Source organism: Acidovorax facilis (assembly GCF_050626955.1).
GTDB classification, from domain to species: Bacteria; Pseudomonadota; Gammaproteobacteria; order Burkholderiales; family Burkholderiaceae_C; genus Acidovorax; species Acidovorax facilis.
Genome location: NZ_CP192460.1, coordinates 792419 through 849140, shown reverse-complemented (window position 1 = coordinate 849140; position 56722 = coordinate 792419). Strand labels below are relative to the sequence as shown.

General features: G+C 62.2%; 51 protein-coding genes and 1 tRNA gene (1 of these 52 only partly in view). 16 read left to right on the top strand and 36 right to left on the bottom strand.

Annotation, left to right across the window (positions count from 1 at the left end; all coding sequences use genetic code 11):
• The 3 genes in view from ACQ4MJ_RS03860 to ACQ4MJ_RS03850 are tightly spaced (at most 57 nt apart) and all read right to left on the bottom strand, a layout consistent with a single transcriptional unit that may run on beyond the window.
• Positions 1–645 carry the 5' portion of an ABC transporter substrate-binding protein gene (locus ACQ4MJ_RS03860; protein WP_055393256.1) on the bottom strand. It extends 552 nt beyond the left edge of the window, so 645 of the gene's 1197 nt are visible here — the first part of the coding sequence; its start codon is at positions 643–645; its stop codon lies beyond the left edge, outside the window.
• Between the two features lie 57 nt (positions 646–702).
• Positions 703–1416: an ABC transporter ATP-binding protein gene (locus ACQ4MJ_RS03855; RefSeq protein ID WP_055393254.1), complete on the bottom strand. Its 714-nt coding sequence runs from the start codon at positions 1414–1416 to the stop codon at positions 703–705.
• Entirely contained in the window at positions 1416–2186 is a 771-nt protein-coding gene (locus tag ACQ4MJ_RS03850) for an ABC transporter ATP-binding protein (RefSeq protein WP_055393252.1), read from the bottom strand. Before ACQ4MJ_RS03850 ends, ACQ4MJ_RS03855 begins: the two co-directional genes overlap by 1 nt.
• Positions 2187–2561: 375 nt before the next feature.
• Between ACQ4MJ_RS03850 and ACQ4MJ_RS03845 the strand changes: the two genes are divergently transcribed.
• Positions 2562–4376: an ABC transporter transmembrane domain-containing protein gene (locus ACQ4MJ_RS03845; RefSeq protein ID WP_431149941.1), complete on the top strand. Its 1815-nt coding sequence runs from the start codon at positions 2562–2564 to the stop codon at positions 4374–4376.
• Between the two features lie 164 nt (positions 4377–4540).
• Here the strand turns inward: ACQ4MJ_RS03845 and ACQ4MJ_RS03840 are convergent, their stop codons facing one another.
• The 22 genes from ACQ4MJ_RS03840 to rpsO all read right to left on the bottom strand — a co-directional run bounded on the left by ACQ4MJ_RS03840 (position 4541) and on the right by rpsO (position 25080).
• Positions 4541–5029 (bottom strand): DUF1178 family protein, encoded by a 489-nt coding sequence (locus ACQ4MJ_RS03840; protein ID WP_431149944.1) that lies wholly within the window; start codon positions 5027–5029, stop codon positions 4541–4543.
• Between the two features lie 24 nt (positions 5030–5053).
• Positions 5054–5359: a DUF2818 family protein gene (locus ACQ4MJ_RS03835; protein ID WP_055393246.1), complete on the bottom strand. Its 306-nt coding sequence runs from the start codon at positions 5357–5359 to the stop codon at positions 5054–5056.
• Between the two features lie 25 nt (positions 5360–5384).
• Positions 5385–6878 carry an NADH-quinone oxidoreductase subunit NuoN gene (gene nuoN, locus ACQ4MJ_RS03830; RefSeq protein WP_055393244.1) on the bottom strand — a complete coding sequence of 498 codons (1494 nt, stop codon included), beginning with the start codon at positions 6876–6878 and terminating at the stop codon, positions 5385–5387.
• A 13-nt stretch (positions 6879–6891) separates the two neighbouring features.
• Positions 6892–8367, bottom strand: coding sequence for an NADH-quinone oxidoreductase subunit M (locus ACQ4MJ_RS03825; RefSeq protein WP_055393242.1), 1476 nt, complete (start codon positions 8365–8367; stop codon positions 6892–6894).
• Positions 8368–8379: 12 nt separating this feature from the next.
• Positions 8380–10425, bottom strand: coding sequence for an NADH-quinone oxidoreductase subunit L (gene nuoL, locus ACQ4MJ_RS03820; protein WP_055393240.1), 2046 nt, complete (start codon positions 10423–10425; stop codon positions 8380–8382).
• Positions 10426–10456: 31 nt separating this feature from the next.
• Positions 10457–10765, bottom strand: a complete 309-nt coding sequence (nuoK, locus tag ACQ4MJ_RS03815) for an NADH-quinone oxidoreductase subunit NuoK (protein ID WP_005793248.1) — start codon at positions 10763–10765, stop codon at positions 10457–10459.
• Positions 10762–11430, bottom strand: coding sequence for an NADH-quinone oxidoreductase subunit J (locus ACQ4MJ_RS03810; RefSeq protein ID WP_055393238.1), 669 nt, complete (start codon positions 11428–11430; stop codon positions 10762–10764). The genes nuoK and ACQ4MJ_RS03810 overlap by 4 nt, the downstream gene beginning before the upstream one ends.
• A 50-nt stretch (positions 11431–11480) precedes the next feature.
• Complete coding sequence (gene nuoI, locus ACQ4MJ_RS03805) at positions 11481–11993, bottom strand: NADH-quinone oxidoreductase subunit NuoI (RefSeq protein WP_010463942.1); 513 nt, start codon at positions 11991–11993, stop codon at positions 11481–11483.
• A gap of 12 nt (positions 11994–12005) precedes the next feature.
• Positions 12006–13088 carry an NADH-quinone oxidoreductase subunit NuoH gene (gene nuoH / locus ACQ4MJ_RS03800; protein ID WP_055393236.1) on the bottom strand — a complete coding sequence of 361 codons (1083 nt, stop codon included), beginning with the start codon at positions 13086–13088 and terminating at the stop codon, positions 12006–12008.
• Entirely contained in the window at positions 13085–15220 is a 2136-nt protein-coding gene (gene nuoG / locus ACQ4MJ_RS03795; RefSeq protein WP_121420709.1) for an NADH-quinone oxidoreductase subunit NuoG, read from the bottom strand. The genes nuoH and nuoG overlap by 4 nt, the downstream gene beginning before the upstream one ends.
• A 14-nt stretch (positions 15221–15234) precedes the next feature.
• Positions 15235–16590, bottom strand: a complete 1356-nt coding sequence (gene nuoF / locus ACQ4MJ_RS03790) for an NADH-quinone oxidoreductase subunit NuoF (protein ID WP_218300594.1) — start codon at positions 16588–16590, stop codon at positions 15235–15237.
• Positions 16587–17078 carry an NADH-quinone oxidoreductase subunit NuoE gene (gene nuoE, locus ACQ4MJ_RS03785; RefSeq protein ID WP_431149953.1) on the bottom strand — a complete coding sequence of 164 codons (492 nt, stop codon included), beginning with the start codon at positions 17076–17078 and terminating at the stop codon, positions 16587–16589. Before nuoE ends, nuoF begins: the two co-directional genes overlap by 4 nt.
• Positions 17075–18328, bottom strand: coding sequence for an NADH-quinone oxidoreductase subunit D (locus ACQ4MJ_RS03780; RefSeq protein ID WP_182119480.1), 1254 nt, complete (start codon positions 18326–18328; stop codon positions 17075–17077). The genes nuoE and ACQ4MJ_RS03780 overlap by 4 nt, the downstream gene beginning before the upstream one ends.
• 26 nt (positions 18329–18354) lie before the next feature.
• Entirely contained in the window at positions 18355–18963 is a 609-nt protein-coding gene (locus tag ACQ4MJ_RS03775) for an NADH-quinone oxidoreductase subunit C (protein ID WP_431149956.1), read from the bottom strand.
• A gap of 10 nt (positions 18964–18973) precedes the next feature.
• Complete coding sequence (locus ACQ4MJ_RS03770) at positions 18974–19453, bottom strand: NuoB/complex I 20 kDa subunit family protein (RefSeq protein WP_007849129.1); 480 nt, start codon at positions 19451–19453, stop codon at positions 18974–18976.
• A 24-nt stretch (positions 19454–19477) separates the two neighbouring features.
• A complete protein-coding gene (locus ACQ4MJ_RS03765; RefSeq protein WP_055393226.1) occupies positions 19478–19837 on the bottom strand; it encodes an NADH-quinone oxidoreductase subunit A in 360 nt (119 codons plus the stop codon).
• A 73-nt stretch (positions 19838–19910) separates the two neighbouring features.
• Positions 19911–19995 (bottom strand) — tRNA-Leu (locus tag ACQ4MJ_RS03760).
• Positions 19996–20109: 114 nt separating this feature from the next.
• Positions 20110–20484 carry a preprotein translocase subunit SecG gene (gene secG, locus ACQ4MJ_RS03755; protein ID WP_055393223.1) on the bottom strand — a complete coding sequence of 125 codons (375 nt, stop codon included), beginning with the start codon at positions 20482–20484 and terminating at the stop codon, positions 20110–20112.
• A 39-nt stretch (positions 20485–20523) separates the two neighbouring features.
• Positions 20524–21273 (bottom strand): triose-phosphate isomerase, encoded by a 750-nt coding sequence (gene tpiA, locus ACQ4MJ_RS03750; RefSeq protein ID WP_431149959.1) that lies wholly within the window; start codon positions 21271–21273, stop codon positions 20524–20526.
• Between the two features lie 2 nt (positions 21274–21275).
• The gene (locus tag ACQ4MJ_RS03745) at positions 21276–22262 is read right to left on the bottom strand and encodes an NAD(P)H-quinone oxidoreductase (RefSeq protein ID WP_431153119.1); all 987 of its coding nucleotides are present in this window, start codon (positions 22260–22262) and stop codon (positions 21276–21278) included.
• A 97-nt stretch (positions 22263–22359) separates the two neighbouring features.
• Positions 22360–24606, bottom strand: a complete 2247-nt coding sequence (pnp, locus tag ACQ4MJ_RS03740) for a polyribonucleotide nucleotidyltransferase (RefSeq protein ID WP_228899345.1) — start codon at positions 24604–24606, stop codon at positions 22360–22362.
• Positions 24607–24813: 207 nt separating this feature from the next.
• A complete protein-coding gene (gene rpsO, locus ACQ4MJ_RS03735) occupies positions 24814–25080 on the bottom strand; it encodes a 30S ribosomal protein S15 (RefSeq protein ID WP_005793232.1) in 267 nt (88 codons plus the stop codon).
• Positions 25081–25695: 615 nt separating this feature from the next.
• On the opposite strand from rpsO, the gene ACQ4MJ_RS03730 reads away from it, so the two are divergent.
• The 9 genes from ACQ4MJ_RS03730 (at position 25696) to ACQ4MJ_RS03690 (ending at position 37839) form a co-directional block, all read left to right on the top strand.
• A complete protein-coding gene (locus ACQ4MJ_RS03730; RefSeq protein ID WP_431149962.1) occupies positions 25696–26298 on the top strand; it encodes a GspH/FimT family pseudopilin in 603 nt (200 codons plus the stop codon).
• 5 nt (positions 26299–26303) lie between these two features.
• A complete protein-coding gene (gene pilV / locus ACQ4MJ_RS03725; protein WP_431149963.1) occupies positions 26304–26966 on the top strand; it encodes a type IV pilus modification protein PilV in 663 nt (220 codons plus the stop codon).
• Between the two features lie 48 nt (positions 26967–27014).
• Positions 27015–27923 carry a PilW family protein gene (locus ACQ4MJ_RS03720; protein ID WP_431149965.1) on the top strand — a complete coding sequence of 303 codons (909 nt, stop codon included), beginning with the start codon at positions 27015–27017 and terminating at the stop codon, positions 27921–27923.
• 18 nt (positions 27924–27941) lie between these two features.
• Complete coding sequence (locus ACQ4MJ_RS03715; RefSeq protein WP_431149968.1) at positions 27942–28757, top strand: pilus assembly PilX family protein; 816 nt, start codon at positions 27942–27944, stop codon at positions 28755–28757.
• A gap of 84 nt (positions 28758–28841) precedes the next feature.
• Positions 28842–32453: a pilus assembly protein gene (locus ACQ4MJ_RS03710; protein WP_431149970.1), complete on the top strand. Its 3612-nt coding sequence runs from the start codon at positions 28842–28844 to the stop codon at positions 32451–32453.
• A gap of 28 nt (positions 32454–32481) precedes the next feature.
• Positions 32482–32910, top strand: coding sequence for a type IV pilin protein (locus ACQ4MJ_RS03705; RefSeq protein WP_431149972.1), 429 nt, complete (start codon positions 32482–32484; stop codon positions 32908–32910).
• A 25-nt stretch (positions 32911–32935) separates the two neighbouring features.
• On the top strand, positions 32936–34045 hold the full coding sequence (gene ribD / locus ACQ4MJ_RS03700; RefSeq protein WP_431149974.1) for a bifunctional diaminohydroxyphosphoribosylaminopyrimidine deaminase/5-amino-6-(5-phosphoribosylamino)uracil reductase RibD: 1110 nt from the start codon (positions 32936–32938) through the stop codon (positions 34043–34045).
• Positions 34046–34609: 564 nt separating this feature from the next.
• Positions 34610–35812, top strand: coding sequence for an ammonium transporter (locus ACQ4MJ_RS03695; protein WP_431149976.1), 1203 nt, complete (start codon positions 34610–34612; stop codon positions 35810–35812).
• Positions 35813–35919: 107 nt separating this feature from the next.
• Entirely contained in the window at positions 35920–37839 is a 1920-nt protein-coding gene (locus ACQ4MJ_RS03690; protein ID WP_431149978.1) for a phospholipase D-like domain-containing protein, read from the top strand.
• Positions 37840–38006: 167 nt separating this feature from the next.
• On the opposite strand, the gene ACQ4MJ_RS03685 is transcribed toward ACQ4MJ_RS03690, so the two are convergent.
• Positions 38007–38969, bottom strand: coding sequence for a tRNA dihydrouridine synthase (locus ACQ4MJ_RS03685; RefSeq protein WP_176886589.1), 963 nt, complete (start codon positions 38967–38969; stop codon positions 38007–38009).
• 246 nt (positions 38970–39215) lie between these two features.
• Here ACQ4MJ_RS03685 and ACQ4MJ_RS03680 point away from each other — a divergent pair, with 246 nt between their 5' ends.
• Positions 39216–39767: a hypothetical protein gene (locus ACQ4MJ_RS03680; RefSeq protein ID WP_121422805.1), complete on the top strand. Its 552-nt coding sequence runs from the start codon at positions 39216–39218 to the stop codon at positions 39765–39767.
• Between the two features lie 118 nt (positions 39768–39885).
• Here ACQ4MJ_RS03680 and ACQ4MJ_RS03675 read toward each other — a convergent pair whose 3' ends face one another.
• The 3 genes from ACQ4MJ_RS03675 to ACQ4MJ_RS03665 all read right to left on the bottom strand — a co-directional run bounded on the left by ACQ4MJ_RS03675 (position 39886) and on the right by ACQ4MJ_RS03665 (position 42410).
• A complete protein-coding gene (locus ACQ4MJ_RS03675) occupies positions 39886–41061 on the bottom strand; it encodes a methyltransferase (protein WP_431149982.1) in 1176 nt (391 codons plus the stop codon).
• A gap of 17 nt (positions 41062–41078) precedes the next feature.
• Positions 41079–41600, bottom strand: a complete 522-nt coding sequence (locus ACQ4MJ_RS03670; RefSeq protein ID WP_055393295.1) for a GNAT family N-acetyltransferase — start codon at positions 41598–41600, stop codon at positions 41079–41081.
• A gap of 207 nt (positions 41601–41807) precedes the next feature.
• Positions 41808–42410 carry a hypothetical protein gene (locus ACQ4MJ_RS03665; RefSeq protein WP_121420724.1) on the bottom strand — a complete coding sequence of 201 codons (603 nt, stop codon included), beginning with the start codon at positions 42408–42410 and terminating at the stop codon, positions 41808–41810.
• Positions 42411–42662: 252 nt separating this feature from the next.
• On the opposite strand from ACQ4MJ_RS03665, the gene ACQ4MJ_RS03660 reads away from it, so the two are divergent.
• Both ACQ4MJ_RS03660 and ACQ4MJ_RS03655 read left to right on the top strand, forming a co-directional pair.
• Positions 42663–43298 carry a response regulator gene (locus ACQ4MJ_RS03660; protein ID WP_431149986.1) on the top strand — a complete coding sequence of 212 codons (636 nt, stop codon included), beginning with the start codon at positions 42663–42665 and terminating at the stop codon, positions 43296–43298.
• On the top strand, positions 43285–45159 hold the full coding sequence (locus tag ACQ4MJ_RS03655; RefSeq protein WP_431149989.1) for an ATP-binding response regulator: 1875 nt from the start codon (positions 43285–43287) through the stop codon (positions 45157–45159). Before ACQ4MJ_RS03660 ends, ACQ4MJ_RS03655 begins: the two co-directional genes overlap by 14 nt.
• Here the strand turns inward: ACQ4MJ_RS03655 and ACQ4MJ_RS03650 are convergent.
• The 7 genes from ACQ4MJ_RS03650 to ACQ4MJ_RS03620 form a co-directional block, all read right to left on the bottom strand.
• On the bottom strand, positions 45131–46570 hold the full coding sequence (locus ACQ4MJ_RS03650; RefSeq protein WP_176886594.1) for a coniferyl aldehyde dehydrogenase: 1440 nt from the start codon (positions 46568–46570) through the stop codon (positions 45131–45133). The two genes, ACQ4MJ_RS03655 and ACQ4MJ_RS03650, sit on opposite strands and share 29 nt — an antisense overlap.
• A gap of 130 nt (positions 46571–46700) precedes the next feature.
• Positions 46701–47057, bottom strand: a complete 357-nt coding sequence (locus ACQ4MJ_RS03645) for a hypothetical protein (RefSeq protein WP_121505790.1) — start codon at positions 47055–47057, stop codon at positions 46701–46703.
• 66 nt (positions 47058–47123) lie between these two features.
• Positions 47124–49730 (bottom strand): ATP-dependent chaperone ClpB, encoded by a 2607-nt coding sequence (gene clpB, locus ACQ4MJ_RS03640; protein WP_121505789.1) that lies wholly within the window; start codon positions 49728–49730, stop codon positions 47124–47126.
• Between the two features lie 222 nt (positions 49731–49952).
• A complete protein-coding gene (locus ACQ4MJ_RS03635) occupies positions 49953–50285 on the bottom strand; it encodes a collagen-like protein (protein WP_121420727.1) in 333 nt (110 codons plus the stop codon).
• 300 nt (positions 50286–50585) lie between these two features.
• Positions 50586–53816, bottom strand: coding sequence for an IPTL-CTERM sorting domain-containing protein (locus ACQ4MJ_RS03630; RefSeq protein ID WP_431149993.1), 3231 nt, complete (start codon positions 53814–53816; stop codon positions 50586–50588).
• A 154-nt stretch (positions 53817–53970) separates the two neighbouring features.
• Positions 53971–54447, bottom strand: a complete 477-nt coding sequence (locus ACQ4MJ_RS03625; RefSeq protein WP_431149995.1) for a molybdenum cofactor biosynthesis protein MoaE — start codon at positions 54445–54447, stop codon at positions 53971–53973.
• A 48-nt stretch (positions 54448–54495) separates the two neighbouring features.
• Entirely contained in the window at positions 54496–54726 is a 231-nt protein-coding gene (locus tag ACQ4MJ_RS03620; protein WP_055393176.1) for a hypothetical protein, read from the bottom strand.
• Between the two features lie 175 nt (positions 54727–54901).
• Here ACQ4MJ_RS03620 and ACQ4MJ_RS03615 point away from each other — a divergent pair, with 175 nt between their 5' ends.
• The 3 genes from ACQ4MJ_RS03615 to ACQ4MJ_RS03605 all read left to right on the top strand — a co-directional run bounded on the left by ACQ4MJ_RS03615 (position 54902) and on the right by ACQ4MJ_RS03605 (position 56519).
• Entirely contained in the window at positions 54902–55156 is a 255-nt protein-coding gene (locus ACQ4MJ_RS03615) for a hypothetical protein (protein ID WP_055393174.1), read from the top strand.
• A 29-nt stretch (positions 55157–55185) separates the two neighbouring features.
• On the top strand, positions 55186–56097 hold the full coding sequence (locus tag ACQ4MJ_RS03610; protein WP_431149997.1) for a hypothetical protein: 912 nt from the start codon (positions 55186–55188) through the stop codon (positions 56095–56097).
• 62 nt (positions 56098–56159) lie between these two features.
• On the top strand, positions 56160–56519 hold the full coding sequence (locus ACQ4MJ_RS03605) for a hypothetical protein (RefSeq protein ID WP_431150000.1): 360 nt from the start codon (positions 56160–56162) through the stop codon (positions 56517–56519).
• The last annotated feature ends 203 nt before the right edge of the window (positions 56520–56722 follow it).

Genomic DNA, 56722 nt, shown 5'->3' with positions numbered 1-56722 from the left:
CTGCGCCTGCAACAGGAAGGACGAGAAGTCGGACGCGTTGAGCGGGTGGCGCACGGTGCCCACCACGGTGCCGCCCTTGGCCTTGACCACCGTGCTGGTGTCGGCTTCGAGTGCATGGCCGAACGCATAGTCTGCCGTGAGGAAGTACCAGGACTTGCCGCCGGTATCCACGATGGCCGAACCCGTGCCCTTGGCCAACGCCACGGTGTCATAGGCATAGTGCACGGTGTAGGGCGTGCACTGGTCGTTGGTCAGCGCCGAACTGGCGGCGCCGTTGTTGATGTACACACGTTTCTTTTCGGCCGCCACCTTGGCCGATGCCAGGGCCGTGCCAGAGTTGGTGCCACCAAACAGCATGGTCAGGCCCTGGGTGTCGATCCACTCGCGGGCCTTGGAAGCCGCGATGTCGGCCTTGTTCTGGTGGTCTGCGGTGAGCAGCTCGATGGGCATGCCCAGCACCTTGCCGCCAAAATCATCAATCGCCATCTGGATGGCCACCGCACCGTTCTTGCCCTCCACGTCGGCGTACAGGCTGGACATGTCGGTGATGAAGCCGATCTTGACCTTGTCTTGCGCATGCGCGGCCGAGGTGGCCAGGCCAGCGGCGCCCAGCACCAGTGCCAGCGTTTTGAGTTTGTTCTTCATGGATTGTCTCCTGTGGGTGTGGTTGAAGAAAACGGGAAGCAAGACTTCGGGGCGCGTTCAAACGCCCAGCAGTTCGGTGAGCACGGGCATCTTTTCTTCCAGCTCCGACGCGCCGAATTTTTCGACGATGCGGCCGTGCTCCATGACGTAAAAGCGGTCGGCGAGCGGTGCGGCAAAGCGGAAGTTCTGCTCGACCATGACCACGGTGTAGCCTTTCTCGCGCAGCATCATGATCATCCGGGCCAAGGCCTGCACGATGACCGGCGCCAGGCCCTCGGAAATCTCGTCGAGCAGCAGCAACTTGGCGCCAGTACGCAGAATGCGGGCCACGGCCAGCATCTGCTGTTCGCCGCCCGACAGGCGTGTTCCCTGGCTGTTCTTGCGCTCGGCCAGGTTGGGGAACATGGCATAGATCTCCTGCACCGACATGCCGGGCGTGCCGGTCTTCAGTGCCGGGGGCAGGAGCAGGTTTTCTTCGCACGACAGGCTGGAGAAGATGCCGCGCTCTTCCGGGCAGTAGCCCACGCCCAGGTGCGCAATGCGGTGTGTGGCCATGTGGATGGTCTCCACACCATGGATCTTGACCGAGCCCTTGCGCGCACCGGTCAGGCCCATGATGGCGCGCATGGTGGTGGTGCGGCCCGCGCCGTTGCGGCCCAGCAGCGTGACCACCTCGCCGGGCTGCACAACGATGTCCACACCATGGAGCACGTGCGACTCGCCGTACCAGGCTTCGAGGTTCTTGATTTCGAGGGCGGGAGCGGCAGCCATCAATGCGCTCCTTGGAGTTGACCGTCGGTGGTGCCCATGTAGGCTTCCATGACCTGTGGGTTGTTCGAAACTTCTTCGTAGGGCCCTTCAGCCAGCACTGCGCCGCGCTGCAGCACGGTGATGCGGTCCGCAATGGTGGAGACGACCTTCATGTTGTGCTCGACCATCAAGATGGTGCGACCGGCAGAGACCTTTTTGATCAGCTGGGTGACGCGGTCCACGTCTTCGTGGCCCATGCCCTGGGTGGGCTCGTCCAGAAGCATCAGCTCGGGTTCCATGGCCAGTGTGGTGGCGATCTCCAGCGCGCGCTTGCGGCCGTACGGCAGATTGACCGTCACCTCGTCGGCCAGGTCTTCCAGGCCCACTTCGGTCAACAGCTGCATCGCGCGGTCGTCCAGTTGCGACAGGGTGCGCTCGCTGCGCCAGAAGTGGAACGAGGTGCCCAGCTTGCGCTGCAGGCCCAGGCGCACGTTCTCCATCAGCGTGAGGTGGGGGAACACCGCCGAGATCTGGAACGAGCGGATGACACCGCGGCGCGCGATCTGTGCGGGCTGCTCTCGCGTGATGTCGTGCCCGTTGAACCGGATGGTGCCCGAGGTGGGCGTGAGAAACTTGGTCAGCAGGTTGAAACACGTGGTCTTGCCTGCGCCGTTGGGGCCGATCAGCGCATGGATGGAGCCCCGGCGGACGGCCAGATTCACATCGCTGACGGCGGTGAAGCCCTTGAACTCTTTGGTCAGGCTGTGGGTTTCAAGAATGACGTCGCTCATTGCGCCTGGGTCGCTCCGTTGGGTGCTGGGGAAAGAAGCCTTGGCCAGCAAGGTCCTCATGCATGCGTTGTGATCGCAGTGCATCGTATGCCCCCCTACCCCGCAGTAGATACTGGGACTAATGCCTATGTATAAACGCCTACGCTTTCGGACATCGCGACCTTCGGCGGTGCCCATGGCAACGGTGCACAGGCACGGCATCGCCCGCCCTTGCTGGTTTTGGAGGCGATACCCCGCACAAAGCGGTCTGTGGCTCGCCCCCGCTCACGCGTCAGCCCGCCAGGCAGAACACTGACTTTTTTCTTACATCTTGTCTTGCCAGTGCCACGATGGCGCGCCCAGCGGCGCATGGACGGTCCCTCTACACTGCCCCCCATGGCTTCCACCCCCACTCAACCCTCCAGCGGCGCCCCACGGTCCCTGACGGGCCTCCTTCCCTTTCTGCGACCGTACCGCGCACGCATCGCGCTGTCGGTGGTGTTCCTGGTACTGGCAGCGCTTGCCACCCTGGCCTTCCCCCTGGCCTTGCGCAACCTGGTCGATGGTGGCCTGGTGAACCCCGACAAGGGGGCCCAAACCATGGCGCTGCGCAATCACTTCGAAGCGCTGTTTGCCGTGGCGGTGGCACTGGGGGTGTTCTCCGCCGCGCGGTTTTACATGGTGAGCTGGCTGGGCGAGCGGGTGACCGCCGACCTGCGCAACGCGGTATACGGCCATGTGCTGCAACAAAGCCCGCAGTTCTTTGAGACCACCCAGACCGGCGAAGTGCTGTCGCGCCTGACCACCGACACCACGCTGGTACAGACCGTCGTCGGCTCCTCCCTGTCGATGGGACTGCGTAACGCCGTGATGGGGGTCGGGGCGTTGGCCATGCTGGTGTGGACCAACCCCTACGTCATGTCGGTGGTCATGGTGGCCGTGGTGCTGGTGGTGCTGCCCACCATGTGGATCGGCAGGCGCGTGCGGCGCCTGTCGCGCGACAGCCAGGACCGGGTGGCCGATTCCAGCGCCATCGCGGCCGAGGTGCTCAATGCCGTGCCGGTGGTGCAAAGTTACACGGCAGAACCCCGCGAGACCACCCGCTTCATGCAGGCCACCGAGAACGCATTCCAGGTCGCCATCAAGCGCACCGGGGCCCGCGCCCTGCTCGTGGCCTTCATCATCATTGCAAACGCCGCACTGCTGCTCTGGGGGCTGTACCGGGGCACGGAGGCGGTGCTGGCGGGCAAGATGACAGCCGGGCATCTGGGGCAGACCGTGGTGTATGTGATCTTGCTGGCCGGTGCCGTGGCCGTGCTGGGCGAGGTCTATGGCGATCTGCTGCGCGCTGCGGGCGCCACGGAGCGGCTGATGGAATTGCTCGCGACCCGATCGCCGGTGGCAGACCCGATCGCGCCGCAGGACCTGCCTGTGTCGGAACGGGGGCTGGAGGTGGAGTTTGAGAACGTGTGGTTCCACTACCCCTCGCGCCCCGACCAGCCCGCGCTGCACGACTTTACGCTGCACCTGACGCCGGGCGAAACGGTGGCGCTGGTGGGCGCCAGCGGCGCAGGCAAAACCACGGTGTTCCAGCTGCTGCAGCGCTTTTACGACGTGGACACCGCGGCACAGGGCCAACCCCAGGGCGCCATCCGGCTCAACGGTGTGGACATCCGCCAACTGCGCCTGGAAACCCTGCGCTTGCACACGGGCACCGTGCCGCAGGACGCCGTGATTTTCTCGGCATCGGCCATGGACAACATCCGCTACGGGCGCCCCCAGGCGACAGACGAAGAAGTCATGGCAGCCACACGTGCCGCCTTTGCACACGACTTCATCATGGCGCTGCCCGAGGGCTATGGCACTTTCCTGGGTGAACGGGGCGTGCGGCTGTCCGGCGGCCAGCGACAGCGCATTGCCATTGCGCGGGCCATGCTCAAAAACCCGCCCCTGCTCCTGCTAGACGAAGCCACCAGCGCGCTGGACGCAGAGAGCGAACGCATGGTGCAGGCGGCGTTGGATACCGCCATGCAGCGCCACACAGGTCGGCGCACCACGCTGGTCATTGCCCACAGGCTGGCCACGGTGCAGAACGCGGACCGCATTGTGGTGCTGGAACATGGGCGCATCGTTGAGCAAGGCACCCACACGGCCCTGCTGGCGCAAGGCGGCGTCTATGCCCGTCTGGCGGCGTTGCAGTTCACGGTGTAACGCCCGCACTGTCGGATCGCGGCCAGCAGTGGGGGTTTACGGAGGGTTTCCGGCTAATCCCAGGCCGCCCCTCATATTGATATCAAATTGATAGCAATACTGTCTTACCCATCAAGCGCCAGCAGTCTATAACATTTAATATTTTGGCCCCAAGCATCGATGGCCTACTGGAGCGTTTCCTTGGCGGCGGCGGGCAGAGGCAAGGGCATGACGGCGATCCCCTCCTCCAGCAACTCCATCGCCTCATCCGGAGTGGCCTGCCCGCGAATCGCGCGCTCCTGCACCTCACCGTGGTGTATGCGCCGGGCCTCCTGCGCAAAGCGCGCACCCACATCCTCGGTATTCGCGACGATCTTGCGGGCAAGGTCCAGCCAGGCAGCCTGTAATGCGGGGGGAAGTGCGGGAGGGTTTCCGACCTGGTGGAGACTGCCGCCCTCGGGTGCGGCAGACGGTGTAGGCATGGCTGACGGTGCAGCTGGCTCGCGCGCCCCCAGGTTCAGCCGGGGAGCACTCAAGCGTTTTTCAATGTGATCGTCCGCGCACAGCGGGCATTGCACCAATCCACGTTGCTTCTGGCCCTGGAAATCGTCTTCCGACGCGAACCAGCCTTCAAAGACATGGCCCTGCCGGCATTGGAGATCAAGCACCTTCATGGCAAACCTTGGGCACGCCGGCCATCAGCCGTGGCGGCGCAGCAGGTAACGGTAAACAAAACCTGGAAAGGCGAGTGTGAGGAACAGCGTCCCGGTGATCGCATAGAACTCCCAGCCTTGCGAAGCAATCTGCCCGGCCCTGCGTTCCAGCAACAGCGCCAAGCCACCCACCAGAAAGTACAGCAGGATCAGCTCGCCCAGGCGGCCCACCAGCGGCTTTCTCGGATTGGACTGCGGCCCCACCGCCAGCCAGCGGTGGTTGACAAAAGGCAGGTTGGCAGCAATGAACGCTGCCACGATGACCAGCCAGACGGACCCGGTTAGCGACACAGGAACAGCAGGCAGTGGGGAAGGCTTAGGTGGCCAGCGCGCGCACGACAGCGTCAGCGCAAAGGGCCATCAAGCCGCCGGGCAGAAGGCCCAGCACCAGCAGGAGCGCGCCGTTAAGGGTCAGCACCACACGCACATCCGCCGGGGCGGACACATTCGAGGCCGTCAACGGTGCATCGAAGTACATGACCTTCACCACCCGCAGGTAGTAGAAGGCGCCGATCAGCGACATGATCACCGCGAACACCGCCATCGCGATGTACAGGGTCTGGCCTGAGGCCACCAACGCCTGCAGCACGGCCAGCTTGGCGTAGAAACCCACGAGCGGCGGAATACCGGCCATCGAGAACAGGCACACGGCCATCACACCGGCGTACAGGGGGCTGCGCTGGTTGAGGCCGGCAAAGTCCGAAATTTCCTCGCTTTCGAAGCCTTCGCGGGCCAGCAGCAAGATCACGCCAAAGGCTGCCAGCGTGGTGAGCACATAGGTCACCACGTAGAACATCGAGGCGCTGTAGGCGTTCTCAACGGCCGTAGCATCCACATTGCCGTTCACCACACCCGACATCAGACCCAGCAGCACAAAGCCCATTTGCGAAATGGTGGAGTACGCCAGCATGCGCTTGAGGTTGGTCTGCGCGATGGCGGCCAGATTACCCACGAGCAGTGAGCCAATCGCCAGCACTGCCAGCATCTGCTGCCAGTCGATGGCCAAGGGCAACAACCCGTCGACCAGCAGGCGGATGGTGATAGCAAACGCTGCCAGCTTGGGCGCGCCACCGATCATGAGCGTGACCGCCGTGGGAGCACCCTGGTAGACGTCGGGAATCCACATGTGGAAAGGCACGACACCCAGTTTGAAGGCCAAGCCGGCCACCACGAACACGAGGCCGAAAACCAGCACCTGGTGGCGAATCTGGCCTGAATTGACGGCCTTGAACACCTGACCGATATCGAGCGAACCCGTGGCGCCGTAGATCATGGACAGGCCGTACAGCAGGAAGCCGCTGGCCATGGCGCCGAGCACGAAATACTTCATGGCCGCTTCTGTGGCCGTGGCGTTGTCACGGCGCAGGGCCACAAGCGCGTAGCTCGACAGGGTCAGCAGTTCCAGGCCCAGGTAGATCACGAGGAAGTTGTTGCCCGAGATCATGATGAACATGCCAAGCAGCGCAAACATCGACAAGGTGAACATCTCGCCGCCACGCATCATGCCGCGATCTGCCGCGTAGGGTCGGGCATAGACCAGCGTGATCATCATGGCCACCGTGGCAAAACACTTGAGCCAGTTGCCCATGGCATCGCTCACCACCATGTTGCCAAACCCATAGAAGGTGTTGCCGCTGCTGGCGTACATGGCCTGCAATCCAGCCACCACGGCGAGCGTGAGCAGGGTGAGCACGTAGGTGGCGGTGCGGCGGGCGCTGTGCACGCCCAGGTCGACCAGCGCGATCACGCAGGCCATGGTCAACAGCACGATTTCGGGGTAAATCGCGAGCCAGCTGATGTTGTCAATCATCTTCTTGAATCTCTTAGTTCAGCTTGGACAGCGCAACATGCTTGAGCAGTTCCGCCACCGAGGTGTCCATCACGTCCGTGAACGGACGGGGATACAGGCCCATGGCCAGTACGGCAATGCCCAGCAAGGCAAGCACCAGGAATTCGCGGCTGTCGATGTCGGTCAGGCCCTTGACGTTGTCATTGCCCACTGGCCCCAGGTATACGCGCTTGAACATCCACAGCGTGTAGGCGGCACCAAAGATCAGCGCAGTGGCGGCGGCCAGACCGATCCAGAAGTTGGCCTTGACAGCGCCAAGGATCACCATCCACTCGCCCACAAAGCCGGCAGTGCCTGGAAGGCCGCAGTTGGCCATCGCAAACAGCAGCGCAAAGGCCGTGAAGTTGGGCATGGTGTTGACCACACCGCCGTAAGCGGCGATTTCACGCGAATGCACGCGGTCATACAGCACGCCAATGGACAGGAACATCGCGCCCGAGACAAAGCCGTGGGCAATCATCTGCACCAGACCGCCAGACACGCCCAAATCGTTGAAGATAAAGAAGCCCAGAGTCACAAAGCCCATGTGCGCCACAGACGAATACGCCACCAGTTTCTTCATGTCCTTCTGGACCATGGCCACCAGACCCACATAGATCACGGCAATCAGCGACAGGGCAATCATCAGCCAAGCCCACTCGCGCGAGGCATCGGGGGCGATGGGCATGGAGAAACGCAGGAAGCCGTATGCGCCCAGCTTCAGCATGATGGCGGCCAGCACGGCGGAGCCTCCGGTGGGCGCCTCCACGTGCACGTCGGGCAGCCAGGTGTGCACCGGCCACATGGGCACCTTCACGGCAAACGCCGCAAAGAAGGCAAAGAACAGCAGCGTCTGCGCCGTACGGCTCAGCGGCAACTGGTGCCACGTGGCAATGTCGAAGCTGCCGCCCGACTGGTTGTACAGGAAGATCAGCGCGATCAGCATCAGCAGCGAACCGAGCAGCGTATACAGGAAGAACTTGAACGCCGCGTAGATCTTGTTGGGGCCACCCCAGATACCGATGATCAGGTACATCGGAATCAGCGTGGCTTCGAAGAACACGTAGAACAGCATGCCGTCCAACGCCGTGAATACGCCAATCATGAGGCCCGACAGGATCAGGAAAGCCCCCATGTACTGGTTGACGCGCTCGGTGATGGACTCCCAGGAAGCCACTACGACGATGACCGTGATGAATGCCGTCAGCGGCACGAACCAGAACGAGATGCCATCCACACCCAGGTGATAGTGGATGTTGAAGCGTTCGATCCAGGCTGCCTTCTCGACAAACTGCATCGCCGCCGTGCCCAGCTGGAACCCATCGTACAGGGGTAACGTCACCAGGAAGCCAACCACGGCCCCCACAAGCGCCAGCCACCGCACCGCGCGGGCATGCTCATCCCGCCCAATGGCCAGCAGCAGTACACCGAAGGCAATCGGTGCCCAGATTGCAAGACTCAACAGACCCATTTGTTGTTTTCCTTATTTGATGAGCTGCAACAGAGCATCGCCCCAGACAAACCAGGTCATCAGCGCGAAGACACCCAGGATCATCACCAGCGCGTAGTGGAAGATAAAGCCCGACTGCATCCAGCGCACGATGCCGGAAACTCCACGCACCAACTTCCAAGAACCGTTCACGAGAGCGCCGTCGATGATGGCCTGATCGCCTACCTTCCACAGCCCGACACCCAGCGCACGAGCACCACGGGCGAGGATGTTCTCGTTGATCCAATCGAGGTAATACTTGTTCTCAAGCAAGGTGTAGAGCGGCTGGACACGTGCCTTGATGCCCGCAGGCAGCGCAGGATTGACCATGTACATGTAGTACGAAGCAGCTACCCCCGCCAAAGCAAGCCAGAAAGGCGCTGTCTGCAGACCATGCAGTGCCATCCCCACCGGACCGTGGAAGATTTCTGCCAGCTTCGCCATGGCCGGGTGCTTGGCCGCATCGACAAAGATCACGTCCTTGAAGAAGTCACCAAACAGCATGGGCTGGATGAACATGAAGCCCACCACCACCGAAGGAATGGCCAGCAGCACCAGCGGCACCGTCACCACCCAGGGGGATTCGTGTGGCTTGGCATCGTGCCCGTGGTGATCATCATGACCATGGTGGTCGTCATGGTGCGCATCCGGGTTCTGGTCGTAGCGCTCCTTGCCATGGAAGACCAGGAAATACATGCGGAACGAATAGAACGCCGTGATGAACACACCTGCGAGCACGGCAAAGTGCGCAAAACCGGCTGCGGGCAGTTGGCTGAAGTGCACGGCCTCAATGATGCTGTCCTTAGAGTAGAAGCCCGAGAACAGCGGTGTACCGATCAACGCCAGCGAACCCAGCAGTGAGGTGATCCAGGTGATGGGCATGTACTTGCGCACGCCGCCCATCCAGCGGATATCCTGGTTGTGGTGCATGCCCATGATGACCGAGCCGGCCCCGAGGAACAGCAGCGCCTTGAAGAACGCGTGGGTCATCAGGTGGAACACGGCCACCGAGTAAGCCGATGCGCCCAGCGCTACGGTCATATAACCCAGCTGCGACAGCGTGGAATAAGCCACCACGCGCTTGATGTCGTTCTGGATGATGCCCAGGAATCCCATGAACAACGCCGTGATGGCACCAATCACGAGGATGAAATTCAGGGCCGTATCAGACAGTTCAAACAGGGGCGACATGCGCGCCACCATGAAAATGCCCGCGGTCACCATGGTTGCCGCGTGGATCAGCGCCGAGATAGGGGTTGGACCTTCCATCGAGTCGGGCAACCACACGTGCAGCGGGAACTGGGCCGACTTGCCCATCGCGCCAATGAACAGGCAGATGCAGATCACGGTGATCAGCATCCAGTCGGTGCCGGGGAATGGCAGACCACCCAGTTCACCCGTCTTCGCGAACACTTCGCCGTAGTTCAACGTGCCAGCGTAAGCTGCGATCAAGCCAATGCCCAGGATGAAACCGAAGTCGCCCACCCGGTTGACCAGAAAGGCCTTCATGTTGGCAAAGATCGCCGAAGGCTTGTTGAACCAGAAGCCGATCAGCAGGTAAGACACCAAGCCCACGGCTTCCCAACCGAAGAACAGCTGCAGCAGGTTGTTGCTCATCACCAGCATCAGCATGGAGAACGTGAACAACGAGATGTAGGCGAAGAAACGGTTATAGCCGTCGTCCTCTTCCATGTAGCCAATGGTGTAGATGTGCACCATCAGCGACACAAAGGTCACCACGACCATCATCATGGCGGTGAGGCTGTCCACCAGGAAGCCCACTTCCATCTTCAGACCACCAACAACCATCCAGGTGTACAGCGTCTCGTTAAAACGCGCGCCATCGATCGCAACGCTCTTGAGCGTCATCGCAGACAACACGAACGCCACGAGCACGCCCAGGATCGTCAGGGTATGGCTCAGGCGTCGGCCTATCCAGTTACCACCAAAGGTCGTACCAAAGATGCCGGCCAGCAAAGCACCCGCCAGCGGAGCCAGTGGCACGGCCAGGAGCGTTGAAGCAGAGAGGGTTTGACTCATTCTTGAGAACCTTGGGAATACGGGTAGCCCATCAACCCTTGAGGGTGTTGAGGTCTTCCGCGTTGATGCTGGACTTGTTGCGGAACAGCAGCACCAGGATGGCCAGGCCGATGGCCGATTCGGCTGCCGCCACGGTCAGGATGAAGAACACAAACACCTGGCCGTGCATGTCGCCCAGGTAGTGGGAGAAAGCCACGAAGTTCATGTTCACCGCCAGCAGCATCAATTCGATGGCCATCAGCAGCACGATCAGGTTCTTGCGGTTCAGGAAAATCCCGATCACCGCGAGCGCGAACAACATCGCACCCAGCGAGAGAAAGTGTCCCAATGTCAGCGTCATGCTTTTTTCTCCTCGACGGCCGGCTCTGCCTGTGCCTCGTCCACCGGCTTCTGGGTCGCTGCGACCTTCACCACTTCCAGGCGGTCCGCAGCACGGACGCGGATCTGCACCGAAGGATTGATGGCCTTGCTGTCCTTGCGCTGGCGCAGGGTGAGCGCAATGGCGGCAATCATGGCCACCAGCAGAATCACAGCTGCGATTTCAACGGGATAAAGGTATTCGGTGTAAAGCAGCTTGCCCAACGCCTTGGTGTTCGAATACGGGACCACCTGCCCCGCAGCATCCACCATGGTGGCGACGGCCTTGGGCTCGTCCATGCCACGAAACCCGCCCATCAGCACAGCGGCCATTTCCAGCGCAATCAAAGCGCCTACCGTGGCGGCCAGGGGAAAGTGCTTCCAGAAGCCTTTGCGCACCGTGTCGATGTGAATATCAAGCATCATCACGACGAACAGGAACAGCACCATCACCGCGCCCAGGTACACGAGCACCAAGGCAATGGCGAGGAATTCGGCTTTGAGCAGCAACCACACCGCTGCCGCCTGCGAAAACGCGAGGATGAGATAGAGCACGGCATGCACAGGATTGCGCGCAGTGATCACCCGGAAGGCTGCAAACAGCAGCACAACCGAGAAGAGGTAGAAGAAACCAGTCTTGGCGTCCATGAATCGGGTCTTTATAGAAAGTCTGGCAAAGAGGCTGAAGCCTGCACCGCTCAGCGGTACTTGGCGTCCGCAGCCTTGGCTGCCGCAATTTCACCTTCGTACCGGTCGCCCACGGCCAGGAGCATGTCCTTCGTGAAATACAGATCGCCACGCTTTTCGCCGTGGTATTCAAAGATGTGCGTCTCCACGATGGAATCCACCGGGCAGCTTTCTTCGCAGAAACCGCAGAAGATGCACTTGGTCAGATCGATGTCATAGCGAGTGGTGCGGCGGGAGCCATCGGCACGGACGTCTGACTCAATCGTGATCGCCATGGCGGGGCAAACGGCCTCGCACAACTTGCAGGCGATACAACGCTCTTCCCCGTTGTCATAGCGTCGCAGCGCATGCAGACCGCGAAAACGGGGTGAAAGAGGCGTCTTCTCTTCCGGGAACTGCACAGTCACCTTGCGGCGAAAGGCATAGCGGCCCGTGAGGGCCATGCCCTTGAGCAACTCCACGAGCATGAAGCTCTTGAAGAAATCCTTGAACGAAAAAGGTGCAGCAGCAGCAACAGCAGTCATTTGTGTCCCCGCTTATTTCCAGATATTCCAAGGCGAGAGCAACCACCCGCCGACAAACAACAAATACACCAGCGTGACTGGAATAAAGATCTTCCAGCCCAGACGCATGATCTGGTCATAACGGAAACGGGGGAAGGTCGCCCGGATCCAGATGAACATGGACACCACAAGGAAGGTCTTGATACCCAGCCAGATCCAGCCGGGAATCCAGTTGAACAACGCACTGTCGATGGGGGGCAGCCAGCCGCCAAGGAACATCAGTGCAGCCAGGATGGAAACGAGCCACATGCTGGCGTACTCAGCCAGGAAGAAGATCGCAAAGCCCATGCCGGAATACTCCACCATGTGGCCGGCCACGATTTCCGCCTCGCCTTCCACCACGTCAAACGGGTGGCGGTTCGTTTCAGCAACCCCAGAGATCAGGTAGACCAGAAAAATGGGCAGCAGCGGGAGCCAGTTCCAGGACAGGAAGGTCAGGCCCTTATCCGCAGCCATGCCACGCCCCTGCCCCATCACGATTTCGGTCAGGTTCATGCTACCGGAGACCATGATCACGACCAGGAAGCAGAAGCCCATGGCAATTTCGTAGCTCACCATCTGTGCGGAAGCACGCAGCGCACCGAGAAAAGCATACTTGGAGTTCGAGGCCCAGCCAGCGATGATCACACCATAGACCTCGATCGAGGTGATGGCCATGACCAGCAGCAGACCTGCATTCACATTGGCCAAGGCCACATCGGGGCCAAAGGGAATAGCCACCCAGGCAGCCAGTGCCGGCATGATGGCCATGACAGGTCCCAGGACAAACAAGCCCTTGCTGGCCGCCGTGGGCTGGATGATTTCCTTGGTCAACAGCTTCAGCGCGTCAGCGATAGGCTGCAGCAACCCCATGGGACCCACGCGGTTGGGTCCATGGCGCACCTGCATGAAGCCCAGGAGCTTACGCTCCCACAGCGTGAGGTAGGCCACCGCACCCATCAAAGGCGCCAGGATACAAACGATCTTGATCAGGATCCAGAGCACCGGCCAGACGATGCCAGTCCACCACCCAAAAGAAAGCAGGTTCAGGCCCGCGTTGTAGATCGCGTCGATCATGCGGCCACTCCTTCACGTGCCATGCGCGCGTCGGCAGTGAGCTGCAACGACGTGGAACGGCGCACCAGGCCGTCCAGTTGATAGATGGATGCGACCACGGGTTCACCTGCTGCGGCTGTCGCAGCGACTGGCACCGTCCTCACAGCGTTCGACATCTGAGCAGCCGCCAATTGCGTGACCGTGCCCGCTGGGGCATTCGTGGCACGGGCCAGCACGTCCTGCGAGGTTTCAAAGTCGAAGCCCGGCACACCCAGCAGATTGGCCAGAACGCGCAGAACCTTCCATGCAGGACGGGCGTCACCCAGAGGGCGCACCACGGCGTGGAAGCTCTGCAGACGGCCTTCCGCATTGACGAAGCTGCCAGACGTCTCTGTGAACGGGGCAATTGGCAACAAAACGTCACTGAACTCCATGTTGGCCTTGAAGGGGCTCAACGTGATCACCATGTCTGCACCAGACAGCGTGGCAGCAGCACTGGCGCCCGCAGCGGAGTCGTACACCGGCTCAGTATTGAGCAACAAGGCTGCCTTCAGACCACCGGAAAGCATCTGGCCCGCATTCAAGCCACCATTGACAGGATGAGCCCCCACGAACTGAGCACCCACCGTATTGGCGGCTTCCGTCAGGTAGCCGACGGATGCCCCCGTGTTCTCACCAATCCAGTTGGCCAGCGCCAGCAATTGCGTAGCCTGTGCATGGTGCGCAGCTGCGTTGCCCAACAACAGCGCCTTGCGTTCGCCACCCAGCAGGGTACGGGCGATCGCCAAGGCACCCTCGGTCACGGCACCTGCCCCAGCAGGCGCAGAAGCACCCTTTTCCTGCGCCACCGCAGCAGCGATGCCGCCAAGCGCCGCCACCCATTGGGCAGCAGGCTGCAGCAGGGAGTGTTTCACCGGCATTGCCCAGTCGGCCAGGGCCGAATCGACCACACTGACCTGACAGCCGTGGCGTGCTGCCTGGCGAATGCGCTGGGCGAACAACGGATGGTCCTTGCGCAGGTTGGAGCCCACCACAAGCACACTCTGCAACGTGGACAACGAGGCAATGGACGTGCCAAGCCAGCGGATACCTTCGGGCGCGGCAAATTCAGCATTGCGCAGGCGGTAGTCAATGTTGTCACTGCCCAGACCACGCACCAGTGCGGAAGCCAGGTACAACTCTTCGACCGTGCTGTGCGGACTGACCAGAGCGCCAATGCTGTTGGCGCCGTGGTCATTCTTGATGTTCTTCAAACCGTTGGCGACGTATTCCAGTGCGGTCTGCCAATCGACCTGCCTCCACACCCCGCCCTGCTTGAGCATCGGCTGGGTCAGGCGTTCGTCGCTGTTGAGCGATTCGTACGAGAAACGGTCACGGTCGGCAATCCAGCATTCGTTGACAGCCTCATTCTCGAATGGCACCACGCGCATGACCTTGTGGTTCTTGACCTGAACAATCAGGTTGGAACCGGTCGAATCGTGGGGGCTCACCGAACGGCGGCGCGACAACTCCCAAGTACGGGCGCTGTATCGGAAAGGCTTGCTCGTGAGCGCACCGACGGGGCAGATGTCGATCATGTTGCCCGACAGCTCGGAGTCCACCGTATCACCGGTGACCGTTGTGATCTCCGAGTGCTCGCCGCGATGGATCATGCCCAGCTCCATCACGCCGGCCACTTCCTGGCCGAAGCGCACGCAACGGGTGCAGTGGATGCAACGGCTCATTTCCTGCATGGAAATCAACGGGCCAACATCCTTGACAGGCACCACGCGCTTTTCTTCTTCGTAGCGAGAAGAAGAGCCGCCGTAGCCCACGGCCAGGTCCTGCAACTGGCATTCACCGCCCTGGTCGCAGATGGGGCAATCCAGCGGGTGGTTGATCAGCAGGAACTCCATGACTGACTGCTGGGCTTTGATAGCCTTGTCGCTCTTGGTGCGCACGATCATGCCCTGCGTCACCGGCGTAGCGCACGCTGGCATGGGCTTGGGAGCCTTTTCCACATCTACCAGGCACATACGGCAGTTGGCAGCGATCGAAAGCTTCTTGTGGTAGCAGAAATGCGGAATGTAGGTGCCCGCCTTCTCGGCCGCATGCATCACCATGCAGCCTTCGGCGACTTCCACTTTCTGACCGTCCAGTTCAATTTCAACCATATGTTTTCTCGCGATCAGACGGAGGTCGCGGCCTGCGGGGCCTTGTTCCGGATCAGTGCCTCAAACTCGGGACGGAAATGTTTGATCATGGCGCGCACAGGCATGGCAGCGGCATCGCCCAGCGCACAGATCGTGCGCCCCTGGATGTTGTCTGCCACAGAATTGAGCAGGTCCAGATCGCCTTCGCGCCCCTGACCGTGCTGAATACGGTCGATCACGCGCCACATCCAGCCCGTGCCTTCACGGCATGGCGTGCACTGGCCACAGGATTCGTGGGAATAGAAGTACGACAGGCGCAGCAGACTCTCGACCATGCTGCGGGAATCGTCCATCACGATGACGGCACCCGAGCCCAGCATGGAGCCAGCCTTTGCAATGGAGTCGTAATCCATCGTGCATTCCATGATGATGGAGGCAGGCAGCACCGGGGACGAGGAGCCACCGGGAATCACTGCCTTGAGCTGGCGCCCCTTGCGCACGCCACCGGCCAGTTCGAGCAGCTTGGCAAACGGTGTGCCCATGGGTACTTCGTAGTTGCCGGGCTTTTCCACATCGCCCGAAACCGAGAAGATCTTGGTGCCACCGTTGTTGGGCTTGCCACACTCCAAGTAGGCTTGGCCGCCATTGCGGATGATCCACGGCACGGCCGCGAAGGTCTCCGTGTTGTTGATGGTGGTGGGCTTGCCGTACAGACCGAAGCTGGCAGGGAACGGCGGCTTGAAGCGCGGCTGGCCCTTCTTGCCTTCGAGCGATTCGAGCAGCGCAGTTTCTTCGCCACAGATATAGGCACCGAAGCCATGCGCCGCATGCAGCTGGAAGCTGAAGTTGCTGCCAAGGATCTTGTCACCCAGGTAACCGGCTGCGCGCGCTTCTTCCAACGCTTCTTCAAAGCGGTCGTAGGTCTGGAAGATTTCACCGTGGATGTAGTTGTAGCCCACAGAGATGCCCATCGCGTAGGCCGCGATGATCATGCCTTCGATAACGATGTGCGGGTTGAACTGAAGGATGTCGCGATCCTTGCACGTGCCAGGCTCGCCTTCATCGGAGTTGCACACGAGGTACTTCTGGCCTGGGAACGAGCGGGGCATGAAGCTCCACTTGAGGCCGGTGGGGAAACCCGCACCGCCACGGCCGCGCAGGCCGGATTCCTTGACAGTGGCGATGACCTGGTCCTGCGTGAGTGGTTCACCGCCATCGGTGCCCAGGATCTTGCGCAGCGCAGCATAGCCGCCGCGCGCTTCGTAGTCCTTGATGCTCCAGTTCGCACCATCCAGGCCCGCGTAGATCTGCGGGTTGATGTGGCGGTCGTGGAAGCAGGTCTGGACGCCCGTGGCCTGGAACTGCGAGAGGATCTGTGCAGCGGTGGTCATGCTTGTCCCTCCGCCGCACGCAGGCCGTCGACCAACTGGTCGAGCTTGTCGTTGTCCATGAAGCTGCACATCGTGCGGTCGTTGACCAGCATCACGGGCGCATCGGCGCAGGCGCCCAGGCACTCACACTGCTGCAGGGTGAACAGGCCATCGGCCGTGGTCTCGCCCATGGTCACACCAAGCTTCTTTTCAAGGTGGTGCAGCGCCTTCTGTCCGTCGCGCAGCTGACAAGGCAAGTTGGTGCACACGTTGAGCTTGTACTTGCCCACCGGCTGCTGGTTGTACATGTTGTAGAAGGTCGTGACTTCATGCACGGCGATCTGGGCTATACCCAGATACTCGGCAATCACCGCTTCACTTTCAGCACTGACAAACCCCTGCTCCTGTTGCACGATAGACAGGCAGGCCATCACTGCAGACTGCTTCTGCTCGGCGGGGTACTTGGCCACTTCACGCGCAAAACGCGCGCGGGTCGATTCGGTAATCATCGGTCAATCTCTCCGAACACGATATCCATGGTGCCGATGATGGCCACGGCGTCCGCAATCATGTGGCCGCGTGCCATTTCGTCCAGCGTGGCGAGGTGCGCGAAACCAGGCGCACGGATCTTGAGGCGGTACGGTTTGTTGGCGCCGTCGCTCACCAGGTAGATGCCAAACTCGCCCTTGGGATGCTCCACCGCAGCATAAGCCTCACCCTCGGGCACGTGAAACCCTTCAGTGAAAAGCTTGAAGTGGTGGATCAACTCCTCCATGTTGGACTTCATGGATTCACGAGCGGGCGCAGCCACCTTGTGATTGTCAGTAATGACAGGACCCGGATTGGCTTTGAGCCAATCCACACACTGCTTGATGATGCGATTGGATTCGCGCATTTCCTGCACGCGCACCAGATAGCGGTCGTAGCAGTCACCTGTCTTGCCCACGGGTACATCGAAGTCCACACGGTCGTAAACATCGTACGGTTGGGTCTTGCGCAGGTCCCAGGCAATACCGGAGCCACGGATCATGGGGCCGGTCATGCCCAGGTTCAGCGCACGCTCGGGCGGCACCACACCAATACCCACGGTGCGCTGCTTCCAGATACGGTTGTCGGTCAGCAGGGTCTCGTACTCGTCTACGCAACCGGGGAAGCGCTTGGTGAAGTCGTCGATGAAATCAAGCAAAGAACCTTGGCGGTTCTGGTTCATGGCCTCCAGGGCCTTGGCGTTCTTGATCTTGCTGACCTTGTATTGCGGCATGGAGTCCGGCAGGTCACGGTACACACCGCCTGGACGGAAATACGCTGCATGCATGCGCGCGCCAGAGACGGCTTCGTACATGTCGAACAGGTCTTCGCGCTCGCGGAAGGTATAGATCAGGATGGTGGAGCTGCCGCAGTCGTTGCCATGCGAACCCAGCCACATCAGGTGGTTCAGCAGGCGCGTGATTTCCGAAAACATCACGCGGATGTACTGCGCACGCAGGGGCACTTCCAGGCCCAGCAGCTTTTCGATGGCCAGGCAGTAGGCGTGCTCATTGCACATCATCGAAACGTAGTCCAATCGGTCCATGTAGGGCAGCGACTGGATGTAGGTCTTGTGTTCGGCCAGCTTTTCGGTGGCACGGTGCAGGAGGCCGATGTGCGGGTCGGCCCGCTGTACGACTTCGCCATCGAGCTCCAGCACCAAGCGCAGCACACCGTGCGCCGCCGGATGCTGCGGACCAAAGTTCAGGGAATAGTTCTTGATTTCAGCCATGGTGGTTCACATGGGGCGCGGGCGCCTTAGTGCAGGCCTCCGTACTTGTCTTCGCGGATGATGCGCGGCGTGATCTCCCGCGGCTCGATCGACACGGGTTCGTAAACCACCCGGCGCAGCTCTGCGTCGTAGCGCATCTCAACATGACCAGACAGCGGAAAGTCTTTGCGGAAGGGATGGCCAATGAAGCCGTAGTCGGTCAGGATACGGCGCAGGTCGTTGTGGCCGTCGAACAAAATGCCGAACAGATCAAACGCTTCGCGCTCGTACCAGTTGGCGGAGTTCCACAGGTCGGAGACCGAGGCCACCACCGGAAAATCATCATCGGCGCAGAACACCTTGACCCGCACACGCTGATTCAGACTGACGGACAACAGGTGCGAGACCACGCAATAGCGGGGGCCTTCACGCACGGCATCGGCATATGCCGAATAGTCCACGCCACACAAATCGATCAGTTGCTCAAAGCGGCAACCTTCAGCGTCACGCAACACGCGCATGGATTCGAGGTAATCAGCCGCATCAACGACCAAGGTGACCTCATCCAACGCCACCGTGATCTGACGCACCATCACCCCCAGGGCGGCGGCAATATTGTCTTTGAGTTTTTCAGGCCGAATGGCAACAGCGGTCATCATCAACCCTTCAGACACGAGCAATGGTGTTGGTACGGCGAATCTTCTGCTGCAGCTGGATGATCCCGTAGATCAACGCCTCCGCCGTGGGCGGGCAACCTGGCACGTAGACATCCACCGGAACAATGCGATCGCAACCACGCACTACGGAGTAGCTGTAGTGGTAGTAACCGCCGCCGTTGGCACACGAGCCCATCGACAACACCCAACGCGGCTCGGACATCTGGTCGTACACCTTGCGCAACGCAGGCGCCATCTTGTTGCACAGCGTGCCGGCCACAATCATGAGGTCAGACTGGCGCGGGCTCGCGCGGAACACTTCCGCCCCAAAACGACCGATGTCGTAACGCGCCGCCGCAGCATGCATCATTTCGACGGCACAGCAAGCCAAGCCGAATGTCATCGGCCACAGAGAGCCGGTCTTGGCCCAATTCACCACCGAGTCGTAACTCGTGGTGATGAAGCCTTCCTTCATCACGCCTTCAATCATTGCATCATCCTTGTTGAGGCTCGCTCATTCCCAATCCAGGGCACCCTTTTTCCACTCGTAGGCAAAACCCACAACCAGAATGGCCAGGAAAATAACGACCGCCACGAAACCAGCGATCCCCACCTCATGCAGCGTCACCGCCCATGGGAAGAGGAATGCAATTTCGAGATCGAACAGAATGAAGAGAATGGCCACAAGGTAGTAGCGCACATCAAACTTCATGCGCGCATCCTCGAAGGCTTCAAAGCCACATTCGTAGGGAGAGTTCTTCGCGGCATCCGGGCGGTTGGGGCCCAGTATGTAGCCGAGTACAAGGGGGACAACGCCTACGGCGATGCCGACCAAGATGAACAAAAGGACGGGGAGGTACTGATCGAGGTTCATCTTGAGGATGTGCTCACCGCTGTGGCCTTGCCCGTCAGGACCCGAGCCGGGTCATGCAGGCAGGCCTTTGTTTTGGTGCCGTCGGCGAGACTCGAACTCGCACAGCTTTCGCCACTACCCCCTCAAGATAGCGTGTCTACCAATTTCACCACGACGGCTGATTTTTGCATCTGGATGGCATGAGGAACCTTGCGGTTTTGGCTTTCCAGACAATCCAGAATTCTACTCCGGAAAAACCCTGCTTCGGCTTACGGAGCCCAATTTAGTGCAGATTATTTGGTGGGGATCTGCGCTGCACCCGAGGCGGGCACGGCAGGAGCCACAGCAGCATCCGAAGCCGACAACGAAGGCGCACCTGCAGGCACTGCAGCAGCGGGATTTTCCAGCACGCTACCCGAACTGGCAGGACGCGCATTGCCGAAATAGGCCAGTGCCAGCGTTGCCACAAAAAACACCGCAGCCAGCACCGCCGTAGTGCGCGACAAGAAGTTGGCGCTACCGCTGGCACCAAACAGGCTTCCGGAACTGCCACTGCCAAACGCTGCGCCCATATCGGCACCCTTGCCATGCTGGATCAGGATCAGGCCAATCATCCCCAAGGCCGTCAGCATCTGCACAGCCAACACCACATTCACGATCACGTTCATTCTCTGTTCACTCCTGATTGAATAGTTTGAAGGGCAGCCTCACCGGGCGGCCGCAATGATTTGAAGGAAATCGGGCGCTTTCAGCGAGGCACCGCCAACAAGGCCGCCATCGATATCCGGCTGGGACAGCAACTGGGCGGCATTGGCCGCATTCATGCTGCCGCCGTACAGCAGGCGGATTCGATCCGCATGCTCGCTGGCCGCAGACAGCTGTGCCCGCAGCACTGCATGCACTGCCTGCGCCTGCTCAGGCGACGCCGTGCGGCCCGTGCCAATGGCCCAGACCGGTTCGTAAGCCACCACCACTTCGCTGATGCAGTGACCATTGAGGTGGATCACAGCCGCCAATTGACGCTTGACCACAACCTCGGTCTGCCCAGCTTCGCGCTCCTGAAGAGTCTCGCCCACGCAGACGATAGGCGTGATACCTGCCGCCAGTGCGCGCTGCGCTTTCTCGGCGACCACCACGTCGGTTTCACCATGGTATTGGCGGCGCTCTGAATGCCCCACGAGCGCGTACCGCACACCAAAGTCTTTCAACATGGCGGCCGACACCTCTCCGGTGTAGGCACCTGCTTCGTGCTGCGATACATCCTGGGCAGCCACCGCCACCAAAGACCCCGACGCAGCAGCCTGCACCTGCGCCAGATAGGGCGCCGGCACCGCAACGGCCACGTCACAAACCGCGTCAGCCAGCCCCGCCAAGATGCCTTTCAGCAAAGCATCGTTGGCAGCCAGACTGCCGTTCATCTTCCAGTTGCCTGCGATGAGTTTTCTCTTGTTTTTCATGATCACCACGTCAAAACAATCTTGCCAATGTGCTGATTTGACTCCATCAGCGCGTGGGCCTTAGCAGCCTCTGTCGCCGCAAATGTGCTGTGAATGACGGGCCGCACACGCCCCGCCACCAGCAGAGGCCACACATGCTCGCGCAATGCACGCGCAATCGCCCCCTTGAATGCCACAGAACGCGGACGCAAGGTGGAGCCAGTAATGGTCAGCCGGCGGCGCAGCACCAAACCCGCATTGAAGTCGCTCTTGATGCCACCCTGCACCGCAATGATGACAATGCGGCCGTCCTCAGCCAGGCACTGCACCTCGCGCGCCACGTAGTCACCTGCCACCATGTCCAGCACCACATCCACGCCTTTGCCCTGCGTAATGCGATTGGCTTCTGCCACAAAATCCTGCGTCTTGTAGTTGATGGCCTCGTGGGCCCCCAGCTGCAGGCATGCCGCACACTTTTCGTCGCTACCTGCAGTTGCAATGACCGTTGCGCCAAAGGCCCGTGCCAATTGAACAGCCGTCACACCAATACCACTGGTACCGCCTTGCACCAGCAAGCTTTCACCCTCCTGCAGACACCCCCGGTCGAACACATTGCTCCACACGGTGAAAAACGTCTCGGGCAGTGATGCAGCCTCGACATCGCTAAAGCCATCAGGCACCGGCAGGCACTGCACCACAGGCGCCACGCACCATTGGGCATAACCACCACCCGCCACCAGCGCACAGACGCGGTCACCCACCCGGATACCCGCCTCGGCCATGGCTGCGGCATCCCCCGACTCCACCACTCCCGCGACTTCCAGGCCCGGCAGGTCAGACGTGCCAGACGGAGGGGCATAGTGCCCCATCCGCTGGAGCACATCGGGGCGGTTGATACCGCTGGCAGCCACACGGATCAGCAGCTCACCGACACCCGCCTGCGGCACGGGGCGCTCACCCAGGCGCAAGACCTCGGGTACACCAAAGGAAGTGATCTCGACAGCACGCATATTGCGATTCATGGGACGGTCAATTTTTGAGTGATTTTGGCTGCCAGCACTTTATTTAAAAGCACAAGCAGCTACAAAATCAATAGCAAAAATCCGATCAACCGACAATCTGCCCGGAACCGCTGTCCGAAGGCAAGGACTGTTGCTGTTGCTGTTGATCCGCGGGCTGACGGCCCCCGTCACGACCATGGTCACGGCGTGGTTCGCGGTCGCCGCGCTCTGCTGGAGCAGGACGGTCGCTGCCGCCGGCAGGACGATCGGCCAGCACCTTCATCGACAGCTTGACGCGGCCCTTCTCGTCGGTTTCCATGACCTTGACCTTCACGATCTGGCCTTCGGTCAGGTAGTCACCCACGCGCTCAACGCGCTCGTGGGCAATCTGGCTGATGTGCAGCAGACCATCCTTGCCGGGCAGCAGATTGATCAGTGCGCCGAAGTCCAGGATCTTGGTCACAGGGCCTTCGTAGATCTTGCCAATTTCGACTTCCGCCGTGATCTGTTCGATGCGCTTCTTGGCCTCGTCGGCCTTGGCCGCATCAGTGGCGGCGATGGTGATGGTGCCGTCTTCCTCGATGTTGATCTGGCAGCCGGTTTCTTCGGTCAGCGCACGGATCACCGCACCGCCCTTGCCGATCACGTCACGGATCTTCTCGGGGTTGATCTTCATCGTGTAGAGCTTGGGCGCAAAGTTCGACACCTCAGTCTTGGCTTCACCCATGGCCTCTTGCATCTTGCCCAGGATGTGCATGCGCGCTTCCTTGGCCTGGGCCAGGGCGACCTGCATGATCTCCTTGGTGATGCCCTGGATCTTGATGTCCATCTGCAGCGCGGTAATACCAGCCGTGGTACCCGCCACCTTGAAGTCCATGTCACCCAGATGATCTTCATCACCCAGAATGTCGGTCAACACGGCAAAACGGTTGGCATCCTTGATCAGGCCCATGGCGATACCCGCCACATGCGCCTTCATCGGAACGCCCGCGTCCATCAGCGACAGGCAGCCACCGCAGACCGATGCCATCGACGACGAGCCGTTGGATTCGGTGATTTCGGACACCACGCGCATGGTGTAGGGGAATTCTTCCTTCGTCGGCAACACGGCAATCAGAGCGCGCTTGGCCAGACGACCATGGCCGATTTCGCGGCGCTTGGTCGAACCCATGCGACCCACTTCACCGGTGGCAAAGGGAGGCATGTTGTAGTGCATCATGAAGCGGTCTTCATACTCTCCAGCCAGCGCATCGATGCGCTGAGCGTCGCGCTCGGTGCCCAGCGTGGTCACCACCAGCGCCTGGGTTTCGCCACGCGTGAAGAGCGACGAGCCATGGGCGCGGGGCAGTACGCTGCCACGGATTTCGATAGGGCGCACGGTGCGCGTGTCGCGGCCATCGATCCGGGGCTCGCCGGCTAGGATCTGGCTGCGCACGATGCCAGCTTCGATATCGAACAGCATGCCTTCAACCTTGACAGCGTCGAACTCGACACCCTCAGCCTTCAAGGCTGCCATCACGGCCGCATAAGCTTCGCGGCAAGCCTGCGTGCGGGCTTGCTTGTTGCGGATCTGGTAGGCAGCGCGCAGCTTGTCGTCGGCCAGGGCCACCACTTTGGCGATCAGGGTTTCGTCCTTGGCAGGGGCTTCCCACTGCCATACGGGCTTGCCAGCATCGCGCACCAGTTCGTGGATGGCGTTGATGGCCACATTGCCTTGCTCGTGGCCAAACACCACAGCGCCGAGCATGATTTCTTCGGACAGTTGTTGTGCTTCGGATTCCACCATCAGCACGGCGGCCTCGGTACCTGCCACCACCAGATCCATCTGCGAGTTCTTGCGCGCAGTCTGACCAGGGTTGAGCACGTATTCGCCATTGATGTAGCCCACGCGTGCGGCGCCAATGGGGCCATTGAACGGGATGCCGGAGATGGCCAGGGCTGCACTGGTAGCGATCAGGGCTGCGATGTCAGCGTCCACCTCTGGGTTCAGCGACACCGTGTGGATCACCACATGCACTTCGTTGAAGAAACCTTCGGGGAACAGCGGGCGGATCGGACGGTCGATCAGACGGCTGGTCAGGGTTTCGTGCTCGCTGGGCTTGGCTTCGCGCTTGAAGAAGCTGCCAGGGATCTTGCCTGCAGCGTAGGTCTTCTCGATGTAGTCCACCGTCAGGGGGAAGAAGTCCTGTCCTGGCTTGGCACCCTTGGATGCCACCACGGTGGCCAGCACCACGGTGTCATCAATGTTCACCAGCACAGCGCCGGAGGCTTGGCGGGCGATCTCACCCGTTTCCATGATGACGGTCTTGTCACCCCACTGGAAGGTCTTGGTGACTTTGTTGAAAATGCTCATGTTCAGCTCCTGTTTTAATAGCTGGTAGCGCTCTACCAGATTGGCTTGGAGAGCAATTCAGAACACGATGCCATTCCAGGGAACCTGCACACCAACCCATGGCGGCAACTTCATTGGAATGACACAGCTTCGCTCTGTTTTGCGACTCCGAAGTAAAAAACGCCTGAGCTAGCGGACTAACCCAGGCGTTTTCGCATGCGATTGCAATTACTTGCGCAGACCCAGCTTGGCGATCAGCGCGGTGTAACGGTCAGCGTCCTTGGCCTTCAGGTAGTCCAGCAGCTTGCGACGACGGCTCACCATGCGCAGCAGGCCACGGCGACCATGGTGGTCCTTGGCATGCGTCTTGAAGTGGGGGGTCAGTTCGTTGATGCGGGCGGTCAGCAGGGCCACCTGCACTTCTGGGCTACCAGTGTCATTGGCAGCACGGGCGTTCGCCTTGACGACTTCGGCCTTGATAGAGGATGCGATCATTGTTTTTCCTTGATAAGGCCCGCAAAGGAAGCTGGGCCGTGGTTTTTACTTGCGCCAGCGGCTGGAACGGCTGCAGGCGTGCGTCTTGCACCATGCAAAACTCCGTGATTATAGCCTTGGCAAGAATTTAACCTTGCCAAGCACCATGCAATCTAGAACACTCGCGCAGAACTTGGACCTCCGATCCACACTGAAAGTCTCCCATGACACAAGCCAACGCAACATCGGCACGCAGACTTCCAAGCCTTTCACCCCGAAGCGGGTTTCCCACACTTTCCACCGTCGCATTTGCATTGTTCTTGCTGACCAGCCCAGAAGTCACACTTGCGAAAGGCACCTCCGACAGCAAAACGGCCTCAGCGAGCAATCCTGCAAAAAAGAAAGGCGTGAGCAAAGTGACCCACCAACGAAGCACCTCCGAAGAAACACGCGCCGAACGTGATCGGAGGATGTATCGAGAGTGCAAAGGTTTGCACAATGCTGGGGCGTGCAGAGGCTACACGCGATAGTCACAAACCACAGGGCGTGGCCCTGGGCGAGCCGCTCATCACCACGCGGGCGCCACTCATCAAGCACACCCACGCAGCCTCAGAACTATCCAAATAGCATTCGCCCATGCAGAACATGCAATCTCTATCTCGCTTACGGCGGAGTATCCGCAAACCGAGCCCCCCACGGGCACCCTATGGGTTCACCGTCATTGAGCTGATGGTGGTCGTTTCCATTTTGGCCCTTCTCGCGGCACTGGCCCTCCCCAGTTTCACACCGCTGATAGAGCGCTGGCGCGTGCAGCAGGCGGTGAAGGGGCTTGAATCCACCCTTTACTACGCACGTGCAGAAGCCATCAAACGGGGCGGTACCGTCACAGTCCGCAAGCACCCCACTGGCACCGGTGGCTGCCTGCTCGCTCCTGGCAACGCAAATTGGGATTGCGGCTGGTTTGTTTTTACCGACACCAACAGAAATGGAACATTGGATGCAGGTGAAGAAGTTTTGCAAAGCTTCCCTACCCCGCCGAACATTGACGTGACGCGCGTAGGCGGTGCTGCAAGCATCGAATTTGACCGCTGGGGCCGGGTGTCAGGCCCATTTGTCGGTTTCAGCCTGGTCCCTCACGATAAAAACATCTCAGACTTGGCAGCTCGCGGCCTGTGCATGAGCTCCGGGGGACGCATCAGAACCATTAAATCCGAAGATATGCCATGCACGTCCGGCTAAAGACTATGCAGCACACTGCTCATCCTAATCAGCGAGGCATCACGCTGATCGAATCCCTGGTCGCCATCGTTGTTGCCGCATTGGGCATTCTGGGCGTTCTGGGTGTACAGATGCGTACCCTTAGTGACACCCAAACCAGCGTGCACCGTGCACAGGCCATTCGCCTGATTGAAGATCTGAGCGAGCGCATGAAGACCCACCCCAATGCCTTGGTGAGCATTGACAGCTACACCGTTGACTGGCGCCCAGGCCCAGCCCCAACCCCTCAGGCTTCCAAACTCTGCGAAGGCGCCACCAAATGCACCCATGCAGAGTTTGCGGCTTATGACCTGCGTGAATGGAAACGCACCCTTGAGCGCACCCTTCCTTTGGGAGACGCCAGCGTCTTTTTTGCTCCGGCCGAACCCACAGCCGGTAGCCGCCGCCAGCTGGGCGTGATGATCCGTTGGCGTGAGAACGAGCGCAGTACCGACAACTCTTACCTCGCAGATTTGCTGACAACGGCAACCAATCTGGGTGGAGACGCTGGTGCGCCGGTCTGCAACGTCAGCCCCACGTCCACACCCAGGTACACCTGCCACCTCCAGTACATCCCTGTCAGCAGTCGCTGTGCTCCTTACTTTGCCGATGTCACCGTGCAGTACTTCTGCCCAGGCCCCAAGTCCTGACAACGTTTGACTTCACCCGCTCCTCCCTTTTTATCAGGCAAGCCCGGCATGAAATATTCCACCTCGAGGCCAAACAATCAGCGTGGCGTGACGCTGATTGAACTACTGGTCGGCATCACGATTGGCCTGCTCACGATCGCCGTGGCGATGGGCGCACTCATGGTGTCACGTGGCGTCACGGGCAGCGTGAGCGATGTCAGCGACCTGCAGCAGCAAGCCTCGTACGCTTTCCGCGTGATTGGCTCGCAATTGAGACAGTCAGGCTCCATCAAACTCAAAATGTCGGCGACCAAATTGGAAACTGACCTCACCCCACCTTTGGTTGCAGAACCAGTGGCGTTTGAAACCGACTTTACCGACGGGACCAACACATTCACCCTGGCGACTGACACCCTGAGTGGTCTGGACTCCCCTGGCGCCAGCGAATACAAGCTCACCGCCGGCTATCGAAACTACACAGAAGACGTGTACCTGCGCACGAACCCCAGTGCGCCCCCAGCCCCGGAATCTGTGCTGCGCAATTGCCTGGGAGGCACTGGTACCCCCACCCTCATCCAAAGTCAGTTCGTATTGAATGTTGCAACCAATGAGCTCCGCTGCAACGGCCCCAGCGTAGCAGGTAATGACATCCAGCCGATCGTCCGCAATGTCGCCAACTTCCGGGTCCGCTACCTGATGCAAACGGAAGCAGGCACGGGCAACCCCAACCTGCGCTATGTAGATGCGGCCACGGTGGGCGCTCCAGGCACCCCTGGCTGGGCCCAGGTTTTTGCGGTGGAAGTCTGTTTGGTGCTCTTTGGCAACGAAAAAATCAATCTGCCTGCAGGCAGCACCTACACAGACTGCGATGGCGCCACTGCAGTTGATCTGACCACGCTGGCGGAGCCTCGGAACCGGCGCGTGCACATGGTGTTCCGCAACGTCTACCAACTGCGCAGCCAAGGGCTGGCAGGCTAATCCACACACTGCACTGCCATGCAACGCATGCCCCTACCTCTCTCCCTCCCCCAAAAACAGCGGCGCCAAAGCGGGGTCGCACTGTTCGTTGTGATTGTTTTTGTCATGCTCTCGATGCTGCTGGCACTGTGGGCGTCACGCACTTCGGTGTTCAACGAAATGGTGGTTGGCAACGACGCCGATTACCAGCGTGCTTTTGAAGCGGCACAGGCACTGATACAAGACGCTGAACTCGACATACGCGGCGAAAAGGCCGATGGCAGTGACTGCAGGATTCCAACCGCCACGGCCTGCCGCGGAGGCCAGTCCGCTGTTGCACAGATCCCATTAGAAGCCAAGGAAGCTGCTGCATTGTGGGCAGACTTGGAGAACATCACCACAGGCCCACGCTGCCTGAACGCTCTTTGCCTGAAACGGACAGGAAGACAGGATTTTTGGAACAACGTCAGCGACAAAACAGACCCCCTCGTCGATTTCACGCTGGCTGAAATGGCGGTTGACACCGTGGGTGCGCGCTACGGTCAATACAGCGGCGCTCAGCTAAGTAGCGACGAAAATGAGCCCAAAGGCAATCCCATTTTGCGAGATCGTTCCGCAAACAACCGGGGCGGGTGGTACTGGATCGAGATATTGCCTTACGACCCGAACGCAGACAAATCAGCGTTGATTGCAGGCGGCGCCAATCACCTGCCGCTTAATATGAAACCCAACGTCGTATACCGCATTACCGCCATTGCGTATGGGCGCAAGGTAAGACGCGTAGCAGGTGTGGACGTACCGATCACCCAAGCGGTGCTGCAACAAACCTACGCCCGCCAGAAGCTCAAAGACTGATTTTTATTCAAAAATGATAGCTTTTCCCGCTTGATACACAAGCATCAAAAGCCAGCTCATCCCCTATTCGAACAGGAGCACACCATGCCCCACGCCATTCGTAACCGCACACATTTTAAAAAAACCCTGATTGCCATGGCCGTCGGTGCAGCACTGGCACCGCACGCTAGCTGGGCGCTGGATTTTGCACAGTCGCCACCGGGCACCGTAGAGCCCTATGTGGCACCCAATGTGATTATTTCCGTGGACGATTCGGGGAGTATGGATTTTCGGCTTGATCAGGAAAATGCAACAGGCGCAACAAACAATACCGTGCCGACCGTAGCAGCCCCAACCGCAGACGATCCGAATAGGAAAATTTGGCGCACGACAGACCGACGCATGAACGTATTGAAATATGCGCTCAAAGAGGTCTTCAACGACACCTCCCTATTACCTGAGGGAAAAATTCGCTTGGCGTGGCAGGCGATGAACGCAAACAATGGCACGCCAGGAACACTTAATACCGGGACGACGGCACAGTCCAACACCAACTCCATGAAGGTGCTAGATACCACCCATCGGAGTAATTTTCTCAGTTTTGTGAACAACCTGAAGCCTGGAAGCAGCACGCCATCTCACAGAATGTTCAAGAACGCTGACGAATACATGAGGCTTGGGCTGCATCAGAACGGCCCCTGGGCCTCGAAGCCAGGAACAACTGGAGCCCCCTACCTTGGCTGCCGTCGCAATTACCACCTTTTTATGACCGATGGCCGATGGAACGGCGGCGTATCCGGGGGATCCCAAGATAGCCGTAACGTCGACAAGACCCTGCCTGATGGCACGGTTTACGGCAGCACAAGCGCAGCGGCTAGGCCACCCAACCAACTCTATCACGACACGTTCAGCGACACCTTGGCCGATTGGGCGTTTAAGAGTTGGGCAGACCGCCTTCAACCAGCAGCTAGCCTCACAGGCTCTGTAACCCCCATCGCTGAATACGACCAAGCCCCTGCGACGGAAACAATCGGCGGTGTAGCCCTGCCTAAATACTGGAACCCAAAGTACAACCCTGCCAGTTGGGCTCACATGGTGTCTTATACCATTGGCTTTAGTTCCATGGCATACACATGGCCAGGCGCGCCAACAATCACCCGCCCCACAACAATGGTTCCCTTTGGGTATGACGGCAGCTTTCCTAATTTGGTGAATGGCACACAAACGTGGCCTCAATTGGACAACGAAAACAAGCGTTCATTGGACTTGTGGCACGCTGCGCTCAACGGGCGCGGTAGATTTTTTGCGGTGGAACAGGGTGAAGACTTGGAAAAAGCCTTCCGCATGATCATCCAGCAGATCAATACCCAGAACGAGCCCGACCGGGGATCCACCGCCACCAGCGGAAGCAATGCCTCGCGCAACGATGTGGGCAAGTATGTAGCCAACTATGTACCCAAGGAAGGCTGGAGGGGCTGGGTTCAAGCGGAGACCGTCAAGACGGATGGCACCACAGTGCCTGCTGCAGGCTGGGCAGGGAAAACAACCGCTGACGTGCTTGATGCAGCAGGTTTCGATGTAGGTGCGCGGCTGATTTTGACTTGGAATGACAAGAACCAGCTTGGAACCCCTTTCAAATGGACAACTGACGAGACCAATCTCAGCACCGCGCAAAAGAACTTTCTCAATTTGAAGAGCGATGGCACGAGCGATGCCTTGGGCCAGGATCGATTGAACTACGTGCGGGGGGACCGTACCAAAGAGGGCACAGAAAGCCCGCCCGATTATCCTGCCGCAAAACCCTTCCGTGAAAGAAAGTCTCGCCAAGGCAGTATTGTGAATTCCGAGGTGTGGTACGTCGGCGCACCTTCCAGTAACTACGCATGGAAAGGCTACGCCGCATTTACCCGATCGAATAAAAATCGCCTGCCCATGATCTATGTGGGTGGAAACGATGGCATGCTGCATGGCTTTTCCGCCAATGACGGTACGGAGAAGCTGGCCTATGTACCACGGGGCGTCATTCCAGCGGTGGGCCGTTTGACCGATCCGTCTTTCAACCAGAATCATCGCTATTACGTCGATGGTTCGGCCATGAGCGGTGATGTGGATGTCAATGGGGGTAAAGACCCTAGTGATCCCGATTACGGCATCTACGCTCCTGATTGGCGCACCATGCTTGTAGGCACGTTAGGCGCCGGTGGCAAAGGTTACTTTGTGCTGGACATCACGAATCCGGGCACTACAGCGCCAGCCCCAGGCAACTTTACAGAGGGCAACGCCCAGCAACTGGTGTTGATGGACAAAACCCGACATGCCAGCGAGTCCGTGGCCACCGTGGCGGTTTGTGAAGATGCAGGGGTCACCCCCGTGGCAAACAAGGAAGCTTGCTTGGCTGCAGCCGACATGGGCCACATCTTCGCCAAGCCTGTGATTGACGACACCAACCCCCAACGCACCACACAGATTGTGCGGATGAACAATAACCGCTGGGCGGCGGTGATGGGCAACGGCTACAACAGCAAGAGCGAACGACCCGTGCTACTGGTGCAATACTTGGACGGTGACAAGAAACTGTTGCGACTGGTAGCGACAGGCACAACTGCAACAGGCAGCCACACCAACACGACCGACAACGGTCTCTCTGCGCCGCGTCTGGTAGACATCAACAGCGATGGCCGCCCTGACGTTGTCTATGCCGGCGACCTCAAAGGCAATGTGTGGAAGTTTCTCATTGCAGACAGTGATGAGAACAACTGGGGCGTTGCACGCTGGGGCAGTTCGGCAGGTACCACCACAAACCATGCCACCAACGGAGTTCCACTTTTCACCGCCAAGGGTGGTACAGAGGGTTCGCCCAACTCGCGTACGCTGGCACAGTCCATCACCGCAGTACCTACGGTGCGCGCAAACGATCGCAAGAAGGAGATCGATATTGGCGGCGGCAAGAAGAAAACTGTGCCCGTTGGCGGCATGATGGTGGCTTTTGGGACGGGGCGTAACATTGCCACGGATGACCCCCAGAATGCGAACAAGCAAAGCCTGTACTCCGTGCTGGACAACACAAGCTACAAGCTGGTAGGCGCCAAGAAAGACCGCATCGCAGTATGTGCATCCACTTCTGACACAGCGTGTGACGAGTTAGTGAAGTCGACGGACGATCTGCCGACATCGGTGACACAGGCAAATTTGGTACAGCGCCAAATTCCGGTTACCTCGGTCTTTACACGCGATGGACACCAGTTCTGGACCATTGATGCGTCTACCACGCTGGACTGGACTACCAATAAAGGTTGGTACATGGATCTGCCTGAGACACGTGAGCGTTTGCTCAAACCCATGGAGTTTTACGACAGCAGCAATATGCTGGCCGTGTTTTCGCAAGTCCCCGCCAAGGGATCCCTGCTGGACCCCAGCGTGGAGGCCTGTGAAGCAGGTTCTGTGGACAAGGAACGTCAGTTTTTCACCCTGATCAATATCATGGACGGCAAGCGTCCCAGTGTGCAGATCATGGACACGAACGGCGACGGGAAGTACAACCTGACCTCCGACATGGGGGCTTCGCGTGTGTCGATTACCGCAGGCTCTCAAACAATGATTCAACGCGGGAGCATCATCCGTCTCACAGGCAAAAAGGCGGACGGTACCGACGACAACCTGGACAACCAAACGTTCCCAGAGCAAAGCATGCGCCCCAGCTGGCGGCAACTGCGTTAAGCTCAATCTCAATCAAGAGCAGTTTTTTATGAAACATCATCATCGGGGATTTACGCTCATCGAGATCATGATCGTGGTGGCCATCATTGGCATCCTCGCGGCCATCGCCATGCCAAGCTACGCCGAATACATTCGGCGCGGACACCGCGCCGACGCAAGGGCTGGGCTGCTGCAGGCCCAGCAGTGGCTGGAGCGCGCGTCCACCGCTACGGGTACCTACCCCACCACGCTTCCCGCCAACCTGACGTGGGCTGCAGACCCAACCAAGCGCTACACCATCGCCATTGGTGGCCCTGCCACGACGTCTTCATTCACACTGACGGCAACACCGAAGGCTGGCACGCCCCAGACAGGCGACAAGTGCGGCGACTACACATTGACCCACACAGGGATACGAGGCGCCAACGGGAAAATCCAAAGCGATGCTGGCTTTGATGCCACCTGCTGGGACAAATAGCCACTAAGCTACCATCTTGGGCGCCATGATTCATAAAGCGCCCCCCCATATCCACCAAGCGCTTGGGCTCGCCACCCAAGCGCTTTTTGTTTCCAACCCCAACCCTCGTGTTGGCTGCGTGCTTGTCTCTCCAAGCGGCGAAATGATAGGCCAAGGGTTCACGCAGCATGCGGGTGGGCCACACGCTGAAGTCATGGCCCTGCGCGACGCCAGCGGCAAGGGGTTCGACACGGCAGGCGCCACAGCCTATGTGACGCTGGAGCCCTGTTCCCACCATGGGCGAACTGGCCCCTGCTGCGATGCACTAATCCAAGCGGGTGTTGCCAAAGTGGTGGCCTCGTTGGCGGACCCAAACCTTTTGGTGGGCGGGCGCGGGTTTGACCGGCTGCGTGCGGCAGGGGTGGAGGTCGTGGTCGGCCCGGGGGCTGAAGAATCCCGAGAACTCAACATTGGTTTTTTCAGCCGCATGATCCGGGGCACGCCATGGGTGCGGCTGAAAGTTGCAAGCTCGCTGGATGGCACCACCGCCCTGAACAATGGCGCCAGCCAGTGGATCACGTCACGCGCTGCGCGGGCGGATGGACACGCGTGGAGGGCCAGGGCGTGCGCTGTATTGACGGGCATTGGCACCGTGCTGGATGACAACCCCCGGCTAGACGTCCGCGAAGTTCCCACGCCACGCCAGCCCCATGTGGTTGTGGTGGACAGCCAGTTGCAATTGCCTACCGACGCCAATCTGCTGATGAAAGGGCGCGATTGTTATGTCTACACAGCCTCCGACAACGAAACCAAGAAAGCAGCTTTGCAAGCCTGTGGGGCTACGGTGATCCACCTGCCCAATGCGAACGGCAAGGTCGATCTTTCGGCAATGCTCCAGGACCTGGGCCAACGGGGCATCAACGAGCTGCATGTAGAGGCTGGGCACAAGCTCAATGGCTCTCTGGTCCGAGAAGGCCTGGTCGATGAGCTGTTGCTGTACCTGGCACCACGGCTTTTGGGTGCGGGACGGGGAATTGCAGACTTTGGCCCGTTGACGGCCTTGGCCGATGGGCTGGCGCTGGAATTCAAGTCCGTAGAGAACTTGGGCGCGGACTTGCGTGTTGTGGCACGGATGCAGGGACGCGACAGTTTCTAACTCCCCCACCCCACACTCCCGGCAGGCACGGGCTTAGCCATGCGGAAGGTAAAAAATGGGTGGGGCAACGACCGAACAACAGCAGCTGCTGGGCTCTGCGGGCGCAGCCCAGTGGGAAGTGCCTGCAAAACAACGCAAGCCCCCAGCCGCAAGGGGCGCTCACCCGCGCAGCACAAAGATGACCCGCCACCACCATCCAGCTCAGCCCACCTCCGCAGAAGACGACAGCCTCGGCAAGGCGGCTGCGTTTTGATACTAAAAAAACTCTCACAAAGACACCAGCGCCAAACTCGCTCAAAACTTGGGCTTTGCACAAGCGAGATACCTCGCAACTTTCACTGGATGGCAGTTGCGCGCTCGCGCCGTCGTCATCCCTGCTGGGCGGCGACGACCCTCGCGGCACGGCCCATTGTCACCTCTCCTCCCCAGTCCTTTCCGCACCACACCAAAACAGTGCAAAACAACGCACCATTCTTTGGCGCGATTTTTGCTTCAACTTGGTGCAAATCTGGTGACCAGGCTCAAAACGCACCAGAACAGATCAACCAATCGCGCGAGGACGTTATGGAAGCACTCAAACAGGGCGCTGATGCCCTGTTCATTCTTCTGGGGGCCATCATGGTGCTGGCCATGCATGCAGGGTTTGCCTTTCTGGAACTGGGCACGGTTCGCAAAAAGAACCAGGTGAATGCGCTGGTCAAGATCCTGGTGGACTTTTCGGTGTCCACCGTGGTGTATTTTGTGGTGGGCTACAGCGTGGCCTATGGCACGCATTTCTTCGTGGGTGCGGAATCGCTGGCGCAGCAAAACGGCTACGCATTGGTCAAGTTCTTCTTCCTGCTCACTTTTGCGGCTGCCATTCCGGCGATTGTGTCGGGCGGGATCGCGGAGCGGGCCAAGTTCTGGCCCCAGCTGATGGCCACGGCGGTCATTGTGGGGTTTGTGTATCCGTTCTTTGAAGGCATTGCCTGGAACCAGCACTTTGGGGTGCAGGCCTGGATCAAGGGACTGACGGGCGAAGAGTTCCACGACTTTGCGGGCTCCATCGTCGTGCATGCCATGGGCGGGTGGATCGCCCTGCCGGCCGTGATCCTGCTGGGCTCGCGTTCCAACCGCTACCGTAAAGATGGCGCCATCTCTGCCCACCCGCCTTCCAACATCCCATTTTTGGCGCTGGGCGCCTGGGTGCTGGTGGTGGGATGGTTCGGCTTCAATGTGATGAGCGCGCAAACCGTGGACAAGCTCTCCGGCCTGGTGGCCGTGAACTCGCTGATGGCCATGGTGGGCGGCACGTTGGCGGCGTTGGTGCTGGGCAAGAACGACCCGGGCTTCGTGCACAACGGCCCGCTGGCCGGGCTGGTGGCTGTGTGCGCGGGCTCCGATCTGATGCACCCGCTGGGAGCGCTGGTGGTGGGTGCCGTGGCGGGAGCAATCTTTGTGGTGATGTTCACGCTCACCCAGAACCGCTGGAAGATCGATGACGTGCTCGGCGTGTGGCCGTTGCATGGCCTGTGCGGCACATGGGGCGGGCTGGCTGCAGGCATTTTTGGCAGCAAGGCGCTCGGTGGGCTCGGTGGTGTTAGCTTCTCGGCCCAGTTGATCGGCAGCACCCTGGGCGTGGCCTGGGCGCTGGTGGGTGGCCTGGTGGTGTACGGCATTCTCAAGAGCACGGTGGGCCTGCGGCTCACGCAGGAAGAGGAATTTGACGGGGCCGACCTGTCGATCCACAAGATCAGCGCCACGCCAGACCGCGAAGTGAGCTGGTAAGCCCGGTGAGATGCTGAGGAGGCGGCTGCCAGCCTGGGCAGCCACTGTGGCGGAGTTGGCGCCGCGTCTGACAAGCGCGGCCACCGCCACACGGTCACAATCGCGCCATGCTTTTATCGACCCCTGCCATTCCAGCGTTTCTGGGCAACACGGCCCGCTACGGCTGGCTGGCGCTTTTGGCCGTCATCGTCGCAGGCGCAACCAGCGGCTGCGCCGGCCTGCCCAAGGACGTGGAGCGGCCAGTGTCGAGCGCCCTGATCTCCCCCGCAGGGACGCCCCTGGGCCAACTCGTCGAGGAGCGCCGGGCATCGGCAGGCGGCCGCCACCCCTCGGGGTTCCTGCTGCTCAGTGGGCCACAGGCAGCCTACAGCAGCCGCCTGGCGCTGGTGGATGCCGCGCAGAAAACGCTGGACCTGCAGTACTACGCCATCCATGCCGACGCCAGCACCGAGCGCCTGCTGCTCAGTGTGGTGGCCGCAGCCCGGCGCGGCGTGCGTGTGCGGGTGTTGCTGGACGACTTTCACAGCGTGGGCCGGGATGCGCAGGTGATGCGCCTGGCCTTTGTGCCCAACATCGAGATGCGCATGTTCAACCCGCTCACCGGGGCACGGGGCTCGCCGCTGGGGCGCATGTTCAGCGCGTTGAGCGACTTTTCGCGGGTGCAGCAGCGCATGCACAACAAGCTCTTCATCGCCGACAACGCCATGGGCGTCACCGGGGGGCGCAACCTGGGGGACGCCTATTTCGGCAATGCCGACTCCGGCAATTTTGTGGACCTGGACGTGCTGGCAGCAGGGCCTGTGGTGCAGGATCTCTCCCGCAGTTTCGACAGCTATTGGAACAACGAGCGCGCCTACCCCGTGCAATCGCTGGTCACGCGGGAGGAACTGGACATTCTGCGCGAGCGCATGCGCAACTCGGATGCCGTGCAGCGCGAGCGTATCGCAGGCCAGGGTGGCGCCCTGGCACCGGACAGCCAGCCCGTGCAAGACGACCGGCGCACCACCGCCGCCCAGCGTGCGCGCATCTGGGACTACCAGCCCATGGACCTGGCGCAAGCGCAGTTCACCTGGGCCCCTGCGGCGGTGCTGGTGGACAAGCCTGCCAAGATTCCGCCCGATGGCACCTCCCTGGCCGCGCTGCCTGAAAAGCCCCCGTCCCGGGCAACGCCCCTCGCCGTCGTGTCGCGGGGCGCTGCGCGTGCGCCAGCCAAGGCCCCCATCGAAGCCCTGACCGTGGCGGCCGGTGCCGCTGCCACCCCCGAATCGTCAGCGTCCAATCCCGCCAACGGCATCCCATCGGCCACTGCAGCAGTGTCTACCCCCGACCCTGCAACTCTTGATGCCCAGACCGATACCGTGGTGGATGGACTGCTGCACCTCATGGGACAGGCGCGGCGCGATCTGCTCATCATTTCGCCCTACTTCGTGCCAGGGCCCGACATGAAGCAGGCCTTTGCAGCCGCACGCGCGCGGGGCGTTCGGGTGCGGGTGCTCACCAACTCGTTGGCCTCCAACGATGCACCCATTGCCCACGCAGGCTATGCGCGCCACCGGCCCGATCTGCTGGCCATGGGCGTCGAGCTGTACGAAATGCGCAGCGAGCTCACGGGCGTGCTGCGCGGGGCACTGGGCTCCACGGGCAGCACGGGGGGGCGTGATGGTATCAGCGGTGCAGCCAGTTCTGTCGGCAGCTCACGCGCCATGCTGCACTCCAAGATTCTGATCATGGACGGCCGCCTGCTGGTGGTGGGTTCGATGAACCTGGACATCCGCTCGCAGCGGCAGAACACGGAGATCGCGCTGCTGATCCGCAGCAGCGACCTGTCACGCCGCGCCACCACGCAGATCGAAACGGCATTGCGCGAATCCGCCTGGCATGTGCAGTTGCGCGATGGCGGCCAACTGGTGTGGCATGCCCCCGAGGGCAGCGGCCTGCCAGATGCCACCACCGAACCCGATGCCAGCGCGCCACTGCGGCTGATGCTGCAACTGCTGGGCCCGCTGGCGCCGGATCACCTGCTCTAGGGATGGCCTGCATAACTCCCTGCGGTCGGTGATAGCGCGGTCTCGGGCGGTCCGCTGCGTTGCTTTTCTTGCCAATAGCACCGCTATTGGCTGCAAAAAGACGCCTTGCGGTCTGTCCCGATCCGCACTACCACCGACTCGCGAGGGTTATGCAGGACATCCCTAGATCAACCCTCGGCTGGCTGCAATGCATCCACCCACGCGGTGATCGCCCGCTGGTCCGTCATCGTGCGCACGTGCTGGTAGGCGACCTCGGCCTCCGGAAAGCGCCTGCGCAGGAGGTTGAGCCATTGTTTGAGCCGCCCCGCGCGCTGGCGTGGTTCCAAGTCGTCACACACCAGTTGCCAGAAGGCCGCCAGGTGCGGCAGCAGGTCGGCCCAGGCCACCGTGTCCGCGCCGGGCTGCCCCGCATCCGACGCGCGGATGGCCCGGGCCAGGCCGGGGTCAGCCACCATGCCGCGCCCGAGCATCAGCGCATCGCAACCCGACACTTCGCGGCAGCGCTGCGCGTCGGCCACCGTCCAGATCTCGCCATTGGCCACCACGGGGATGCCGACCGCCGCGCGGATGGTGGGGATGTGCTCCCAATACGCTGGGGGCCGGTAGCCGTCGGCCTTGGTGCGGGCATGCACCACCAGCTCAGCAGCGCCGCCCGCCTGCATGGCCTGCGCACATTCGCGCATCAGCCCGGTGTCGTTGAAACCCAGGCGCATCTTGGCGGACACGGGCAGGTGCAGAGGCACGGCGCGGCGCACAGCGGCCACCACGGTGGCGATGCGTTCGGGCTCCTGCAGCAGCGCCGCGCCCCCGCCGTGGCGGTTGACAACCTTGGCCGGGCAACCAAAGTTCAGGTCGATCCCCTCGGGCCCCAGCGCCGCCAGGCGTGCGGCGTTCTCAGCCATGCAGACGGGATCAGAGCCCAGCAGCTGCGCACGCACCGGCACACCGGCCAGCGTGCGGCTGCCGTTGTGCAACTCCGGCACGTAGCGCAGAAACACCTTGTCCGGCAGCAGCGTGCCGGTGATGCGGATGAACTCCGAGACGCAGCGGTCCACCCCGCCCACGCGGGTCAGCACATCACGCAGCACAAAATCCAGGAGCCCCTCCATGGGGGCAAGTAGCAAGGTCATCGCGAGAAAGGCCACCGGGCCCGGCACCCCAGCACAGAGCGCGGCCCGCATACAGCCAAAATATGAATTAAACAGGGTCCTAGCGCTTGATGGATAAGCGCAAGTAGCTATCAAATATATAGCAAATACCGCTTTTGCAGCCATGCTACGACCAGGGGCAGCCCGCCATTGTGCGGCAGCGAGGTCATCACAGCGTCATGGCGGCTTGCTGCAATCTCCGCCATTCACCCGTGAATGGAGACCCCCATGCTGCTACAAAAAACCGAAAAAGCCCGCCTGGAACTCTTGCCCGGCGTCCGCACCCTGAGCCTTCGGGAGCGTTCTCTGCTGCTCCTGGTGGATGGCAAGCCGCTGTCCGACTTGCAGGCCATGTACAACGGCATCGGCGCGCAGATTGTCGACAACCTCATGCGCCAGGGTTACCTGGCCGGCCCGGCCGAGCTACCGCCACCCTCCGCCGCGCAAACCGCTGCACACAACAAGCCATCCATCCAGCGCCCGGAGCCCGGCGATGCCCTGCGCTCGCTGGCCGGTGCACGCATGTACCTGTTCGACACCTGCGAGCGTCTGTTTGTGCGCCGCGACCCCGTGCTGGCGCAGCAGTTTCGCGAGGCGTTGCGCGCCGCCAAGGACCGCGCGAGCATGCTGGACGTGGGCGAAGCCATGTTTGAAGAAGTAGCGATGACCGCGGGGGCCGAACGTGCTGCCAGCCTGCGCGAAAGGTTCGAGCAGTTGCTGCCTTCTGCGCCTTCGGCCTCCGAGCCGTTTGACTCGACCCAACCCTCAGCACTGGCTTGAGGGGCAGGTTTTTTGAAACATGACTTGCGCAAAGCGGGGGTCAGGCAAGCGGTTCACCGCATGCCGAGGCGGCTGTTGCATCCCGACTTGCGTAGGTCCTGTGAAAATGATGCCGTGATCAGGCCGCAGCCAGCCGCCACAACGAAGTGACCTCCGCCGCACGGGCAGCGTGCAGGGCGTCACCCGCATCGGCCGCCTTGGCATGGTGCGGCTTCACATCGTGCCGGCCACGCACCACCAGCCCCGCATCGGCAATCCATTCGAGCAGTTGCGCGCGTGGGCGCAGGCCCAGGTGTTCGGCCAAGTCCGACAGGATCAGCCAGCCCTCGCCGCCAGGCTCCAGATGGTCGGACAAACCCGCTAGAAAGCCTTTGAGCATGCGGCTGCCTTCGTCGTACACCGCGTGCTCAATGGGCGAACTGGCCCGTGCGGGCACCCACGGGGGGTTGCACACCACCAGGGGCGCGCGGCCGGGCGGAAACAGGTCGGCCTGCAGCAGCTCAACCTGTGGCATGACACCGAGGCGCTGCAGGTTCTCCCGCGCGCAGGCCAGGGCGCGCGGGTCCTGGTCGGTGGCCACCACGCGCTGCACCCCACGGCGTGCCAGCACGGCAGACAGCACCCCCGTGCCCACACCAATGTCAAAGGCCAATGTCTTGCTAGGCAGAGCCGTGTCGGCCACCAGGCCCACGTATTCGCCGCGCACGGGCGAGAACACGCCGTAGTGCGGGTGGATGCGGTTGAGCGGTGGAGCGCCAAGCGCTGGCACTTCTACACCCTTTTTGCGCCATTCGTGCGCGCCCACCAGGCCCAGCAACTCACGCAGCGTGGCCACCGAGCGCTCGCCCGTGGCCGGGCCCCAGGCCTCGGTGCAGGCCTGGCGCCAATCGGGCGCACGGCGCAGGTCAATGCTGTAGTCGCCTTCGAGCGGGATGAGCACCGACGCCAGCACCCGCGCGCGCTGCGCCTGCGCCTGGCGGTGCAGATGAAAGGCTTCGGCGGGGGTGGCGGCAGCAGCTTTTTCGGCGGCCTTGGCAGCGGACTTGCGGGGTTTGGCCGATTTGCCCGCCTTGCCGGACTTGGCATCGGCCCGGCGCATCAGCGCCTGCAGCAGCATGCGGGCGTTCTGGAAGTCGCCCTGCCACAGCAGACCCGTGCCTTCACAGGCCATGCGGTAGGCCGTGTCGGCGGCCAAGGTATCGTCGGCGGTGACAAGCCGGCGAGGGGCCGGGGCACCACTCTCGGAGCGCCACTGGGCTTGTTGAATCTGGCCCTGGCGGCTCCATTCGATCATTGAGTGCCTTTGCGTGACTACGCGTTGATGGGGCGCTTCAGGCGCACTTCTTCGATCTTGACGCCCCCCACCACAGCCGTCTTGGCGGTGGAGAGTTCGCGCTTGAAGCCCGCCAGTTCGTGAAACCGGATGGCGCGCTCGTTGCGCAGCGGCACCCACGCCGTAACGTTGGTGCAACCTTCTTCCTGGAGGCCGTCGCGGGCAGCATCCCACAGAGCCAGACCCACGCCTTGGTTCCAGTGGGTAGGTGCGGCGTAGATGGCCCAGATTTCACCAGTGGTGGGGCGGGATTTTTCATCGCGCGAGCGGTCGTAGCCGACAAAACCGACGATCTTCTCGCCGTCCACGGCCACCTGGACCTGGGGCTCGCAATATTCAATGGCCTCGCGCCAGTAAGCCTGGCGCTTTTCGACCGACATGGATTTCAACTGCTCGTCTGGCACCAGCCCTTTGTAGACCTCTTGGGCTGAGACGGTATGGATCTGGGCAATGGCTTTGGCATCGCGAAGCGTGGCGGGACGAACCTGGATACTGGACATGAAAAAACCGAACGAAAACAGGGAAAGAAAAAACGAAAGGACCGGCATTGTCGCCGCAAACGGTTTTTCCCCCTGTCCGGCCCCCTCGCAAACCCTCTGTGGGGCCCTCTCAAATGCCTGTGTACATAGCATTGCGGCGCCGGCAAAGCGACTGCCGCTGCAGGCTGCGCCGCAAGCAACGCCCAGCAGCGGGCGCCAAGCAGGATCTCAGGCCAGCGCCATGGAGCCCGAGAGCGAAGTCCCCGCCGCACCGGCTGCCGCCGCAGCACGCTGCACCAGCGCGCGCTTGTTGCGGGGGCGCGGCACATGCACGGCAGGAGGCGCGCCGTTGATGGCCGAGAGCCCCAGGACCAGCGTGACGGTGCGCGAACACCCATCCTCGCGCTCGTCGCTCGCGTAGGCGCGGTAGCTGCCGTTGCCTTGCCCGTGGCGGCGCTGCACCGTGTGGAAAGCCACACGCACGCCGCTGACGCGGTGGCCCCCAAAAGGCAGCACGCGCAGCCGCGCATCGCAGTCCAGCGCCAGCCCCAGATTGCCATCGCGGTTGATGAGATCGGTGCGGATGGCACGCCATGTCTGCCCCTCGTCCATCGAAAACTGCCAGGTGCCTGCCTGGGCGTCCAGGTGCTCGATCACCACGCCAGCCGACGCCTGCGTGCCCGGGCAGTTTTCTTCCACGATCTGGGCCAGCGTGTTGCCCCCCAGCCCCGTGCTGCCCTGCGGCGAAGCGATGGCCCCCGGTCGTCGTTCGCCGTGGTGGCGGGACACATCGGAAGCGGCTGAACCTGGGTGAAGTGCATTGGCAGTCATGGGAAACCCTTTGAAAAACGAAGGTTGCGCATTGATGGATGGTTGGTACGCACCCCCTCAGGTGCTTTTCAATGCTTGACGGAAAGTCTAGAAAGTGCACAACGGAGCGTCCATCGCACAAATGGACTAGTCCGCAACAGTGTGTTGTGCGCAATACTTGCTCATGACTTACGCAAAACAGAGCTCAGGCAAACGGTTCATCCCAAGGCAAGGCGGGTGTTGCATCCCGGTTTGCGCCGGGGCTGTTGCTGTATGACTGCCCGCCTTTTGCTGGTGGACGACCACAACCTGTTTCGCACCGGGCTGCGCCTGATCGTGCAGGACCACCCCCGCGTGGGCACGATTGCCGAGGCGGGCTCGATTGCCGAAGCCTGCGCACTGCAACTGGCCGATGCCGACCTGGTGCTGCTGGACATCCAGCTGCCCGGCATGAGCGGCCTGGACGGGCTGCGCCTGTTGCGCCAGGCCTGCACCCGGGCGCGCATCGTGCTCGTTTCGGCCAGCGTGGCGCCCGATGCGATCCATGAAGCACGCGCCCGGGGCGCCGATGGTTTCCTGCCCAAATCCGCCAGCGCCGAAGACATCCTGGAGGCCATTTCGTGCGCCTTGTCGGGGCAGCCGTGTTTTCCGATCAACAGCGGCAACAGCGCCACCACGCGCGGGCCGGACACGCCGTCGCTGACCGCTCGCCAGCTCGACGTGCTGTCGCTGCTGTGCACCGGCAAGCCCAACAAGGTCATAGCACGCGACCTGGGCCTGAGCGAAAACACCGTGCGTGTGCACGTGGCGGCCATCTTTGCGCAGCTGGGCGTCAATAGTCGCAGCGCCGCCTTGCTGGCGGCCCAGCGCCTCGGCCTGTCCACCCCCCAGCTCCATGACTCCCTCTGAGGCCCTGCCGGTGCAGCCGGATGCCGCCCAGCCCCCCACCCGCTGGGGATGGCCGGCGTGGGAGCGCGATGAGGTGCTGCGCGAGCAGGTGGCCCTGCTGCGGCACAACTTTCCGATGACGCTGCTCGCATCGCTGGCCACCGCGCTCGGCACGTTGTGGGTCATGGCGCGGGTGGCCGAGCCCCAGGCCATCACGGTGTGGCTGGTGTCCCACGCACTCGTGGTGGCCGGGGTGTACCTCACGCTGCGCAGCATTGCGCCTTTCACCGACCCGGCGCAGCAGGCGGCGCGCAAACTGATCGCCTGCATGGCCGCCATGGGGCTGAGCTGGGGCAGCCTGGGGTATGTGGTGCTCTACTGGGGCACCCCCGAAAGTGTCATCTACGCCATCGGCATCATCAGCACAGTGTCGTCGGGCGCACTCGGGCTGGGGGCCCCGCTGTACCGCGCCTATGTCACCTACCTCACCTGTGCCATCGGCGGCGTGATGATGGCGGTGGCGCTGGCTGGCGGGCCTGTGATGTGGCCCGCGCTGTTTCTCACCGGTGTCTACTATGCGCTCACGGGCATGCAGGCGCGCACCGCCGACCGGGCCACACGGCGCAGCATTGCGCTCAAGCTGGAAAACGACCGGCTGGTGAACCAGCTGCGCGCCGAATCGCAACGCGCCCTCGCGGCCCAGGAGGCCGCCGAGAAGGCCGACCGCGACAAATCCCGTTTCCTGGCCGCTGCCAGCCACGACCTGCGCCAGCCCTTGCACGCGATGGGCCTGTTCCTCGAATCGCTGCAGCGCAGCCCGCTCAACGACCACCAGCTCACCGTGCTGGGGCATGCCCATGCCGCCTCGGGCGCGGCGGCCGAGATGCTGACCACCCTGCTCGACTATTCGCGGCTGGAAGCCGGTGTGGTGAAGGTGCGGCCCGATGCCTTTGCCGTGCAGCCGCTGCTGACGGCGCTGGAGCAGGAGTTCGGCGTACAGGCCGACACGGCGGGGCTGGTGTACCGCACGCGGGAGACTTCGGCAGCGGCCTTTGCCGACCGCTCGCTGGTTGGGCTGGTCATGCACAACTTCATCTCCAACGCGCTGCGCTACACCGCCAAAGGCGGTGTGCTGATTGCGTGCCGCACGCGCGGCAAGCGCCTGGCGCTGGAGGTCTGGGACACGGGGCCGGGCATCCCCCGGAGCCAGTGGGACAACATCTTCAAGGAGTTCCACCAGCTCGGAAACCCCGAGCGCGACCGCCGCAAAGGTCTGGGGCTGGGGCTGGCCATCGTGCAGCGACTTGCGCGCGAGATGAACACCTCGGTCGAGGTGCTGTCGCAGCCGGGGCGGGGTTCGGTGTTCCGGCTGTGGCTTGACCGCTGGCAGGGTGCGCTGGAGGACGACACCGCGCCTGCGCCCGATACCGTCAGCCTCGTGGGCCTGAAGGTGCTGGCCATTGACGACGATGAGGCCGTGCGCCTCGGCATGCAATCGCTGCTGCACAGCTGGGGCTGCCAGTGCATCACCGCAGAGTCGAGCGCCGATGCGCTCGAATGCCTGGAAGACATCACACCCGACATCATCATCACGGACTTCCGCCTGCGCCACGAAGAGACCGGCAAGCAGGTGCTGCAGGCCCTGCGCGCCTACCTGGGCACCAGCGTGCCCGCCATCATCATGACGGGCGATACATCCCCCCAGCGCCTGCGCGATGCGCAGTCCACCTCGGCCCTGCTCCTGCACAAGCCGGTGTCCACCGGCCAGCTGCGCGATGCCATGGTGCAGCTCATCACCCAGCCGCAGCCCGTGCCACCGGACAGCATGCCGCAGGACGACGACGAGGGGACGGCTACAACCAGCGCCGCAGCAGCCCCATGACCTGGTCAAACCGGGCGCCATAGGGCGGGTAGAACAGCGAGCCCATGGACCAGCGCGACTGCACCAGCACCGACTTCTGGTGGCAAAAACGCAGGAAGCCTTGCTCGCCGTGGTAGGCGCCCCAGCCACTGTCACCCACGCCGCCAAAGGGCAGGTTGTCGTGCGCAATGTGCATCAGCGTGTCGTTCACCGTCACGCCGCCGCTCACGGTGCGGCGCAGCACATCGTCGCGCACGGCCTCGCTCTGGCCAAACCAGTACAGCGCCAGCGGGCGCGGCCCGGCATTGATGTGGGCGATGGCATCGTCCAGCCGTTCGTAAGAGATCACGGGCAGGATGGGGCCAAAAATCTCTTCCTGCATGAGCTGCATCTGCGACGTAGCGCCAAACACCAGCGTGGGCAGCATCTGGCGGCTGGCGCCGTCGCCCAGGGTACCCACCGTGTTCACAACGGGCTTGCCAGCAGCGGGGTCAATGGTCTGCACTTCGGCCCCCTGCGTCTGTGCCTGCTGCAGCATGGTGCGCAGGCGGGCGTGGTGGCGCGGCGTGATGATGGACGCGTAGTCAGCGTTGCCCTCGATGGTGGGGAACAGCCGCGCTACCGCGGCCCGGTAGGCCTGCGCAAACTCGCCCTCGCGGCCGCGCGGCAGCAGCACATAGTCGGGAGCAATGCAGGTTTGCCCCGCATTGAGCAGCTTGCCGTGCGCAATCTTGAGCGCCGCATCCGCCATGTCGCAGTGGCCGTCGATGATGCAGGGCGACTTGCCACCCAGCTCCAGCGTGGTGGGTGTCAGGTTCTGCGCCGCCGCCTGGGCCACCTTGCGGCCCACGGCGGTCGAGCCGGTAAACACCAGATGATCGAACGGCAGGGAGGCAAACAGGGCCGACAGGTTGGCATCGCCCTGCACCACACAGAACTCGTCGGGTGAAAAAAACTGGGCCACCAGCAACGCCAGCTGGGCCGAGGTGTGGGGTGTCAGCTCGCTGGGCTTGAGCATCACGCGGTTGCCCGCCGCCAGCGCCGTGATGGCGGGCGCCAGGGCCAGCTGCACTGGGTAGTTCCACGGGGCAATCACGCCCACAACGCCCAGCGGCTGGCGCTGGATGTGCGCACTGGCGGGCTGCAGGAAGATGGGCGTGCGAACCTTGCGGGGCTTCATCCACTTCGCCAGGTGGCTCAGCGTGTGCGACAGCAGGGTGCGCAGCACAAAGAAGTCGGCCACCTCGGTCAGGCGCGGAGAACGCATGCCAAAGTCGGCCTGCACGGCCGCTGCCAGCACCGGGCCATGCTCATTGAGCATCTTGGAGATGCGCAGCAGCCGCTCGCGGCGCACCAGCAGTGGCACATCCACATGCGCGCGGCTGGCCTGGCGTTGAAGATCGAAATGGGCGTGGATATCGGCGGGTGTCATGGTTGGATCATAGAAGACACCCCGACAGGCGCGTCACGAAAAAAGCAGAGGCGACACCGGTGCAGGCTCCCTGTGGCTCCGCACTGGATGGGGCATGGTGCGGGGCAGCGCCCGGTCAGGAGCGCCCCCTTCAGCGCACTTCGCGCGCCTCGACGTCGGTGACCTCAGCGGCGCCAGGCAGGATGCCACCTCGGCGCGATGCTGCGGTCTCTTCGCTGGCATCAGGCGCCGCTGGCGCGGCGCCACGGCGGCCCGCGGACCAGCGCTCGGTAGAGCGAAACACCGTGCTGAAGCCCGTGCGCGGGTCCATGCGCATGACCCACGGGGTCACAGGGCGGCCAGTCAGGCGAGCCCAGCCCGCGCGCAACGCCCAAACCAGCGCGAGCACCATCACGGCCACCAGCAGGCTGGCAAACAGCACCAAGCCCATGGCGACGACCACTACCCGCAGCAAAAGGCGCACAACGCCCGCAACAAAATCATTCAAACGTCACCTCTCCTTCACATCTGGGAAGAGGGGAAAAGGGGTTACCCCCTTCTCCCCTGGTCCCGATCAACCCTGCGGCGCGGCGCTGAACTGGAACACCCCCGGTTCCAGCACCGGGTTCACGCTCACAGCGATCACGCTCTTGGGAGGGAACTGTCCCTCCAAGAGCAGCTTGGACAGCGGGTTCTCAATGCGCTGCTGGATCGCCCGCTTGAGCGGCCGCGCACCAAACACCGGGTCGAACCCCACCTTGGCCAATTCTGCCAAGGCAGCATCGGACACCTGCAATTCCAAATCCATCTTCGCCAGCCGGGTTTGCAGCAGTTGCAGCTGGATCTTGGCGATCGAGGCGATGTGCTGCGCATCGAGCGCGTGGAACACCACGGTCTCGTCGATGCGGTTCAAAAACTCGGGCCGGAAGTGGTTCTTGAGCTCGCCCCACACTGCTTCCTTGATGTCGTCCGAGTCCTGCCCCACCATGGCCTGGATCAGGTGCGAGCCGATGTTGCTCGTCATCACAATCACCGTGTTCTTGAAGTCCACCGTGCGGCCCTGACCGTCCGTCAGACGGCCATCGTCCAGCACCTGCAGCAGCACGTTGAACACGTCGGGGTGCGCTTTCTCCACCTCGTCGAGCAGCAGCACGCTGTAGGGCTTGCGGCGCACGGCCTCGGTCAGGTAGCCGCCCTCTTCATAGCCCACATAGCCGGGCGGTGCACCGATCAGGCGGGCCACGGAGTGCTTCTCCATGAACTCGCTCATGTCGATGCGGATCAGGTGGTCTTCGCTGTCGAACAAAAAGCCCGCCAGCGCCTTGCACAGCTCGGTCTTGCCCACGCCCGTGGGGCCGAGGAACAGGAACGAGCCCGTGGGCCGGTTCGGGTCACTCAGGCCCGAGCGCGAGCGGCGGATGGCGTTGGCCACCGCAGCAATCGCCTCTTGCTGGCCCACCACGCGCTCGTGCAGCTTGGTCTCCATCTGCAAGAGCTTGTCCTTTTCGCCCTGCATCATCTTGGCCACGGGAATGCCCGTGGCGCGGCTCACCACCTCGGCGATTTCTTCGGCACCGACTTGTGTGCGGAGCAGGCGGCGCGCGGCAGGGGCGCCGTCCTTGCCCGCCTCTTGCGCCTGCGCTTCCTTCAGCTGCTTTTCCAGCTCGGGCAGCTTGCCGTACTGCAGTTCGGCCACCTTGTTGAAGTCGCCCTTGCGGGTGAACTCCTCGATCTGGAACTTGAGCTTGTCGATGGCCTCGCGCACATGGGCGCTGCCCTGCGCCTGGGCTTTTTCGGACTGCCAGATTTCGTCGTAATCGGCGATTTCCTTTTGCAGCTTGGTGATCTCTTCCTCAATGAGCGCAAAGCGTTTTTGCGAGGACTCATCCTTCTCGCGACGCACCGCTTCGCGCTCGATCTGCAGCTGGATCAGGCGGCGGTCGAGCTTGTCCATGACCTCGGGCTTGGAGTCCATCTCGATCTTGATCTTGGACGCCGCCTCGTCGATGAGGTCAATCGCCTTGTCGGGCAGAAAGCGGTCGGTGATGTAGCGGTGGCTCAGCTCGGCGGCAGCCACGATGGCCGGGTCGGTGATGTCCACGCCATGGTGCACTTCGTACTTTTCCTGCAGGCCGCGCAGGATGGCAATGGTGGCTTCCACCGTGGGCTCGCCCACCAGAATTTTTTGAAAGCGCCGCTCCAGCGCTGCGTCTTTTTCGATGTACTTGCGGTATTCGTCCAGCGTGGTGGCGCCCACGCAATGCAGCTCGCCGCGCGCCAGGGCGGGCTTGAGCATGTTGCCCGCATCCATCGCGCCTTCGCCCTTGCCCGCGCCCACCATGGTGTGCAACTCGTCGATGAAGACGATGGTCTGGCCTTCGTCCTTGGCCAGCTCGTTCAGCACGCTTTTGAGGCGCTCTTCAAACTCGCCGCGGAACTTGGCGCCTGCGAGCAACGCAGCCATGTCGAGCGACAGCACGCGCTTGCCCTTGAGGCTCTCGGGCACCTCGCCCGCCACAATGCGCTGGGCCAGGCCTTCAACGATGGCGGTCTTGCCCACGCCGGGCTCGCCGATGAGCACGGGGTTGTTCTTGGTGCGGCGCTGCAGCACCTGGATGGCGCGGCGGATTTCATCGTCGCGCCCGATCACAGGGTCGAGCTTGCCCATGCGGGCTCGCTCGGTCAGGTCCAAACAGTATTTGGCCAGCGCGCCACGCTGGCCTTCGGCCTCGGCACTGTCCATCTTCTGTCCGCCGCGCACGGCCTCAATCGCAGCCTCCAGGCTCTTGCGCGTGAGGCCGTTGTCCTTGGCGATCTTGGCGGCTTCGCCCTTGCTATCGATCACGGCCAGCAAAAACAGCTCGCTGGCAATGAACTGGTCGCCGCGCTTGATGGCCTCTTTCTCCGTCGCTTGCAGCACGCGGCCCAGCTCGGGGCCGCCCTGCACCTGGTCGTTGCCCTGTACCTGGGGCAGACGCTTGACGGCGGCTTCCGCCGCTGCCAGCAGGCCGGGCACGTTGGCGCCCGCACGCTGCAGCAGCGCCTTGGGTCCGTCGTCCTGCTTGAGCATGGCCACGAGCATGTGCACGGGCTCGATGTAGGCGTGGTCGTTGCCCAGCGCAATGCTCTGTGCATCGCTCAGGGCTTCCTGGAACTTGGTGGTGAATTTGTCGAGACGCATGTGGATGTCCTCCGAATTGCGCTGCACTTGGGGCAAATCTTCCGGAATTTCAAGACGACGCCCCAGCGCAGGCCTTGCGCCAGATCAATCTTCGCCCAGGCGCCCTGATGCCTTGAACCGATTCATTTGATCACCGCCGGCTCAGACCGCCTGCGCCGAGCCCGCAACGCAAAAAAGCGCAGGCGGAATACCGCCTGCGCTTTTTTTAGGGTCTGCGAGAAATTACTTGGCGGGAACGACGATCACGGTATCGCCCTTTTTGCCATCGGCTCCCGTATCGCCCGTGGCACCGGTAGCGCCAGTGGAACCCTTGGCACCGTCATAACCGGGAGCACCCGAGGAACCGGTGGCGCCAGTGGCACCCGTCTCGCCCGCAGGACCGGGTACGGCCACCGTGGCACCGGTCGAGCCGGTTGCGCCCGTGGCGCCAGCAGGGCCGGCCGGGCCCGGGACCACGACCACGGGGGCAGTAGCGGGAGGGGTCACAACCGTTTTCTCGCAAGCGGCAAGACCAAAAGTAACGATAAGTGCAGCGAGCAGCAGGGATTTTTTCATGGGAAGCCTTGTAGGAGATGAAGCGCACGCGATGATGAAACTGTGCGGAGAGTTTCTTTCTGGCTGCAACTGTGGCGTTCAACAGTCACTGCCAGCGGTAGCGCTAATTTATCGATGCCCCCCCTGCCGCCTTGTAGGACGGCCCGACGACTGCTTGTGGTTCCTGGCGATGCCTCACCGCAACCCAGTGAGCCGACGAACTCCTGGTGCAGATGAAACCTTCCATCCGCCCCATTCACAATCACTACAAAATTTATAGCTGCCATCGCTTTACCAATAAGCGCTAGCGGCCAATTTCTTTCAAAATCTTGTTTGAGCCACCGCTCCAACAAACCGCGCAGACGTGCGTCGGCCGCTCCGCAACGCCAGCAACCCCAGCAGCGCGGCCAGCCCACCCAGGCCCCAGGTCGACAGGGTGGGGATGGCCGCCGGGCTGGGCGCCAGCAGCACGGGGACCACCGGGTCGTTGATGGTGCCGTCCTGCGCGCCAAAGCTGTTGTCGCCCCAGCCGCCGTCCGTCACGTCGTAGGTCACGGTGTTGCCGCTGATCTGCAGGTTCACGGGGTCGTAGTAACGGCTGGACAAGGGGCTGTCGGGTGTGGGGCCGTACTTCTTCACCGTGAAGCCCGTGAGGTCTGGAAAGGTCACCGCCACACGCACCGTCTCACCCGGCTGGCAGTTGATGAGCCGCAGGCGGAACGCCCCGTGCGGCAAAGTGGCGCCGGGGTACGGCGCCGGTGCCGCCACCGGGCCGGTGCCCGCCAGGTCCAGCTGGCAACCCGCGCTGCCATCCACCACGCCCACGTTGACCGGCCCCGACCCGGTGTTCGTGGGTGTGGGCAGGGTTTCAAAACGCGCCTGTACAGTGCAAGCGGCCGTCACCGCTGCCGTGGTGTAGGTGCTGCCCGCCAGCGTGCCGCCGCAGCCCGTGACGGCCGCAATGCGGTAGCCCGCAGCGGGCGTGACGGTGAAGGCGCCCGTTTGGCCTTCGGCCACGTTGACGGCCCCAGCCGGATTGATGCTGCCGCCCGCCCCCGCTGTGGCGGTGACCGTGTGCAGGGCGGGTTGACTCCGTTCCACGGTGACGGTGTAGGTGCGCCGGGCCACGCCGTTCTCAGCCACCACGTCCACCTGGATGACATTGGCACCGACCGCAAGCGGCAGCGGCGCAGTCGCCATTCCGCTGGTCACCACCACACCGTTGACCGTGATGGACGCCCCGGCCTGGGCCGCCACCGGTGTCAGCGACAGCTGGGCCACCCCATGGGGCACCGTGGCGGTATACGCCGTCACGCCACCGGCAAATGCCGGGCTGAGCGCCCCCTGCGACAACGCCAGCGACGCGAGCGCGGCATTGGGGGATGGCGAGGCATTCACCAGCACGGTGATGCCCCCCAGACCATTGGCGATGGCAATGTCCAACAGGCCGTCCCTGTTGAAGTCGGCAACCACCATCTGCTCGGGCGTGCCGCCCACAAACCGCAGGAGCGGCGCACCCAGCCCACCGGGGGCGCCCTGGCCGCGCACGATGGCAAGCTCGCCCGAAGCAGCGTCAGCGGCCACCAGATCGGGCGCGCCATCGCCATCAAAGTCAGAGGCGGCAAGAACGCTGGCAGAGATTCCCGCGCCGTAGGTGCCGACCATGCTCAGCGCCTGCCCGGGCGCGGCAGCCAACGAGGCAATCTGCACTCCTGCGGATGCAAACACCCCTGCCCGGCCCGTCTGGCTCCAACCGGCAATCGCGCTCAGGGCGCCTACGCCCGCCGGCACATAGACGGGATCGCCCGGATACGAGGCTGAGGACAGCGAGGTGCCCACGGTGCCCACGGACGTTGCGGCCACGATGTCGGCACGGCCGTCCTGGTCGACATCCAGCGGGGCAAACCCCTTCACGTCATCCCACGACGCCACATCCAACATTTCGATGGAGCCCTGCGGGCTCACGCCGACCCACTGGATGCCTTCGTAAACACCTGCCGTCTCTGGCGCCCACACGGCCGCGTACGCGGGGTAGCCAGCCCCCCGGAAATTGCCAATCACCACTGACCGCGGGGCCAGGCCAATGAAGGACCGCTGCCCGGCCACCGTGAAGGTGCCCCGGCCATTGCCGAGGAAGACCATGATCGTCTTGTCAACCTCGTTCACCACGGCCAGGTCCGCATGCCCGTCCCCATTGAGATCGCCAGCAGCCACGGATCCCGCGCCCGCACCGGCATCAAGCCGGGTGCTGAATTCAAATCCACCAGCACCATCGCCACGCATGATCCAGACAGCATCATCGTCACGGTGCGTCACGGCGACGTCGGCGCGCCCGTCTTCATCAAAATCGGCGACGGCTATCGCCTGGGTGTAACGCTCTGGGATTCCGTAGGCACGTGCTGCAGCGAATCGGCCCGCGCCGTCTCCCCGCAGGTTGGCCAGGTAGCCACGCTGGTCGTCCAGTACGACGATGTCTGGATGCCCGTCGCCACTGAAGTCCGCCACTGCCGGGGGGCTGGCAGATTCGCCCACCGGGTATTCCAGCCCCTGGGCACTGAATCCGCCGCCGGCAAGGCCCGGCACAACCACCACCGTGCCGCTAAAGCGGGACAGCACCACGTCGGCCCGGCCATCGCCCGTGGCGTCCACGATCTGCCCGCCGCTGAAGCGCCCAAAGGCCGGGCCCACCCCTCTGCGCGAAAAGCCACCCTGCCCATCTCCGAGCAGGAGGACAGGGCTGGCGGAGGTGTTCTGCACAAGTGCCAGGATGTCCAGGTGGCCGTCGCCATTGGCATCCCCTGCGGCCACAAACGGGACGTACTCGTCACCGGTCACGCGCTGGGCCGCCGCAAAACCGCCCGCGCCATTGCCCAGCAGCAAAAACACACCGTCGCCCGACCCCGCAACAATGTCCACATGACCGTCCTCGTTCCAGTCGCCCGAAACAACATGGCGCCCTGCAACACCCAAACCGATGTCAGTGCGGGGGCGACCGTCAAACCGCCCGTCACCATCACCCCACAAGACGGAGACGCCTTTTTGCGCCCCGGAAAAGACGGCAATGGCCAGGTCGAGCCGCCCGTCACCGTCGAAATCCGCCACTGTCAGATCGCGCGGATTGAGCCCCGCACCAAAAGTGACCGGAGCAGACAAACCACCGCTGCCATCCCCCAGGTGAATCGTGGCGGTTCCGTTGTTGAAGCTGGTCACGGCAACATCCAGATGCCCGTCACCATTGAAATCCGCCGCCGCCACGCCATAGGGAGCAGAGCCCACGCTGAATGCTCCCGCCTCGGAAAAACCTGAAACCCCGCCTGTGTTGAGCAGGATCTTGACGGTACTGCCCAGGCGATCCACCACCACGAGGTCGGGCCGGCCGTCTTCATTGAAGTCTCCCGTCGCCATCTCACTGGGAAGCCCACCCAGGCGCAAACTGGTCGCGGCCCCGAAAGCCAGATCAGCACGGGCCTGCCCAGAGACCGCCAGGCACAAACCGACGACGGCCAGGCTCAGCCTCCACGCGCGCCACAGCGCTCGTGCTACAGATTTCATGAAGAATTCCTCCCTGTTCAGGCCCTATCTGGGCAGGAGGCGATTCTCGAAATGGACGTGGCTGCGCACAAGTCCAAACATTGCATGGATGTGAATGACGTGCCCGGCAGGATGCGTATCCGCAACGCCGCAGGGCGCCCCCTGCAGCGACTGTCTAGGCGTTGTTCGCCACAATGCCCCAGCGCGCCAGCGCCGCGTCGTCGGACACGCGGGCATCCACCCAGCGCGCGCCCTGGGCGGTTTCTTCCTTCTTCCAGAAAGGCGCCTGGGTCTTGAGGTAGTCCATCAAGAACTCGCAGGCCTGAAAACTCTGGCCCCGGTGGGCACTGGACACCGCCACCAGCACGATCTGGTCGAGCGGCTGCAGCAGGCCCACGCGGTGGATCACGCGGGCGCCAAAAATATCGAAGCGCCGAAAGGCCTCGTCCACCATGGCTTCGATGGATTTTTCGGTCATGCCGGGGTAGTGCTCCAGCTCCATGGACGACACCTGGTCGCCTTCGTTGCGATCCCGCACTGTGCCCACAAAGCTGCACACTGCGCCGATGCCTTTGTTTTCGCGGCGCAGCGCAGCGACTTCGGTGGACAGGTCGAAGTTCTCGGTCTGGATGGAAACGCGGGGCAGGGTCATGGCAAAAAACTCTCTACGGGGCGTGTGGAAGTCAGACAAAAAGAGTCTTCAGGGCGAGCGGTGCAACCGGGGCGCGGCCAGCAGGGCACGCTCTTCTTCCACCACCTTGTTCAACTGCGCCAGTGCGGGCGACGGAGGCAACTGGGCCAGCAGGGTCTGCAGGCGCGTGACGTCACCGACGGTGGGCGCGACCTTGATCTGTGCGATGGCGGCGGGCAGGTTGCCGCCCCGGACCAGCGCCAGCACCTTGGCGGGCCATTCACTTTTGTTGCGTGCCATAGATTGGTAAAAAAGTAGGACTTGCGCACATCGGGATGCAACAGCCGCCTCGCTTTGGAGTGCGCTGCTTGCCGAAATCCATTTTTACGCAAGTCATGAAAAGGTTTGTCTGTACGATTCGCCCGCACTGTACCCGCACTTGCTCGCACCACAGCCACCCCCGCACCTTAAGCCCATGGCCACACAAACGATTCAGACCGCTCACTACAAGCTCTACCCGTCCCCGCGCAATACGGTCCGCAACGTGTTCGAGCACCAGGTGTTCGTGCCCCACCCCTACGCCCTCATCGACCTGGATGTGATGGAGCTGGCGGGCAAAACCACCCTGTTTGGCGCCTGCCGCCTGTCGGACATGAAAATGGGCCAGGTGGTGACCTTTGAGTTGGCGTCCGACCAGGCCAAGTTCGAGCGCCTGTTCACGCCGGACTGAATCAGCAACCCTGCACCGCAACACGCCCCATGGACCTGCAAGAATCCTTCGAGGCGCTCGACTCCCGAGCCCCGGACACCTATGCCCAGGCCGTAGAGGCCTATTGCGACGGCATTTTGCGGCTGCACTGGAACGAGCGCCTCATCAACAAGATCTTTGGCCGGGCACTCCAGTCGCATGCGGCGGGGCGGCTGGTGGTGCAGCACTACCAATGGCAATTGCGGGGGGCCCCCCGGCCCACACTGGCACTGCTGCAGCGGCGCATGCCCGGGGGCGCGCGCACGCTGGCCACGTTCTTTGCGGTGCTGCGCCTTGCCGGTATGGTGGCGGTGGACATTGACCCCGACGACCGCCGGGTGCGCTACCTGGTGCCCACCCCCCGGCTGCTGGACGGCCTGCGCACCTGGGTGCGGCACCACCTGCACTGCGCTGAGGCCCTGGGCGCCCTGCCCCCAGGCCATGCACAGCGGCTGGACAGCGATACGGACTACTTTGCCGCCTTTCTGGCCGGGGCCGACCACATCCTGGATCGCCTGGCCGAAACCCGGGGCCGGTTTGGCGGCTGGGACTGGTTTGACCAGCGCGACGGCGGTGGCCGCATTGCCATGCTGCTGTTGCGCGAACACTGCCGGGTGCACCGCCCTGGAGAAGAAGGGTCCACGCCGTTTCCCCTGCGGGCCAGCGAGCTTGCGCAGCGCCTGGGTTTTTCGCACTCGCATGTGCGCAACCTGGTCAATGAAGCCACAGCGCAGGGCCACCTCACCCAGGACGCGCCCCGGGGCCTCGTCGCGCTCACACCCCGCTTTCAGGCGGAGCTGCAAATCTGGCTGCAGCACCTGCTGGGCTGGTTTGCAGAGACAGCGGCCATGGCGCAGCACCACCTGCACGCCCGCTCACAAGCACCCACGCACAATAAGGCCGCTGGTGTGCACAACCCCTGACTGCACCGCTCTGGCGGGCTTTTTTTTACTGCCCCCGAACCGCGCCCACCACCCAACAAGCCATGTACGACGACAACCAGATCCACGTGCCGCCCTCCTTCATGGCGGTGTACACCGACACCCGAGGGCGTCTGACGGAAAAGGCGGACGGCGTGCGCTCCCGCTACGAACTGTGCGAAGACCTGGCAGGCCACCTGGTGGAGCACGCGCAGACGCTGTACCACGTGCAGGCGCCTTCCGAGACCGAGATCCTGCAGCGCATCCACGCGGGGCTGTGCACGGCCGAATCTGGCGTGGCGGTGGCCGAAGCGACATGGATCGTCACCCGGCTGGCCGAGCTGCTGGTGTGGCAATGCCCCGTGCTGGTTCCGCCGCAGCCTGAATCTGCAGCCGACGCGGCCCAGCCACCGCAGGCAGGCTGACCAACCTTGGGACACGGTGCGCGCTTGGCTATACTGCGGCCCATGTCCACGCACACCCCCTTTGCCATGACCGCCGCACCTGCGGTGGCGTTGCAGTGCGTGGGCAAAACCAAAAAACCAGAGCTCATCTGACCGGAGCTGTGGTTCCGTCCGGATGAGCGACGGAACCACCTGGTAGAGAAATTTCCTTTTCTCGTTTCACT

What these genes read in the sequence shown, in the direction of transcription:
- ACQ4MJ_RS03665 (WP_121420724.1), bottom strand. Translation starts at nt 42,410, where the DNA reads ATGACTGCCAATGCACTTCACCCAGGTTCAGCCGCTTCCGATGTGTCC.
- ACQ4MJ_RS03780 (WP_182119480.1), bottom strand. Translation starts at nt 18,328, where the DNA reads ATGGCTGAAATCAAGAACTATTCCCTGAACTTTGGTCCGCAGCATCCG.
- ribD (WP_431149974.1), top strand. Translation starts at nt 32,936, where the DNA reads ATGATTCATAAAGCGCCCCCCCATATCCACCAAGCGCTTGGGCTCGCC.
- nuoL (WP_055393240.1), bottom strand. Translation starts at nt 10,425, where the DNA reads ATGAGTCAAACCCTCTCTGCTTCAACGCTCCTGGCCGTGCCACTGGCT.
- ACQ4MJ_RS03655 (WP_431149989.1), top strand. Translation starts at nt 43,285, where the DNA reads ATGACTCCCTCTGAGGCCCTGCCGGTGCAGCCGGATGCCGCCCAGCCC.
- ACQ4MJ_RS03845 (WP_431149941.1), top strand. Translation starts at nt 2,562, where the DNA reads ATGGCTTCCACCCCCACTCAACCCTCCAGCGGCGCCCCACGGTCCCTG.
- secG (WP_055393223.1), bottom strand. Translation starts at nt 20,484, where the DNA reads ATGAACGTGATCGTGAATGTGGTGTTGGCTGTGCAGATGCTGACGGCC.
- ACQ4MJ_RS03825 (WP_055393242.1), bottom strand. Translation starts at nt 8,367, where the DNA reads ATGGGTCTGTTGAGTCTTGCAATCTGGGCACCGATTGCCTTCGGTGTA.
- ACQ4MJ_RS03810 (WP_055393238.1), bottom strand. Translation starts at nt 11,430, where the DNA reads ATGGACGCCAAGACTGGTTTCTTCTACCTCTTCTCGGTTGTGCTGCTG.
- ACQ4MJ_RS03710 (WP_431149970.1), top strand. Translation starts at nt 28,842, where the DNA reads ATGCCCCACGCCATTCGTAACCGCACACATTTTAAAAAAACCCTGATT.
- nuoE (WP_431149953.1), bottom strand. Translation starts at nt 17,078, where the DNA reads ATGATTACCGAATCGACCCGCGCGCGTTTTGCGCGTGAAGTGGCCAAG.
- ACQ4MJ_RS03635 (WP_121420727.1), bottom strand. Translation starts at nt 50,285, where the DNA reads ATGAAAAAATCCCTGCTGCTCGCTGCACTTATCGTTACTTTTGGTCTT.
- ACQ4MJ_RS03775 (WP_431149956.1), bottom strand. Translation starts at nt 18,963, where the DNA reads ATGACCGCTGTTGCCATTCGGCCTGAAAAACTCAAAGACAATATTGCC.
- nuoF (WP_218300594.1), bottom strand. Translation starts at nt 16,590, where the DNA reads ATGACCACCGCTGCACAGATCCTCTCGCAGTTCCAGGCCACGGGCGTC.
- ACQ4MJ_RS03660 (WP_431149986.1), top strand. Translation starts at nt 42,663, where the DNA reads ATGACTGCCCGCCTTTTGCTGGTGGACGACCACAACCTGTTTCGCACC.
- ACQ4MJ_RS03855 (WP_055393254.1), bottom strand. Translation starts at nt 1,416, where the DNA reads ATGGCTGCCGCTCCCGCCCTCGAAATCAAGAACCTCGAAGCCTGGTAC.
- pilV (WP_431149963.1), top strand. Translation starts at nt 26,304, where the DNA reads ATGCAGCACACTGCTCATCCTAATCAGCGAGGCATCACGCTGATCGAA.
- pnp (WP_228899345.1), bottom strand. Translation starts at nt 24,606, where the DNA reads ATGAGCATTTTCAACAAAGTCACCAAGACCTTCCAGTGGGGTGACAAG.
- ACQ4MJ_RS03670 (WP_055393295.1), bottom strand. Translation starts at nt 41,600, where the DNA reads ATGTCCAGTATCCAGGTTCGTCCCGCCACGCTTCGCGATGCCAAAGCC.
- ACQ4MJ_RS03605 (WP_431150000.1), top strand. Translation starts at nt 56,160, where the DNA reads ATGTACGACGACAACCAGATCCACGTGCCGCCCTCCTTCATGGCGGTG.
- ACQ4MJ_RS03690 (WP_431149978.1), top strand. Translation starts at nt 35,920, where the DNA reads ATGCTTTTATCGACCCCTGCCATTCCAGCGTTTCTGGGCAACACGGCC.
- nuoN (WP_055393244.1), bottom strand. Translation starts at nt 6,878, where the DNA reads ATGATTGACAACATCAGCTGGCTCGCGATTTACCCCGAAATCGTGCTG.
- ACQ4MJ_RS03680 (WP_121422805.1), top strand. Translation starts at nt 39,216, where the DNA reads ATGCTGCTACAAAAAACCGAAAAAGCCCGCCTGGAACTCTTGCCCGGC.
- ACQ4MJ_RS03615 (WP_055393174.1), top strand. Translation starts at nt 54,902, where the DNA reads ATGGCCACACAAACGATTCAGACCGCTCACTACAAGCTCTACCCGTCC.
- ACQ4MJ_RS03630 (WP_431149993.1), bottom strand. Translation starts at nt 53,816, where the DNA reads ATGAAATCTGTAGCACGAGCGCTGTGGCGCGCGTGGAGGCTGAGCCTG.
- ACQ4MJ_RS03650 (WP_176886594.1), bottom strand. Translation starts at nt 46,570, where the DNA reads ATGACACCCGCCGATATCCACGCCCATTTCGATCTTCAACGCCAGGCC.
- ACQ4MJ_RS03625 (WP_431149995.1), bottom strand. Translation starts at nt 54,447, where the DNA reads ATGACCCTGCCCCGCGTTTCCATCCAGACCGAGAACTTCGACCTGTCC.
- nuoG (WP_121420709.1), bottom strand. Translation starts at nt 15,220, where the DNA reads ATGGTTGAAATTGAACTGGACGGTCAGAAAGTGGAAGTCGCCGAAGGC.
- ACQ4MJ_RS03730 (WP_431149962.1), top strand. Translation starts at nt 25,696, where the DNA reads ATGCAGAACATGCAATCTCTATCTCGCTTACGGCGGAGTATCCGCAAA.
- ACQ4MJ_RS03620 (WP_055393176.1), bottom strand. Translation starts at nt 54,726, where the DNA reads ATGGCACGCAACAAAAGTGAATGGCCCGCCAAGGTGCTGGCGCTGGTC.
- clpB (WP_121505789.1), bottom strand. Translation starts at nt 49,730, where the DNA reads ATGCGTCTCGACAAATTCACCACCAAGTTCCAGGAAGCCCTGAGCGAT.
- nuoK (WP_005793248.1), bottom strand. Translation starts at nt 10,765, where the DNA reads ATGACGCTGACATTGGGACACTTTCTCTCGCTGGGTGCGATGTTGTTC.
- tpiA (WP_431149959.1), bottom strand. Translation starts at nt 21,273, where the DNA reads ATGAAAAACAAGAGAAAACTCATCGCAGGCAACTGGAAGATGAACGGC.
- ACQ4MJ_RS03745 (WP_431153119.1), bottom strand. Translation starts at nt 22,262, where the DNA reads ATGCGTGCTGTCGAGATCACTTCCTTTGGTGTACCCGAGGTCTTGCGC.
- ACQ4MJ_RS03695 (WP_431149976.1), top strand. Translation starts at nt 34,610, where the DNA reads ATGGAAGCACTCAAACAGGGCGCTGATGCCCTGTTCATTCTTCTGGGG.
- ACQ4MJ_RS03685 (WP_176886589.1), bottom strand. Translation starts at nt 38,969, where the DNA reads ATGACCTTGCTACTTGCCCCCATGGAGGGGCTCCTGGATTTTGTGCTG.
- ACQ4MJ_RS03770 (WP_007849129.1), bottom strand. Translation starts at nt 19,453, where the DNA reads ATGATTGAAGGCGTGATGAAGGAAGGCTTCATCACCACGAGTTACGAC.
- nuoH (WP_055393236.1), bottom strand. Translation starts at nt 13,088, where the DNA reads ATGATCGACGCGATCTACAACGCGGGCCTGAACCTGCTTTCTTTTGGG.
- nuoI (WP_010463942.1), bottom strand. Translation starts at nt 11,993, where the DNA reads ATGACTGCTGTTGCTGCTGCTGCACCTTTTTCGTTCAAGGATTTCTTC.
- ACQ4MJ_RS03720 (WP_431149965.1), top strand. Translation starts at nt 27,015, where the DNA reads ATGAAATATTCCACCTCGAGGCCAAACAATCAGCGTGGCGTGACGCTG.
- ACQ4MJ_RS03715 (WP_431149968.1), top strand. Translation starts at nt 27,942, where the DNA reads ATGCAACGCATGCCCCTACCTCTCTCCCTCCCCCAAAAACAGCGGCGC.
- rpsO (WP_005793232.1), bottom strand. Translation starts at nt 25,080, where the DNA reads ATGATCGCATCCTCTATCAAGGCCGAAGTCGTCAAGGCGAACGCCCGT.
- ACQ4MJ_RS03610 (WP_431149997.1), top strand. Translation starts at nt 55,186, where the DNA reads ATGGACCTGCAAGAATCCTTCGAGGCGCTCGACTCCCGAGCCCCGGAC.
- ACQ4MJ_RS03765 (WP_055393226.1), bottom strand. Translation starts at nt 19,837, where the DNA reads ATGAACCTCGATCAGTACCTCCCCGTCCTTTTGTTCATCTTGGTCGGC.
- ACQ4MJ_RS03840 (WP_431149944.1), bottom strand. Translation starts at nt 5,029, where the DNA reads ATGAAGGTGCTTGATCTCCAATGCCGGCAGGGCCATGTCTTTGAAGGC.
- ACQ4MJ_RS03705 (WP_431149972.1), top strand. Translation starts at nt 32,482, where the DNA reads ATGAAACATCATCATCGGGGATTTACGCTCATCGAGATCATGATCGTG.
- ACQ4MJ_RS03850 (WP_055393252.1), bottom strand. Translation starts at nt 2,186, where the DNA reads ATGAGCGACGTCATTCTTGAAACCCACAGCCTGACCAAAGAGTTCAAG.
- ACQ4MJ_RS03675 (WP_431149982.1), bottom strand. Translation starts at nt 41,061, where the DNA reads ATGATCGAATGGAGCCGCCAGGGCCAGATTCAACAAGCCCAGTGGCGC.